Source organism: Streptomyces sp. NBRC 110028, from assembly GCF_001417735.1.
Classification (GTDB): Bacteria; Actinomycetota; Actinomycetes; order Streptomycetales; family Streptomycetaceae; genus Streptomyces.
In genome coordinates this window covers 170,106-226,162 of record NZ_BBUZ01000025.1, presented here as the reverse complement: position 1 = coordinate 226,162, position 56,057 = coordinate 170,106, and the positions used below count along the sequence as shown (strand labels likewise).

The window sequence follows — 56,057 nt, the reverse complement described above, 5'->3', positions numbered from 1 at the left end:
CCTGCTCCAGGGGCAGGGTGAGGTCGAAGACCTTGCCCGGGTCGATCCGGCCCGACAGGACGTACTCGATCAGCTCGGGCAGGTAACGGCGGACCGGGGCGGGGCCGCCGCGCAGGCCGACGTGGGAGAAGAACAGCTCCTGACCGTCGACGGCGACCCCGTGGGGGACGCCGACGAAGCCGACGTTGCCGCCCGGCCGCGCCGAGTGCAGCGCCTGCCCCATGGCCTCGGCGGTACCGACGCACTCCAGGACCGCGTCGGCGCCGATCCCGCCGGTGAGGTCCTTGATCCGCGCGATGCCTTCCTCGCCTCGCTCGGTGACGATGTCGGTGGCGCCGAACTCGCGGGCCAGCTTCTGACGGGACGCGTGGCGGCTCATCGCGATGATCCGCTCCGCGCCCATCTCCTTCGCCGCGATCACCGCGCACAGGCCGACCGCTCCGTCGCCGACGACGACGGCGGTGGAGCCGGGCCGGACCTCGGCGGCGTCGGCGGCCCACCAGCCGGTGCCCATCACGTCGGAGACGGCCAGCAGGCCGGGCCAGAACTCCTCGCCCGGCACCTCGTCGGTGGCGACCAGGGTGCCCTGGGCGTTGGGGATGCGCACGTAATCGGCCTGACAGGTGCCCATGAACTCGCGGTTCAGGCAGTTGGCCTGGAAGCCGTTGCGGCAGTTGGCGCAGGTGTTGTCCGAGGTGGCGAACGAGCCGACGACGAACTGGCCCGGCCGGACCGAGGTGACGTCGCTGCCGACCTCTTCCACGAAGCCGACGTACTCATGCCCCATCGGGTGTGCCTCGTCGGTCGGCTCCACGCCGCGGTAGGGCCACAGGTCGGATCCGCAGACACAGGTGACGGCCGTGCGGATGATCGCGTCGGTGGGCTTGAGGATCTTGGGGTCGTCGAGGGTCTCGAAGCGCACATCGCCGGGGGCGTGGATGACTGCTCCGCGCATGGGGGACGTCCTTACGTGCTCAGGGTGGGCGCTGGTGCCCGAGTGCGGTTGCGTACCGGGCGTAAGAGGACGGCACCGCCGTGGGTGCCGTCGCGTCCCGGACGGGCGCCTCCGGGTGCGGCGCCGTGGCGCCGCGGCCGAGAAGTGCCGCGCCGTCCAGGTAATCGGATGTCCGCGCGGACAGCGAGATACCAGTGGGAGGTGTACTGCCAGTACATCCCTCGCGCGGCGCGCAGGCCGTACGGTCGAGGTGTGGACAACCGTGACGAGGTCCGCGAGTTCCTCACCTCGCGGCGAGCGAAGATCACCCCCGAGCGGGCCGGCCTGCCCTCCGGGAGCAGGAGGCGCGTGCCGGGGCTGCGCAGGAGCGAGGTCGCGGCCCTGGCCGACATGAGCGTCGAGTACTACGCGAAGCTCGAACGGGGCAACCTCGCCGGGGTCTCACCGGCCGTCCTCGAAGCCGTCGCCCGCGCCCTGCGGCTGGACGACGCCGAGCGTGCCCATCTCCTGCATCTCGCGCAGGCCGCCGACGGCTCCGACGCCCTCACCCGCCCCCGGCGCCGTACCACCCGGCAGTGGACGCCGCACCGCAGCCTGCGGTGGACCCTGGACGCGATCACGGCCGGGCCCGCGTTCGTGCGCAACGCCCGCATGGACGTCCTCGCCACCAACCAGCTCGCCCGCGCCTTTTACGCCGACCTCTACGCCACGCCCCGCAACCACGCGAACCTCGCCCGGTTCAACTTCCTCGACCCGGCCTCCCGGCGCTTCTACCCCGACTGGGACCTCTTCGCCGACATGGCGGTGGCCATCCTGCGCACCGAGGCCGGCCGCAACCCCCACGACAAGGACCTGCACGACCTCGTCGGCGAGCTGTCCACCCGCAGCGAGGAGTTCCGCGCCCGCTGGGGCGCCCACAACGTGCGCCGTCACGGCACCGGCACCAAGCGGTTCCACCACTCGGCCATCGGCGACCTCACGCTCGCCTACGAGGGTCTGGAGATGGCCGCCGAGCCCGGCCTCACCCTCACCATCTACACCGCCGAACCCGGATCCCCCTCGGAAGAGGGCCTGCGCCTGCTCGCCTCCTGGGCCGCCACCCAGGAGACCGGCTCGCCCACCCGGCAATCCACCGGCTGAGGCGAACGGCGGGAACCGGATGGACTCCGGCACCGCCGTCCGGTCGATGCCCCGCCGGCCCGGGACCTACGCGATCTGCCCGGCCGCCCACTCGGCCCATTCGCGGCGCATGGCGTTGAACCGCAGGCCGTATTCCAGAACGATCCGGCCGTGGGACGAGAGGTTGTCGTCGTCCCAGTCGATGAATTCGGCCAGGCGGCGCAGGCTCTCCTCCCCCTGGGCCGACATGTCGGCCAGTTCGGCGAGATGGGTCCGCGCCTGGCCGGGAGTCAGCACACCGAGGAAGAACACACGCAGCAGGATCTCGCTGCGGGTGTTCCGCTGTGGCGTGGTCTCGGTCGGCCAATGCCGGAGCTCGGCCATCCCCTCCTCGGTGAGGGCGTACTCCTTGCGGCCCCTCGGCCCCTCGGCGGCCACGGTGATCAGCCCGCCGCGCGCCGGCTTGGTCAGCTCGGTGTAGATCTGGCTCTGGGTCGCCGGCCAGACGGTGGCCAGCGAGGTGTCGAACAGTTTCAGCAGGTCATAGCCACTGGCGGGCCGGTTGGGTGCCGGTGGCGGCGATCAGGAAGGTGCCGCTGACGGTGGCGACCTGGTTGGTCATCCCCATCAGACCGGAGACGGTGCCGCGGCGTTCCTCCGGCACGCGGTCGGGAAGGAGGGCGATGAGGGCGGCCATGGCGGCGTTCATCGCGACCTGGGTCAGGCACCAGCCGACGAGGACGACGGGGATGGGGCGCCGTACCGATGACGAAGAGGGACGCGCCGCCCATGAGGGTGCCGATGACGACGAACGGTCGCCGTCGCCCCCACCGGGACGTACAGCGGTCGCTGAAGTGCCCGAAGACCGGATTGGCGACCATCGCGAAGATCGCCCCGACGCCCGCCACCAGGGTCAGCGACGACGTCTTGCCCTCGGGGTCGAGGTCGGCGATGCGCAGGGACAGCGTGACCGAGGCGGGCGTGAGCAGGGCGATCCAGACGCCGATGATGGCGAGGAGCCGTCTCCCCCACGGCCGTCCTCGCGCTCAACCTCGGCATCAGCACGGGGGGCCTCATCGAACGGCTCGCCCACCCCCGACCGGCCGCCGCGCACCGTCACCGTCCCCAGCAGCCACGTCCGGCGAGGCACCGGCGAAGTCGGGCCCACCGGCAGCGGCGCACCGGTCAGATCAACAAGCCGGTCACGGTGCAGGCCCCGCCCGCGAGCGACAGCTTCGACCTGTCCGACCTGGCCCGGGGCCTGGAGGACTGGCTCCCTGTTTCACGTCAGGGGATACGGGGCTTCCCCTGGGCGTACAGCCACTTGCTGAACAGCGGACCGAGGTCCTTCCCGGACTGCCGTTCCGCGAGGCGCTGGAACTGGGCGGTGGTGCCGTGTCCGTGGCGGTGCTGTACGGCCCACGCACGCAGGACGCGGAAGAAGACCCGGTCGCCGACGGCGGTGCGCAGGGCGTGCAGGGCCATGGCGCCGCGGTCGTAGACGGGGCGGCCGAAGATCTTGGCGCCGCTGCCGGGGTTGCCCGGCGGGAACGCCCACAGGGGATCGCCCGCGGGAGTGGCGTACAGGTCGTCGAAGCTCTCCTGGGCGCTGGCGCCGCCGTGCTGCTCCTCGTAGAGCCACTCGGCGTAGCTGGCGAAGCCCTCGTTGAGCCAGATGTCCTTCCACGAGGTGAGGGAGACGGAGTCGCCGAACCACTGGTGGGCGTTCTCGTGGACCAGGGTTCCCAGGTCGGGGGCGCTGCCGTAGACGGGCCGGGTCTGGGTCTCCAGTGCGTAGCCGACGTGTCGCGCGTGGTCGACGATGGAGCCGGCGGCGCGGTACGGGTAGGGCCCGAACAGCTTGCTCTCCCACTCCAGCACGGACGGCAGCTTCTTCAGCACGGGCGCGGCGGCGGTGGCCTCGCGCGGGTCGACGGCGTCGTAGACCTTGATGCCGCTACGGGTCCTGTACTGCTTGACCTCGAACTTCCCGACGGTCGCGGTGGCGAGGTAGGCGGCCATGGGTTCGGTCTGCCGCCAGCGGAAGGTGGTTTTCCCCTTGCGGGTGCTCCGGCCGAGCAGGACGCCGTTGGAGATGGCGGCGCGGCCCTTGGGGACGGTGATCGTGATGTCGTACGACGACTTGTCCAGCGGGTGGTTGTCGGCGGGGAACCAGGTCATGGCGCCCTGTGGTTCACCGGCGACGAACGCGCCGTCGTCGGTGGGGATCCAGCCGTCGGGGGAACCGTCGGGGTCGGTGACCGGGGCGGGCCTGCCCCGGTAGGTGACCGTGACGCGGAACCCCTGCCCCTTGTGCAGGGCGCGCCGGGGGGTGACGACGAGTTCCTGACCGCTGCGCTTGTACGCCGCCCTGGCCCGGTCGACGGTCAGACCGGTGATCCGAAGGCCCTTGAAGTCGAGATCGAAGCGGTCCAGGCGCTGGGTGGCGCGGGCGGTGAGGATCGCCTTGCCGGTGAGGTGACGGCTCGCCGGGTCGAAACCGAGCGTCAGTCCGTAGTGGGCGACGTGGTAGCCGCCGTTGCCTGCGCGCGGGAAGTAGGGGTCGCCGACACCGGGGGCGCCCGCCCGCCCGGCAGCGGCGACGGGCCCGGCCGCCGCGAGCAGGGCCGCCACGACGACGGGGACGGTGGCGGCGACGGCTCCGCGGCCGAGGACGGTGGTGCGTATGCGGGGTTGGGTCACGTGCGCGCTCCTGGGGGGTGGCGTGTGCTCAAAGGATCCTCAGAGTAGGCAATCGGCCCCCCTCTCACCCCCCGATTCGGGTCACATCATGGCGCGTTGTCGCGGGTCCTCGGGCTGGGTGCGCGGTGGGCGCGGCGGTAGGCCAGCGGGGACAGGCCGAGGTGGGTGTGGAAGTGCTTGCGCAGCGCTACGGGGTCCCCGAAGCCACAGGCTGTGGCGATGCGCGCGACGGTCAGGTCGCTGGACTCCAGCAGGCGGCGCGCCTGGGTCAGCCGGCTCTGCACCAGCCATTGGAGGGGGCTCGTGCCCACCTCGGCGCGGAATCGCCGGGTGAACGTGCGCTCGCTCATGTGGGCGTGGCGGGCCATGTCCTGCAGCGTGACCGGTTCGGCCAGCCGGTTCAGTGCCCACTGGCGGGTGGCCGAGGTGGAACGGTCGGCCTCCTTCGGCACCGGGTGCTCGATGAATTGTGCCTGGCCGCCCTCGCGCCAGGGAGCCACCACGCATCGTCGCGCCGCGGAGGTGGCCACGGTCGCGCCGTGGTCCCTGCGGATCAGGTGGATGAACAGGTCGATGCCGGCCGCCCCGCCGGCAGCGGTCAGGATGCGGCCGTTGTCGACGAACAGCACGTCCGGATCGACCTCGACGTCGGGGAACTGCCGGGCGAACCGGCCGCACAGCGACCAATGGGTGGTGGCCCGCAGGCCGTCCAGCAGACCGGCCGCCGCGAGCAGGAATGACGAGGTGCACAGGCTGACGATGCGGGCCTCGGGCCGGATCCGGGCGAAGGCCGTGGCGACCCGGGCGGGCAACTCGCCGGTGGCGAGCAGATGTTCGTCGGGCTCCTGGGTGGCGATCACCACGGTGTCCGCGTCCTCCAGCAGGGACTCGTCGTCGTCGACGACGATCCGGAAGCCCTCGTTCGTGCGGACCGGCCGGCCGCCGAGCGAGCAGGTCGTCACGGAATAGAGCCGCGCTCCGGCCGGGTCGAGGGCCTCGTTGAGCACCCGGGCCGCGACGCCCAGGTCCATCGGCATGACCCCGTCGAGGGCGAGAACGGCAACACGATGCGGCATGGCCGGAATGGTACGACAGGTGGCCGTCCAGCCACTCACGGCGTCGGTGGGCGTCGGCGAGGCTGAAGCACGTGCCCGGGCCGCCCTGGCCCGGACCGAAGGACATGCGAAGCGGATATGAGCGAGGAAAGTATGAGCGAGCAGACGATGCGCGCCGTCACCATCGAGGAGTTCGGCGGGCCGCACGTGCTGACCGCCGGCCGGGTCGCGCGCCCCGAGCCACTGCCGACAGAGGTGCTGGTGCGCGTGCACGCCGCCGGAATCAACCCGGTGGACTGGAAGACCCGCGCGGGTCACGGCATGGCCGGGCTGCAGACGCTGCCGCTGATCCTCGGCTGGGACGTCTCCGGCGTCGTCGAGGAGGTCGGCTTCGGTGTCACCACGCTCGCACCCGGCGACGAGGTGTACGCCATGCCGTGGTTCCCGCGCCCGGCCGGCGGGTACGCCGAGTTCGTCACGGCACCGTCCCGCCAGTTCGTCCGCAAGCCGGCCTCGCTCTCGCACGTCGAGGCCGCGGCTCTGCCGCTCGCGGCGCTCACCGCCTGGCAGGCCCTGGTGGACACGGCGCGCGTCACCGCCGGGCAGCGGGTGCTGGTGCACGCCGCGGCCGGTGGCGTGGGGCACTTGGCGGTGCAGTTCGCCAAGCACCTCGGCGCCGAGGTGATCGCGACCGCCCGCGAGCCCCGGCACACCTGGCTCGAGGGACTGGGCGCGGACGAGACGATCGACTACACGCGGCAGCGGTTCGAGGAGGCCACGGGCAAGGTCGATGTCGTCATCGACCTGGTCGGGTCCGCGGATGACACCGATGTGCGCTCGGTGTCGGTGACCCGGCGAGGCGGCCTGGTCATCTCCATTCCGGGCGGTGTCCGGGACACCCTGGCCACCGCTGCCGGGCAGGCGGGGGTGCGCACCAGCCCGCTGCTGGTCGAGCCGGACGCCGCCGCTCTGACGGCCGTCGCCGGCCTGGTCGACTCCGGCGCGGTCCGCGTCGAGGTCGAACGCACCTTCGCCCTGGAGCAGGCCGCCGAGGCCCACCGGCTGGGTGAGACCAACCGCACCCGCGGCAAGCTGGTGCTGGAGGTGACGCGGTGACGTCGGCAACCGCACTCGTCGTCGGCGGCACCGGGACCATGGGCGCCCGGGTCGTCCACGCCCTCGCCGCACGCACCGGCACCGTCGTGCGCGTGCTGTCGACATCCTCGCCTGAGCCACGTGTGCGCCGCGACCGGCGTCCACACCGGTCGCGGCGCCCCTCGCCCTCCTGGCGATACCCGGGACGCGCACCATGTCAGGGTGCGCGTCCCACGGGACGCGTTTCGCCGCCGTCTCGTCGTCCGCGGACCTGTGCCCACGATCGCGCCGTGCGGCCGATGAGCTTTCCCGGAGCCCGGTCGGCGGGGCGGATCAGCGCAGTCCGGCGAAGAGATCGTTCTCGGGTACGGCGGCGCCGGTGGTGTCCTTGACCCGTACGTAGGTCTCCATGCCCATCAGCTCGCCGAACCTCTCCTTGCCCATCTTGAGGAAGAAGATGTTCTCGCCCTGACTGGCGTGCGCGGCCAGCGCGTCGAACTTCTGGCCGCTGAACGCGGCGGTGTCCACCCACGTGGTGATCTCATCGTCGGGGAGGCCGATCTCGGCCAGCGCGGCGGCCTCGGCGGGGTCCGGCTCCGGCATGTCCTCCCCGAACTCGCGCAGGGTCTCCCCGAACCGCTGCATCATCGAGCGGGGCATCGTCGTCCAGTACACCTTCGGTGTCAGCGTGGTCATCTCCAGCGCCGCCATGGTGATGCGGTTGGCCTGGATGTGGTCGGGGTGGCCGTAGAAGCCGTTCTCGTCATAGGTGACGACCACATCGGGTCGGTAGTGCCGCATGAGGTCCGCGAGCCGGGCGGCGCCTTCCTCCACGGGGGTCTGCCAGAAGGATCCGGGGGCGTCGTTGCTCGGCCAGCCCATCATCCCGGAGTCGGCGTAGTCGAGCATCTCCAGATCGCTGATCTTCAGGACGTCGCAGCTCTCCTTGAGTTCTTGACGGCGCATCAAGGCGACGGCCGCCGGATCGTGCCCGGGATCGCCCGGCTTGACACCCCCCGGACCGTCACCGCAACCGCCGTCGGTACACGTCACGAGAACCGTCCGGATGCCCTCCGCCGCATACCGCGCGAGAACCCCTCCGGTTCCGGTGGCCTCGTCGTCGGGGTGGGCGTGTACTGCCATGAGTGTCAAGGGCCGGTCAGTCATGAAAAGTCCTCCTGCGGAAAACACATCTCGATACGAAGTGCGCGGCGGGCGTGCCGCGATCCTGGGGCCCGGATCCCGGTGGACGGACGACCGTGTGGTCTCCCCGTTTCCCGCCGTGCGGCGCCGGTCCCCCGGTCGATGCAACCGTGCCGCCGGGACGGCTGTTCCCTATGCGGCCGTTTGGTCTTCCAGGCGTCGACCGGGGCACGCCCGGCGAGGCCGCAGCACCGTCCGTTCGTACGACGGTCAGGTCACGCCGCCGTCGGCTCGGCCTCGGCCGGCGCGCCCTCCGGGGCCCCAGCCGGCTTCGGCGTCCGGAAGGCGATCCGGAACGCCTGCCGGAGGCAGAGGTCGAACACGCGGGTCCGCTCCGACGGACTGGTGGCCCGCCTTTGAGGATCGGGCTCTGTTCGGCGGCCGGTCCACCGGCGTGGGCGGCGACGCTGTGGCGGTAGTCGGCCCGCCGCCACCGCTCTTCCCCGCCGAGGGACGGTGCCCTCCGGCCGCGCGGGCCGGAGGGCGGGTCGCGTGCGGTTCGCTTCGCTTACGGCGCCGGCAGCTAGAACTGGCGGTTCAGGCGGAGCGACAGATAGCAGCCGCCGGCGCGGCCGTCGGTGTCGTCGCCCACCGTCACGGAGTTGCCCTCATAGACCGTTTGCCAGGTGCCTGTCGGGCGGTAGTTCTTGCACTGGTCCGAGGCGTCGTAGCCGCCATCGCCGTACCACTGCACATCAAGGACGATGTCCGAGCGCCCGGCGAGGGTGAAGGTGAGGTTGCACCAGCCCGCTCGGCCGTCGGTGTCCACCCGGATGGGGTCGCCGAACGTCTTGAAGGGCTTGATCGGGATCGTTTTCGTGCCCCCGTTCTGGCACTGGGTGTCGTCGCTGCCGGGCTCTGCCTCCCACGTGTAGGTGGCGGTCAGGCCCGCGAGGGAGTTCGACGGGTCGTAGAGGCCGAAGGCCAGCTGACAGCCGCCCGCGCGGTTGTCGGTGTCCAGACGGATGGGGGTGGTCCAGTCGGCCGCGCCGACCCACCGCTCCGGCGGATTCGTCGGCCCGTCGCACTGGCCGTTGCCGTCGGGGTAGAAACGAACGCCCAGCTCGGGCGCGGCGCCGGCCGAGGATGACGCGGCGCCGGCCGACGTGGCCGACAGGCCGGTCACCATCAGTATGCCGACTGCCAGCGCGGCGGCTGATCGGGCCGGTCTACTGCCCAGCTTCAGCTTTCTCACGTGTGTCTCCCAGGGTGTCTTCGTTTGATCCGGAAAAGGTGCCGAACCGTTCCACGGGCGTGAATGACCATCACTGCGTTCCCGATTGACGCGATGGAACAGAGAAGAACAGAGGAAACCCGAAGTGCGTCAGACGGCGGAAGGCGGAATGAGCCCCTCCAAGCCGAGGCGCCGCGCCGACAGCGCGCGGCGGCAACGGCAAAATTATCCGGGGTGCATCAAGACAGCCAGCAGGTCGATATCGGCCATACCTGGCCGGCATCAGCCTGCTGGCGCGCGATCCCGCCTGGCTCCGCGGGCGCGGGCCGCGCAGATGCCGTCCCCGACGCGAAGGAGTGGCCACGTCGGACCGCTCAGCTCTGATGCGGAGTACCCCACAGCTGCCACACCGCCGTCCGTACTGTCCGGGGCTGTTCAAGGACTACGCGTACCGCGTGCGCGATGTCGCCGGGCCGAAGGTATGCATCAAGCCCGGGCGAGCCTTCCTCTCGGCCGAGGCCGATGGCGAACTCGGTCGACGTCCCGGCCGGGCAGATGTCACCTCTGCTCAGCGTACGCAGAGCCCGCCCAGCCCACTCCCCTTCTGCCCAGGCGGCCCGCGACCACGATCGAGGCGGTTACGGGCGTCCGGCCGGGCGGGTGCAGGCAGTGGTAACGGGGGTGCCGGATGGTGCGCCGATCAGCGGTGAGCAGCGGCCATGGATGACTCGGAGGCCGCTTTCCTGGTCTTCCAGCAGGCAGCCGTCTCCCCGGTCACCTGGGTGATGCTCTCCGAAATCCTCCCCCTCGCCATACGCGGACTCGGGATGGGCACGGCCGTCCTGGTGCTCTGGCTCGTCAACGCCAGGGGGTGACCCTATGGCAACGGCCTGTCGAGGACTCAGCCGAAGCCCGGGCGCCCGAGCCACGGGAATGACTGGCGGTGAGGCGCTTGCCTCACGCCTTCGGGGCGCGCACGGACAAGACCGGGAGCGGCGAGCGGACTCACCCGCGGTCGGCCCGGTCAGTGCGTGGGCCAGGTGGCCGCCCTACCGAACGGGCCTCTCTGGCCTGCCCTGGCTGGTGGAGCCTGGCAGCGGTTATCGGGGACCGGTCGCTGGAAACCCGGCCCACAACCAGCGGCGCCGCGGAGTAGGCGTCGGCTGTTATCCGGTGGCGTCCAGCGCTGTGCTGGCTTTATTCGCGAAGCCATTGATCGAGTCGGCGAGGTCCGCAGCCTTCACCGTGTGGCGCTCGATGTACTCGGCCTGGGACTCAGGAGACGATGCCCGGCTCTGCTTCCAGGTCACCAGATTGTTGTCGACTACTCGCAGCGCCGTGAGCACTGCTTCCCCAGACGCAGCCACCTCATGAGGGCCCTCCAAGTGCAAACGAGCGCAGGAGGCCTGAATCGTCCGTATCAATTTGTCCAGCTGGCCCAACAGGCTTGCCACATCAGCTTCAGCCTGCGCTTGGACAAGGGCACGGGATGCCTGCCGCGCGACTTCGCGTGCCTCGGTGATGGGGACAAGCGTCGCCGCGTAGGCCTCTTGGCGGATCTCGCGGCGCCATCGTGCATGGTCGATGTGAGCTTGGTCCCGTGCCTGTTGACGTAGGTACCGGCCCGCGACCACGGCAGATGCGGTAGTCCCGACGACCCCGACGAAAGCACCGAGCAATGCAGCGAGTCCCTGATCCACGCCAGCAAATTATCGGATGGTCCAGTCTGGGTGGAGCCCCCAGACGCGGGGTGCGGCGGTCTCGTCCTCAGTCGAGCACCGCCAGCGCACAGCGAAACGCGCTGCGCTGGCGGTCGAGCAGCTCGCGTACGGCCTCTCAGGTTGGGTCGTAGACGTAGGGCAGGGGGTTGCTGTTTCCGGCCGGGGTGTGCGCGACGACGTTCACCGTGCCGGGTGCCCCGGCCGGGGATGTCGCGATGACCTGGGTGTCGGAGATTGCCGAGAACGAGGCCGGGACGCCGCCGAAGGTCACCGCGTCGGTGTAGGTGAGGTTGCTGCCGTTGAGCACGATCACGTCACCCCCGGTGTCGGAGCCGTGAGACGGGTTGAGGCTGGTCAGGACAGGGGCTCCGAGATAGGTGTAGTACGGATTCCCGGTACCTGCCGTGCTGGTGCCGCCCGGTGTGGTGACGGTGACGGTGACCGTGCCGGATCCGGGAGGAGCGGTGGCGGTCAGCTGGCTGTCGGAGATTACGTTGATGGCCGTGGCCGGGTTCCCTCCGAAGCTGACGGCACTGGTGAGGGTCAGATTGCTGCCGAAGATGGTGACGGTGTTGCCTCCGGTGGCCGGGCCGAGATGCGGGGACACGTCGCTGACGGTGGGCGCGGCGATATAGAAGTACGGCAGCGGATTGCTGATTCCGCCAGCCGTGGTGACGGTGACGTTGACCGAGGACGGCGCCCCTGCGGGGGCGCTGACGGTGATCTGCGTGGCCGTATTGGTCAGGATGGTCGCCGGGTTGAGGCCGAAGAGCACTTGAGTGGCGCCGGTGAGGTTGGTGCCGTTGATGGTGACCGTGTTGCCGCCCGAGGTCGGCCCCGAGGCCGGGCTGAGCGAGGTCAAAGTGGGAGCCACGACCGTGGTGTAGGTGTAGACGAGTGCGTTGCTGGTGCCGCCGGGCGTGGTCACCGTAACGCCCACGGCGCCGGTGCCCGCAGGGGCGATGACGGTGATCTGCGTGGCGGTATTGGTGAGGATCGTGGCGGTGTTGGCGCCGAACTTCACCGAGGTCGCCCCGGTGAGGTTGGCGCCGTTGATGGTGACCGTGTTCCCGCCCGAGGCCGGCCCCGAGGCCGGGCTGAGCGAGGTCAAAGTCGGAGCCACGACCGTGGTGTAGGTGAAGAAGACATTCTGTGTGCTGGTTCCTGTCGGTCCGGTAACCGTGACCTTGACCGTGCCGGCCCCCGCGGGCGTCTTGGCTGTGATCTGGGTATCGCTCACGACGACCACATTGGTCGCCAGGTTGGGGCCGAACCTGACCGCGGTGACGCCGATGAAACCGGACCCGGTGATGGTGACGGGAGTACTCCCCGATGGAGCACCTTGGGCGGGGCTGACGCTGGTCACTACGGGGGCCATGGTGGTTGCTCTTTTCTGCCTTCTCGTACCTACGGGCCGCTCCCCGGCCAGATGCCGGCCGGCCGGGGAGCGGCGGGGCGCCGCCGCCCGTGCGCCGAACGCGTGGGCGGCGACTTGGTGGTTCGTGTTGTCGGTGCCCGGTCGTCCCAGGTGGTCAGGTGATGGTGAACGCCTGGGCGTTGGAGTCGCCACCGCAGGTGTGGACGGTGATGGTTCCGGCGCCGGTGGCGAGTCCGCCGGGCACGGTGGCGACGAGTTGGGTGGCGCTGATGGGCGTGAAGACGGCGGTGGCGGTGGCGGCGGCGCTGTCGGTGAAGGTGACGGTGTCGACGTTGACGAAGCCGGTTCCGTTGATGGTGATCTGGTCTCCGGCTGTGCCCGTTGCCGGGACCACCGAGGTGATGGTCGGCGCGAGGTAGTAGTCGATGAGGGTGGTGCCCGAGGTGCTGGTGCCGCCGGCGGTGGTGATGGTCACCGGCTGGGTGGACACCGTGCCGACCTGGCCGGGGTTGGCCGGGGCGGTGAAGGTGACCTGGCTGGCCTGGGTGGGGGTGACCGCGACGTTGCCGACGGTGCCGAGCCCGACCTGCGTGCCGGTCAGGAAGTTGGTGCCGAACAGTGTCACCGGACCGCCCGTGGCGGCTGAGACGCAGGTGACGCTGAGTCCGGTGGTGGTCGGCGTGGCGATGACGAAGAAGGGCAGGGCGTTGCTGGTGGCGCCGGTGTTGCTGGTGACACTGACGGAAACTTGGCCGGAGCACGGCGCCGTGTTGGGAATCACGAAGGTGACCTGGGTGGCGGTGACCGTGGCCGGGGTGACCGCCGCCGAACCGAAGTTCACCCTGGTGGTGGCGGACAGAGCGGTGCCGTTGATCTGGACGGTGTCCCCAGGTTTGCCCTGGTTGGTGCCGGTCGTGGTGTCGACCAGCGAGGTGATGGTTGCCATGATCTTTCTCCTTGTGTGGTGACGCTCTGGGCCGGGATGAAGAGCAGGTGATGGCTGCACGCGGCCCGTGATGACCGTGTGGGATGCCCTGATGGCGCGGGGAGGGCGCATGTGAGGGCCCATTGCCTCGGCGCCGGTTCCTGGGGGTCGGATCGCCCGATGTGAAGTGACTGGGCGCCATAGCAAGGGGCGCCGTCAATCCCGCTCTTACTGATTCAAGCAATGGATTGAAGGAGGCGATAGGTGGAATTAGAGCACCAGGGAAGTCATATGCAAATATGGTTAGAACCCTGCTGGTGCGCAGTGTGCGCCGTTGTGCGCCCACTGGGCCGATTCATCAGTAGCGCAACGGGGCGCGAGTAGCGGGTGTGGTGGCGCATCCCGCGGGCCGGCCTACGGGCCGACCGCGACCGGAAATCAGGAATTCGCGTCCACCCGATGGGCGCCCAACCCCACCCATCTATTGTCATATTTCTCAGGGGATTCTGTACATCCTTTCTCTTTCGTGCTCATCCTGACGCCTAAGGAACAGAGCCGTGGAGGCCGCCGTGGACACAGTCACCGAGGTCACGGAAAAACCGCTGCTGTTACCGGATGTCATCCAGGTGGGCAGCAGCCCGATCTACGCCGCGGTCACCCCCAACGGCCAACGGGTCTACGTGACCAACTTCGGCAGCGGCAGCGTCAGCGTCATCAACACCGCCACCCACACCGTCATCACCACCATCGCCGTGCCCCCCGGCCCCTGGGGAATCGACATCGCTCCGGACGGGCTGCACGCCTATGTGGCCTCCTTCGGGACCAGCAGCATGGCGGTCATCGACACGGCCACCAGCACCGTCACCCAGGTCATCACCGGGCTGAGCAAGCCGCTCGGCCTGGCGGTGACACCCGACGGTTCCCGCGTCTACGTGGCCAGCCAGGGCGGCGACCGCGTGGATGTGATCAGCACGGCGACCAACACCGTCATCGGCTCCGTGCCGGTCGGCATTGGGCCGCGCAACGTGGCGGTCACCCCCGACGGGGGCGAGGTCTACGTCACGGAAGAGGGCACGAACACGGTCCGGGTCATCGACACGGCCACCGACACCGTTACCGCCGTGCTCACCGGCTTCACCTTCCCCCGGGGCGTGGCGGTCTCGCCCGACGGGGAACGGGTCTATGCGACCGAGTACGGCGGCGACCGGCTCGACGTCATCGACACCACCATCCACTCCGTGGTGGACAGCTATACCGGACTCCCCATTCCCTTCGGCGTGGCGGTCACCAGCGACGGGGGGCTGGCGTATGTCGCGTGCGACGGCGACGACAGCGTCGCCGTCCTCGACCTCATCGCCCACAAGGACCTCACCACGGTGGCGGGTTTCCACGCTCCGTCCTGGCTCGTGATCACACCGGACGACCAAGAGATCTATGTCGTCAACAACGGCAACGAGACCGTGCGGGTGATCAGCCCACCGCCCGGCGTGTACCCCAACGTGGGGCCCATGTCAGGCGGAACGCCGGTGACCATCATCGGGGAGGGGCTGGGCAACACCACCGCCGTCCGCTTCGGCTGCCTCCCCGCAGCCTCGTTCACGGTCATCAACGACCACGAGATCCGCGCCGTCTCACCGCTCTTCGTCAGCGACGTCAAGATCAACATCACCATCGGCCAGAACACCACCCGGACCGTTGGACGCTTCTACTACCTCCAGGACTCGGTGATGACGGGGATCAGCCGGACCTCGGGCCCGCTCAGCGGAGGCGGCACGCTGACCGTGACCGGCCGGGGGCTGATCACCACCACCGAAGTGCGGTTCGGCGACGTGTCCGTCACCCCCTCGACCGTCCTCGACGACAGGGTCACCGTGACGGTACCGCCCGCACAGGCCCCCGGACCGGTACCGGTCACCGTGGTCACCCGGAGCAACTCCTACGGGCGGGCGGTCTACACCTACACGAACCCGCCCGGCATCACCTCCGTGACCCCCGCCTCCGGGCCGACATCGGGCGGCACGCCCGTCCTGATCGCAGGAACCGCGCTCGCGTTCACACAGGCAGTGACCATCGGCGGCACACCGGCGGACTTCGGGGCCATCTCCCCCACCCGGGTGGCCGCCGTCACTCCCCCCGCGGCCGCGCCGGGACCCGCAGACGTCACCGTGACGACGACGAGCGCTACGGCCACCGCCCCCGACGCCTTCCTCTACACCTGACCGCCCAAAGCTCCCTCCAGCCATCCGGCTTGCAGAGCCGTCGCCGGTGGGCGAGGTCGTTCCGCCGGATCACCCGCGCGCTGCGTCGCAAGGGCGTTCTTGTGGCACGCTGCACCGTCGAGCGGCTGATGCGTGAGCTGGGCCTGGAGGGCGTGATCGCGGGCAGCGTCGCCGCACCACGGTGCCGGAGCCGTCGGCACCCAGGCCGCCGGACCTGGTCGACCGCGACTTCACGGCCTCGCGGCCGGATCAGCTGTGGGTGGCGGACATGACGTATGTGCGCACCTGGTCCGGCTGGGCGTACGTGGCGTTCGTCCTGGACGTGTACTCGCGGATGATTGTCGGCCGGCAGGTCGCGAACCACATGCGGACCGAACTGCCGTTGGACGCAAAGGAGATGGCGTTGTGGAGACGCCGGATCAGCTCGGCTGAAGCCCCGATCTCGGGCAGCTGTCCGGCCTGCCACCGGTCCGCCTCCACGACCTTCGCCACCTCGCCACCACCCTGTCCCTGCCGCCGGTACCGACATCAAGGTGGTTCAGGAGAAGCTGGGGCACTCCCTAGTGCCGCGTCAGCCAAGGTTCGCCCCGCTCGCCGCCCTGGCACGGCCATCTGCGGCGTTGCCGAATCGACCGAGTAGGCCCACTACGAGGCCGATCCGGCGCCTTGCATCTGACCGCACCAGGACGCCTCGCTACCGGGCAAACCTTGACTGACGCGGCACTAGGCGGGCGAGCTGGCCTCCAAGGAGCGCCTGCGCTTGCGCCCGACCGGATCACGCCCCAGTCCGTGGCGGGCCAGCCGGAGTGATCTACGTAATGGGGCAACGAGGGGACAGGGACGGGATCTCGCGGCCCGTGCCGCTTCGGATGGCTCTCATCGAATGCGTCGGGCGATCCCGGTCGCCCTGCCCATCAGCCATTCCAGCGGCCCTCGCTGGAAGAAGCGGGACCAGAGGGTGGCGAGGACGGTGACGGACGCAATGAAACCAAGCAGGACGTACAGCGGCGGGACGGCCAGTTCCTCGGTATCCAGGAGCCAGATGGCGACGATGTGGTAGACGTACGCCGTCAGTGACATCGAGCCGACCGCGATGACGGGCTTGGCCAAGCGGCGCAGCCGGGGGAAGGCGTCCATGGCGGCCAGACACGCGGTGATCACCAGGATCGCCACACCGGTGTGGCCCACGATGGACAGGGTCGCCTCGCTGTGCGGGGAGGCGACCAGCATCCCGGCGGAGGTGTCGCCGAAGATGCCATCGCTGCCGGGCGACGCGGACGACATGGACGGCATGGACGGCACGCCCGGTCCCCCTGCAGCTTCCCGGATGGCTTCTGCGGCACCGGGCACGAGACGCAGCGCCAGCCAGGAGCCGCCATAGCCGGTGACGGCAAGGGCGACGCCGGTGAGGGCGAGGCGTATCCGGACAGCCGTGGCTGCCAGGTCGAAGCGGGCGACAGCCATACCGGCGATGACGAACGGGACCCAGGTCAGGGCCGGATAGCCACCGGTGAAGAGCAGCGAGACGATGCCGTCGGCCTGGCCGACGGTGGGGAATTCACGGCCGCCGACCACCGGCTTCAACAGGTACAGCAGTTGCGGGCCCACCAGGGCCCATCCTGCGGCGATCATCGCCAGCGGCTTGGCGCCCAGCCGGTACAGCGGCAACACGAGCAGGAAGAACAGTCCGTAGAAGGCGAGGATCGGGACGACCGGGGTGCCGGTCATGGTCAGGGCGGTGCCGAGGACCAACAGGATGACGGCCCTGATGACGACCTTGGCGACGGCCTGGCGGCCGGCCAGGCCTGTCTTCGGCCTGCGACGCCCGGTGATGAGAGCGACCGCGAAGCCGGCCAGGACGGCGAACAGGGCGGAGGAGCGTCCTTGCGCCAGCTCCATCAGGAAGCCGATGACACCGCCCTGGCTCGGGGCGGGCCCCACGTGGACCGCGTACATGCCGAAGACGGCCAGGCCGCGGGCCAGGTCCAGCCCGATCAGTCGGCCCACGCCGGGCGCGCCCGTCGAGGGCTCACCGCGCTCGCGTGCAGGGGGCGGTGCGGTCGGCGGGGAGTCCGCGTGATGTGTCATGCCCCTCAGGCTGGAGACCGCGCTGATCACGGAGTATCCGGCAGAAGGCTGGGGTCTCCCTGCCGACTGGAGGGTGCTGCCCTGCCGTGTGGCTGGAGCTGCCGCTCGTCGGGCCGCCGGGGCCCTGCATGGCTTTAGGGTCGAGTCGGCATGGGCCGGACGGCATGAACGAAGGTGAGGCGCAGCGCGTGATCCGGGTAGTGGTGGTGGACGACGAGGCACTGATCCGCTCGGGCTTCGAACTCATTCTGGGCGCGTCCGAGGACATCCAGGTCGTCGCGACCACGAGCGGGGGCGAGGCCGTGGAAACCGTCCGCCGGGAGCGGCCCGACGTGGTGCTGCTGGACATACGGATGCCGGACGTCGACGGGCTCACCGTCCTGCGCGAGCTGCGAACGATGCCGGATCCGCCGGTAGTGGCGATGCTGACGACGTTCGACGCCGACGAGTACATCCTGACCGCGCTGCACTCCGGCGCGGCCGGTTTCCTGCTCAAGGACACCGAGCCGGAGCAGCTCGCCCACCTGGTGCGCACCCTGGCCGTCGGCGGCGTGGTGCTCTCCCCCAAGGCGTCGCGAACCCTGCTGCACAGCCACCCCGGCACCGAGGCCGCCGTCGACGAGAAGGCGGCCCGCGTCCGGCTGCTCACCGCCCGCGAGCGCGACATCCTGGTCCTGGTGGCGGAGGGCCTGTCGAACGCCGGCATCGGGGCGCGCATCCACCTGAGTGCCGGCACGGTCAAGGACCACGTCAGCGCGATCCTCACGAAGCTACGGGTGACGAGCCGGGTGCAGGCCGCGCTGCTGGCGCAGCGGTCCGGACTGCTCGACGAGCACCCGCGGTCGGGGGCCGGGCGATGAATGGCGCCCGCGCGCTGTGGGAGCGTGTGCCCGCGCCGTTCGTCGACCTCGTCCTGGTGGGGGCAGCGGCCGTGGACCTGCGGCTGAACCTGTGGGACGACACGCGCCTCGGCGTCGCGCTGGCCACGCTCGGCTGTGCCGCGTTGGCCTTCCGGCGCAGGTTCCCGCTCGGCGTGTTCCTGCTAACCCTGCCCATCGCGCTGACGCAGCCCGTCGCCGTCGCTCCGCTCGCGGCGCTGTTCACGCTGGCCGAACGCTCCCGGAACCGTCCTCTCCTCGCGGTGTGCGTCGCCCTGACCGCCGTCGCGAACAGCACTCCGTGGCCCCTGGCCGGCCTCACCGAGGTTGGCCGGACCATGACGCTGATCACCTTCGTGTACAGCCTGGCGACCGCCGCCGCACCGGTCCTCATCGCACAACTTCTCCAGACGCATCGGGTCTTGGCGCGGCAGCTTGTCGAGATCGAGGAGGCCAGGGAACACGAACGGGCACTGCACGCCCAGGCGGTGCTCGCCCGCGAACGCGCCCAGCTGGCCCGTGAGATGCACGACGTGGTCTCCCACCAGGTCGGCCTGATCGCCGTACGGGCCGGAGCCCTGCAGGTCGCCACCAAGGACGCGGACGCCAGGGATGCCGCCCGCACGATCCGTTCGCTGAGCGTCACCACGCTCGACGAACTGCGCACCATGGTCACGCTGCTGCGCGCCTCCGGCGGCCACACAACCGAGCTGACTCCTCAGCCCACCCTGGCCGACCTGCGCAAACTGGTGGAATCCAGCGGCACACAAGCGGAGCTGACGGGTGAGCTGCCGCCCACCGTGGGCACACCCGCGCAACGGGCCCTCTACCGCACGGTCCAGGAGGCGCTGACCAACACCCGCAAGCACGCACCCGGCGCCACCGCTTGCGTCGAGCTGTGGCAGGACGGCGGCGACGTCGGAGTGACCGTCACCAACACCCCGCCCACGCGTCCCTCCCTCTCCCTCCCCGGTTCGCAGCAGGGCTTGGTGGGCCTGCGGGAACGGGCCGAGATCCTGCACGGCGACCTGGAAGCGGGCCCGACCGCGGAGGGCGGCTACCGGGTGCGGCTGCGGATTCCCCTCAGCGCGGACTGACCGGCCGGGCGGCCGGGCGGCCCAGTCGCCGCCCGGCTGCTGGCCACGGCTCGCCACCTCATGCTGACCCGTCGGGTGGTGCCGGCTCACGGCACGACGGGAGCTTGCCGACGCGGGAGCTTGCCGACGGTCCGTCCGCGGACGTGACCACATGCCGTGGTGGTGGCTGGATGTCCTCGGCCGGTCGGCTCATCGACGTGGATCTCGTACGCGGGCTCGCAGACGGCCCCCGGCCTCCGTCAGTTGCCTGACGAAGGCCGGACAGGGCCGATATGCGATTCAGCGACATCGGTCACGCCCTCCTCACCGGTATCTGTGACAAGTCGCCGCGTCACTTCAGCAATGTGCTGACCAATGCGACGGCCATTCCCAGGAGCGCCGCCAAGTGGCTGAAGAAGACAGCCGTCCGGTCGCACCGGACCGGCCGGGGACGAGACGCCGCCGGTCGGCAGGGCGGTACCCGCCGATCGGCGGGGCCGTTGCCGAAGGCTGCCGGATGGTCCGCCCCCTGACGTCCACGCGAGATTCTCCGTATGACAAAGTCGCAGCCGCCGCAGGAGACGTCAGCTCCCCAGGAGAACCCGCCTCCGCAGCCCCGGACCCCGCCCGAGTCCGCCGTGCCGGCCTCGCCCGGTCCCTCGATGGGACGCCTCGTCGGGGTGGACCTGGCCCGCGCGCTGGCGGTGTTCGGCATGTACGTCGTGCACATCGGCCCCCCGCTGTCGGCCACGGACGGCGTCGCCAGCTGGATCCGGTACCTGGCGGACGGTCACTCGTCGGTCCTGTTCGCCACCCTCGCCGGGTTCTCACTGATGCTGATCGCCGGCCGCCGGGAGCCGAAGACCGGCCTGGCCGGCCGGCAGGCGAAAGCGCGGATCGCGATCCGCGCCGTGGTCCTGCTGGCGCTGGGCACCGCGATGGCGATGGAGTACGGGGGAGTGATCATCCTCGGCTTCTACGGGGTCTACTTCCTGCTCGCCCTGCCCTTGGTGCGATTGCGCGCCAGGACACTCGCGATCACCGCGGCCGCGCTCGCCCTCGTCACACCGCAGCTGGCGTTCGCCCTGAACGCGCTGCTGACCGACCCGGTCCGGCAGAGCATCAACGCCTACGACCCGCTCCACCGGCTCAGCGACGTGGGAGTGCTCGATCTGCTGCTCACCGGCTTCTACCCGGCGCTCACGTGGATATCGTTCGTGATCGCGGGCATGGCGCTGGGCCGCCTCGACCTGTCCTCCGGCACTGTCCAGCGGCGCCTGGCCGCGCTCGGTGCCACCCTCACGGTGGCCGCGTACGGCATGTCGTTGCTGCTCGCCGGCAAGGACGCGTTGCGGAGCATGGCGGAAGACGGGCCGTCGTCCGGCAGCTCCGGATCACTGCCCCTCGACAGCGGGTCGGTACCCCTGGACGGTGGGTCGTTCCCCGATATGCCGGCGTCGTCGCTCCTGACGGCCGGGCCGCACAGCGGCACCACATTCGACATCATCGGCAGCGTCGGAGTCGCGATCCTCCTGATCGTGGGCGCGACGGTGGCGATGGACCGCCTGCCGCGACTGCGCCGCCTGGCGAAACCGGTCATCGCCGTGGGCACCATGTCCCTGACCGCCTACGTCGGCCACTTCATCGCACAGTCCGCGCTGTCCCTGCCAGCCGGGACCAGCATTCAGCAATCATGGGTACCGCTGCTCATGTTCATCCTCGGAGCCACCCTGTTCGCCGCGATCTGGTCCCGCTCCTTCCGCCGCGGCCCCCTGGAGTACCTGCTCAACGCCGCCACCAAGCCGGCGAAGCACATCCGATGAGCCCAGGCCGGGGTGGCCCGCCTCCACGCCCCACCCCGGCCTGGACGGCTCAGGGACTCCGGTTGCCACTGGGCGCCCCGCGCCCTGCACCGGACGAGCGGATTCGGTGCCTCCGAGTCGAAGACTGCGAGGGAGCGGGCCTTCCCCAGTACGGTACGAGCAGGGAGAGCCGAGATTGTTACTCGTGATCCGCTGCCGAAGGCGTGCCGTCTCCTTCAACGTACGTTGTCCACCGGCGAATCGGCGGAGTTCCTACAGGTCGTCCGCGGCCCTGCGCGAGTACGTCGACCGATGTCGTCGAGGGCTCGGTGGCGATCGCCTGGAGTGGGGGTCCGCGGCCATGACCTGTGAGGCCAACACCGACCGTTCCTGATCCCTGTGTCCCATCAGCGTCCCGACTCGGGATCTCAGCAGCCGGACAAACAGCCCGCCAAGGGATGCACGGACCTATGGACACATGCATCGGCGCAGGTCAGACGAGGGCCAACCATCGGATAGGGAACCATCATCGAAGTCGCGAGCAGCGGATTCAATCCGTTGGACCAACGTTCTGCATCCGCACGCCCGCTGAGATGTTTCCGCAGGTCACAGACCTGCCTGGTGGGGCGGGTGGGACTCGAACCCACGGCCGACGGATTATGAGTCCTTTTCTGATCTTCCGATCCGGCCCCACTCTTGCCTCGATCTTCCTATAACCGCAGGTCAGACGCACCTCGCCGTTCTGGCTCTGCGCCGGCCTTCCTGATCCTTCCGGGTCCTTCCGTCCACTGCGTGTCCACTGGCGGTCTCCCGAGAGCCTTCTGGGAGGAGGCGCTTGGGGACGTCAGCTGGATCAATGCAGGTTGAGCGTGGGGGAAGACGAGGTCTCGAACTCTCACGCAGCGGAGTGCCTTACAGACGGAAGGGACTCCGCCCCCTTCGCCCGGGGGTGGAGCCATACGGCGTTTCTACTGGTCAGCCGCCTGCGGACAAGCGTACCGAAGTCGGCCCCGAGCAGGGCGAGCATGTCCGCCCGGCTGCGTGCTGACACGCTGGTCGAGGGCATCGACGGCCACTTGTGACCCGCCTTGTTTCCTTGTGAACTTGTCCCATGCACCGCTGGAAAGCGTTGAACGATCGACAACTCACGCTCCTCAGGAAACTTGCTGCCGACGAGGATCCCGGCGCTCAGGATCCGGGCATGCGGCGGTCAACCTATGCGCTGCGCGATCGGGGTCTCGTGACGGTGAGCCGCCGGGGTGGCGGCTGGCGGGCGGAAGTTACTGAGGCAGGGCGGTTCTACCTGCAGCACGGTCATCATCCGGAGCATCCGGCACACGGGCGCACGGCTGCTGGTGAGTCGAAGCCACCGGTTACCGTGGCGAAGGGCAGGGTCCGCGGCTCCACGACAACGGCGACAGCTCATGGGAGCAAGCCGGCGACCACCCATAAGAAGCAGCCAACGCCGTACAGCGAAAGGCCCATCCCCGTCGCACGCCGCGCAAAAGCGACCAAGCTCGTGGAACGATTGGTCGCCGAGCGCCATGTGGTCATATCAGAGCCTGACGAGGATGAGATCACCGAGTGGCGACGTGTCATCGACTTCGCCAAGCGGCACAAACTCGCGCCGGCGGGCAAGCGCATCGAGAAGCAGCGACTGTGGAACGCGGGCCGTGATCTGCAAATCTCGTTGGTAGACGGCCCACATGCCAACTCTGGGCGGAGGTCCCCAGAGGAGAACCCGCGGGTTTCAGTCCCCGGGCAGTTGCGCTCGCCGCACCGCGTCGTGGCGGCCTTGCGAGACAGCGAGCGCCGGCTTCTTATGCCGCCCTCTCTGCGTCGCCGTGCTTTGCTGCTGCTGCAAGGGCTCGCAGCAGAGGCGGAACGCCGGGGATACAACGTACGCGAGCAGCGGGTCCCTGAGCGTGACCACCGTTCAGCGCACTATTACAACGGCCGGTACTTCCCCGCGAGTTGTCGGGAAGGGGTGCTGGAGATCGTTATCGACGGCTTCACCAGCTGCGTCACTATCAAGCAGGAGTTTCCCCAGTCTGCCGATCCAGACCGCTCTCAGCAGCTCGCTCTGGACATCGGGTACAGCCGGTCCAAGAGGCAGCACCACTGGGGCGACCGCAAGCGGTCGAAACTCGAGGACGTCCTCGGGATCGTGCTCCGGGAACTGGAGACTCGCGCGGTCGAGGAGCAGCAGAGGAAGCTGGATGAGGAACGCGCGAAGGAAGAGCGCCGCATCAGCTGGGAAGCGGCCATGGCTACCGCCAAAGAGAAGGCTGCTCAGGCTCGCTTCGCAACGATTCTCCGTGAGCAGGCAAGGCAGTGGCAGGATGCGGATGCGCTCCGCCAGTACTGCGACGCTCTGGAGCGCAGGATCAATGTAGCGGTGGACGAGGACGTCGACGTCGAATCGGCTCGTGTCTGGTTGCGGTGGGCGCGCGACTACGCAGAGACCCTCGACCCGCTGACACAACTACCGACCATGCCGTCCGGGCTGACGTTCGAGCCGGAAGATCTCAAGCCGCACCTCAACGGGTGGAGTCCCTACGGTCCGGAGGCGCACGCATCGGCTTGGAGCACTTTCTGAGGGGAGGCGTGCCTCGCCTTTGTGTAGTGCGAGCATCGCTAGTCGCACTCCTGACCGATGCGCCAGGGCCGCGCCGTCTGCACCCGAGAGCGCGGCCCTGTCTGCGGTGAGCAGCCTCGTTGCGAGGTCACTCCGGGATGCTTCCTCCTGGTGTTGCGGAGTCCACGCCTGATGCGCCTTCCGTTTGTTCGAGGTGATGCACTGCGGCGATCTCTGCAGCGAGCGCCTGCCGAGCCTGCCTGAGGCGTTCGCGGTGCTTCCTCAGTGCCTGTTGGGTGCGCGCGAGGGCCTTTGCTTGACGTGCCTCCAGCTCAGTGAGCCTGGCTATCTGCCGTTCGGAGTGAGCAATCTCGTCTGATCGCAGAAGGGTCGTGGGCCGGCGGGCGACCGGTCTACGGGCTGGCGTGCGTTCCTTGTTCATCTGTGCGTGGGCGAAGGACAGGAACTCATCGCGGGGGATGTACTTCACGCGCCTGTCGCCGATACCCGTCAGCAAAACGATCTCCGGGAAGGTTGCGTGGCGCTTGGCCCAGTTGCTGACGGTGGAGCGAGTGACGCCGACGAGGGCTGCTCCGGCGGCGAGGTTGATCAGTTCGTCTTCGCGTCCCTTGTACTCGGGTCGGAGCCACGTGACGGACTTGGGGTCGCTCACGCCGCCTCGCTCTCGTGGTACTCCGGGAGCAGGGTTTCGGTGATCGCTGTCCGATGCTCCGTCCTTGGCGGTTGTACGGCGAGGTCGTAGCCGCCTCCGGCCGCTTTGCCGGGCAGGTGCCGTTTCTCGATTCCTGTGCGGATGGTGCGCACGGGCCCGCCTGTGTCGAACCACCCCTTCGGGTACAGGTGCGTGGCGTGGGTGGTCCAGTGCCGGCCTCGGCGTTCGGGGAGTGCCGGGAGGTCGCGCCATCCCTCGTGGGTGTGGTCGTGGGCGTCTTCGACGGCCTGGTCAGTTCGACGGCGGTCGGGGCCTTCCCAGGTGCAGCCGAGGCACGCACCTCGGTGGAGGTAGGTCCAGATGTCGCCAGATCCGTCCGGGGCGAGGCGGCCCCAGTTGCGGACGAGGACGGTGGGCTGGTGATCGGCGGTGGGTTCGGGCGGCGCGTGATGGGTGAAGCCGGGGTGCCCCCAGGCGATGCGCCAGCGGTCGCGGCTGTTGCTGTTCTTGTCGCGGTAGTGGGGCAGGTAGTCGGTGTGGCGTGCGACGGCGCCACGGCGTTCGTCGAATGTGGTCATGGGTGTCTCCGGAGCGGGGTGGCCCCAGCGGTTGCCGGGGCCACCGTGTGGTTCAGAGGGTGTCGAGGTCCGGTCGGCTGGCGGCGAACTCCGCCGCCGCGGCGCGGTACATCGCCAGGAGCCGGGCCGGGTCGCACTCGTTGCGGATGCCGTCGAGCAGCAGCTTGGCCATGGTGTAGCCGGGGTAGATGTCGAGGGCTTCGGCGAAGGCGTGGCTGGCGGTGACGGTGTCGCCCTGCCGCCAGGCGACCCAGCCGAGGAGGGTGAGGAGCGGCGGCGCCTTGCCGGTGTGCGGGGGGGACGCAGCGCCGGGCGAGGTAGCCCCACAGTTGCCGCTCGTAGGGAAGGTCGCTCTCCTCGCCGGTGGACAGGGCGGCGTCCCTCGCGTGGAGATCTTGTAGGCCGAAGATGATGCGGGCGGCGATCTCGTCCATGAGCTGGGGACGGCCGTTGCGGAAGTCGGCCAAGGCTCCGTTGACGATGTCGATGGTGCCGTAGCGGGCGAGGATCCGTCCGTGTTCGGTCTGGACCTGGTCGTGGTAGGGGGTGGCTGCTGCGTCGAGTGCTTCGCGGTAGCGCACCGCGGTGGTGTCGGTGGTAGGGCGGTATTCGCTGGCGACCTCGACGGCGTGCTGGAGGTGCGTCAGGCGGTGGGCGTGGGCCTCGCGGGCGGAGGCGAGCCAGTCTCGGGGGTCTTCGCCGTCGATGGTGGCGAGGTGTATGCCGGTGGCCAGCTCGTACTCGGGATCGGTGGTGATGGCGTCGCGCAGGGCGAGCCGGGCGGCGATGAGGTCGCCTTGCCGCCAGGCGACGAACGCGAACAGCGTCAGGACGGGCACGGCCTCCTGCGTGAACGGTTCGGCGCAGTGCCGGGCGAGGTAGGCCCACAAGCGTCGGGCGTGGGGAAGGTCGCCGTCCTCCGCGTGCGCTATGCCGGCCTCCACGGCGGCGTCGTCCTGAAGGCCGACGATGAGCTGCGTGGTCAGGGCGCGGCTCAGGGCGGTCGCCCCGTCACGGAACCGGCTCATGGCGGCGTCGATCTGCTCCAGCGTCAACGCGAGCGTGGCGTCGCGTCCGGCGTTGGTCGCGCACCGCGAGTTGAAGTGGTCGGCTGCGGTGTGCAGGTCCGTGAGGAACGCGGGGTCCGCCGTGGCCCGGAACTCCTTGATGATGTCGCGGGTGCGAGGGCCGGGAACTCGGCCGAGGCGGGCCATCTGTGCGGCGACGCTGGTGGGGTCGTCGGGCGACGGGAGCGGCTGGCCCTCGCAGCACCCGTCGATGTCGCACTCGTAGGCCCACCACCGGTCCGCGACGTGGCCGATCGTCTGGAGGATGTTGGCGCGGTGCTCCATGAACTCGTTCGTGAGCCAGGTGCCGACGGGGGCGAGGAGCGCGGCGGTCTCCTCGGGGCTCTGGCCGGGGCGCGGTTCACGGCAGAGGTAGATGATGACGCCCTCAGCGAGGTCATGGCCGCGGTCGTGGGCGTAGGCCACGAACTGCCGGGCAGCGTTCTCGGCGGTGGCCTGCCACTCGGCGCTGTCGTCGGGGAGGGGGCACGTCATGGTCGGCCCGTCGTGGAAGTTCGGGCCGGGGGCGTGGAGGGCGATGCTGTCGTCCGGGTAGTGGCCGAGGAGGTACGGCAGGATCTGGGCGAGGTTGGGCAGGCTGGTGACCTGCACGGTGTTGTCGGTGGTGCTCACTTCTGGGTTCCTTCCTTCTGCGGTGCGGTGTCGGGCTGCCCGATACGGGCGGGCGGAGCGGGGGCGGGCATGCCGCGTGGCTTGTTCGTGAGGGCTGGGAGCAGCCGTTCGCGGACGAGCGCGGCGAGGTCGGCGGCCAGGGCTTTGCTGGTGTGTGTGGTCAGGACGGCGTGCCAGGTGCGGCCGGGCTGGAGCCGGGCGTCGTTGGCGGCTTGTGCTTCGGCTTGCTCGATGTCGGTGCCGTCGGGGATCGGCGGCAGGTCCGGGCCTGCGGTGATCCAGGTCTGAATGGCGAGGCCGCGGGATTGGATGCGCAGGCCAATGCGGTGGCCGTCGGGGTGGTGGTAGGCGGCGGTGCGGTCGGGGGTGTCGGTGTCCTCCTTGCTCCACGGCGGGTCGAGGGTGGGGGCGAGCTGGTCGAGGGGCGGCAGGTCGATCTCGTCGCGGGGTCCGGCGAAGGCCGGGCGTCGGCGGCGCGGCGTGGGGGTGGTGCCGGGTCGGTCGAAGGGGTCGGGTTGGGTCACGCGGCGTTCTCTTTGCTGGGCATGAGCTGGTCGACCAGGTCGAAGGCGCGGCGCCAGGCGACGATCGTGCTGGCGGTCTCCATGTACTGGTCGCGCTGCTCGAAGGCTTCTTTGGCTTCGGCGCGGGTCTTGGCGTAGTCGTCTTCCGGTGCGAGGGAGTCGGCGCAGCCGATGAGGCAGCGCGGGCCGAGGTCCCAGATGATCGCGTTGACGGCGGCGCACCCGGCGGACAGCGAGTCGATGTCGTTGCCGTACCAGTGGAAGTCGTGCGGGTTGAGGCCGAGGTCGCGCAGGCGTTGGGCGACGGAGCGGAACATCGTGCCGGAGCCGACGGCGGGTTCGCGGAAGGACATGCCTGGCTTGGCGAAGTCCTTGTCCACGGTCATGTTGGCGAGCAGGTCGGTGACGCACGCCGGCGTGTGGTACTCGCCGCGCCACTTCTTGTCGCTCTTGTGGCGGAGGCCGGTGAGCAGGGGGCTGAGGACGTCGGCTTCGGAGCGTTGCCAGGGGTCGTCGTGGCCGGTGAGGTCCATCAGACCGGTGTTGATGGCGGCGCGGGTGACGGCGTGGACGGCGCGGAGCTGCTGCTTGTCGGGGTTGGGGTTCCAGGCCCAATCGTGAAGGCGTATCGCGCGGTTGATCAGGTCGGGGCGCTTGATCCAGTGTCCGAGGTAGATCTCCTTGAGGAGCTGCGGGAGTTGTTCGGGCTGGAGGTTGAGCACCCAGTCCGCCAGGCCGGGCACGTTGCGCAGCAGGGAGAGTCCGGCGACGGTGCCGAGGGGGACGTCGATGCTGCTGCCGCCGAAGGACTGGTACCAGGCGTCGAGGACGTTCTCCGCGATCTTGCGGGCGTGCTCGTGCGGGTCGCGCGGGGCGGCGTAGCGGCGGGCGGTGATCTTGCCGGTGGGGCGGGCCTTGGACTGGGGCGGGGGCTTCTTCGCCCACGACGGCGCGGGACGCGCGGCGGTGGCCGGGGCTGCCGCGCGGGGCAAGAAGTCGTCGGACATGACGGCGGATTCCTTTCTGCGGGCGCGCATGGGGCCGCCCCGGTGCGCGGTGCGCGGCCGGGGCGGCGTGTGGCTGGGGTGGGGAGCGGGATCAGCTGGTCTGCTGGAGGTCCCGGAGGGTGGCGAAGATGCCGCGGATCTCGACGTCGTAGGCGGCGGCGGGGTAACCGGCTTGGCGCAGGCCGTTGATGAGGAACATCAGGGCCGCTTCGTCGGTGTCCATGTCGCTGATGAGCTGGTCGAAGCTGGTGTCGCGCAGCTCGTCGGGGCGGTGCTCGTAGCCGATGCGCAGGGTGTTCTCGATCTCGGTGAGGGTTGCGGCGGTCTGCTTGTCGGTGAGGCCGAGCAGGGTGGACCAGGCCGCCAGGGTGGCGTCGTCGACGGGGAGCTTCACGGGCTGATGCCTTTCTGGTGGGCCGTGCCCGGCCGCGCGGGGCGGCCGGGCACGGGCGGGGTCAGGAGGTGGGGGTGGTGGGGAAGGGGTTGTCCCGGTGGTCGGGGTGGCAGGCGGCGTACAGGCCGCCGGGGAGGCGTTCGGTGATGACGCCCCATCCGGCCCAGCGCATGACGGCGAGGTAGCCGAGGTCTCCGCCCGCGAAGCCGGTGCGGCCCTTGGCGTCGGGGTCGGGCTTGATGAACACCCAGCCGGGCAGGTCTCCGGTGTCGTCCGGCATGACCTGGAAGCCGGGGCGCAGTTCGTGGACGCCGTCGGTGTAGATGGGCGGCATTCCGGCGGCGGTCAGGATGCGTACGGCGGCCTGGACGTGCGGGTGGCCGTGGCATTCGGGCAGGGTGCCGACGCCGGTGTGAAGGGGGCGCTCGTACGGGAGGCGGCCGACGGCGGCCTTGTAGATGGTCATGAGGAGTTGGGCGTCCTCGCGGCGGCCGGCGTGGCGCATCGCAAGGTTCGCGACGATGGCGATGGAGTGCCGGTCCTGGGTGAACAGGCGGCGGAACTGGTCGAGGGTCATGCCGGTCGTCACTTGCACGCGGGCGAAGGTGTGCGAGGCGAAGCGGACGGCGTATGCGACGTGCTCGGGGTCGAGCCCTATCTGGTGGGCGAGTTCGCGGACTCCGGGCGAGTAGTCGGTCACTGGGTCTCCAAGAGGCGCTTGCGCGTATGGGTGCGCCCCCGGCGGTCGGCCGGGGGCGCGGGGTGCTGCTGGGGTTCGGGGATGGTTAGCGGCGTCCGCATCCGGCGTGGCCGCAGCCGCCGCAGAAGCCGCCGCTGTTGCACTCGCAGCCGCATCCGTGGTTCTGGGTTTCCATTCCAATTCCCCTTTCCATTCGGGCGTTTCCCGAATTCCTTACTTATATCTTAATGGCAAATACCCCAGAAGCAAGGTATGACCGACTGAATGCGCATTTAATTTCCGCAATTCAATTTCCTAATTCGCGGCTGCCGGAATGAGATCGGGCCAGCGGACGGCCTCCAGCGCACGGCGGTGCGAGTCGGGTACCGGCACGGTCGGGTAGCCGAGCCAGTCGAGTCCCATCGCGGCGAGGATCGTGGCGTCCGCCTGGTCGTAGCGGCCCGGCCCTTCGCACGGGACGCCGTACCGCTCGACGGCCACCGAGCGCACCATGCCCTTCGCGATCCGGGCCCGGTCCTTGCGCGGGAAGTCCTGGGCCGGGTTGGCCCGGCCGGTCGCGTAGATCGTGCGCCCGTGCGGGGTCACAACCGCGTAGGGGATGCGGTGCCGCCACAGGTACTGCGTGACCAGCCACCACAGCCCGGCCAGCTCGTGGTGCCCGGCCTGCCCGCCCTGGGCGTACGCGGCGCCCTCGACGACCACCAGGTCCGCGCCGTCCTTCACGCTCAGCGCGACGGCCGCGAGCAGCCAGTCCAGCCGCTCGTGGCTGCGGCGGCGGCCGGGCCGGTAGGCGCGTGCCCAGTCCGTCCCCGCGATGCCGGTCGAGGTCAGCGACAGGTCGAGACCGAGGACGCGCGGCTGCCACTCCCCCTTTTCCTGCACGCTCGGCAGCGTCACCGGGGCACTTTGGAGTTCGGCGGTCACGAGGCCCCTCCCGCGCGCCGGATCACCTCGGCGATCGACAGTTCCTCCCGGAACCGGACGCCCAGCTCCTCTTCCAGGTCGGCGTACTCGCGCGCCAGCTCGGGCCGGAGCCCGGCCGCGCAGGTCAGGTCCGGCACGGAGGCGAGGACGCACAGGCTGCACGAGAGGCGGGACATGCCGGCGTCGTACGCCCAGTGGTAGGGCAGGCCGCGGTCCCGGATGCGCTGCCACACCTCGGCGGTACTCCAGCGCAGCACCGGGTACCACTGGGTCACGGTGCGGCGCCCGCTGCTGGCCCGGCGGTCGATCTCGACGGCGGGCCGCCGGGCGCGGGCGCGGGACTCCTCCGCCCGGAATCCCATGACGTGCACGATCCGTGCCGGGCGGCCGGTGATGCCCAGGGCGTCCACCTGCTCGGTCACGAACCGGTGCGCCACGCTCCGCTTCATGTCCGAGGTACAGAAGCGGCTCAGGAAGTGAGGAAACTGGCCGCGCGCCCGGATGCGGTGCACCAGGGAAGGCCACTTCGCCGAGCGACGAATCTCGAAGGGCAGCCCGTAGTGCGCGGCCTGGCGGCGCGCCAGGTCGACGGTGCCGGGCCACTCCACGCTGTGGCCGCGCGGAGTGGTGCCGAGGTCGATGTGCAGGACCACCATGCGGTCGCGGACCCCAGCCTCGTCGCCCAGGCGTACGGCCTCATCCATGGCCACGATGCTGTCCTTGCCGCCGCTGTTGCTGATGACGATGCGGTCGGCGGCGGACAGGTCGGGCACCGGCTCGGGGCCGTGCACGGCGCGGGCGCTGACCAGTTCTATCTGGCCGCTCACCGCTGGCCTTCCCCGGTCGCGGAAAGGTGCTTGCTGATCAGGCGCTCCGCCTCGGCCATGGCCGGGCCCTTGTGGCGGTCGACCCACTCGCCGTCGTAGCTGCCGACCGGCCCCCACAAGTACCAGCCGGTGTCGTGGTAGCCGTCCTTCGGGTTCCTGCGGCGGTGGCCCAGCTCCCACCAGCCGTCGCGCCAGCGCAACAGGCGCTTCACGGCCGGGTCGGGCACCCAGCCGGCCCGCTCGGCCAGGGTCTGGAGACGTGCCACGTCGGTGCGCAGCATCGCCGCTTCGGCGGCGGCGTCCAGGTCGCGCGGGGCGGGGCGCTCGCCGCCCGTCTGGTGCGCGGGCGAGGCGGGGTGCAGACCGAGCTGTCGTACGGCGTCGTCCCTCTGGCGCGCGACGCGCCGCAGCAGACCGGCCGCGCCAACTATGCCCCGCTCCTCCAGCCACTTCGCGGTGGCGTCGATCTCGACGCCCACGGAACGGTCGTTCATCTCGAACTCCTTCGGCGGGGCCGTCCCGGCGCGTGCCGGGACGCCCCCTGGTGTGCAGCGGGTTACGGGCGGGGGGTCTTGGGGTCCTTCTGGATGCAGTTGCCGGACTCGGGCATCGCCCGGCGGCCCGCGACGAGGTCCTGGAACCGAGCGCCGGGGCGGAACTTCACGACCCGGCGCTCGGCGATCTCCACCGGCTCACCGGTCTGCGGGTTGCGGGCGGTACGGGCAGGGCGCACCTCGGGGGTGAGGCTGCCGAAGCCGGTGACGGAGACGACATCACCGGCGGCCACGGCGCGGACCATCGCGTCAAGCACGGCCTCCACGGCGTCGGCCGCCTCAGCGCGCTTGCCGGTCGTCTTCGCCACGGCCTGGATGAGCTGGGCCTTGTTCACAGAGGGATTCCTTTCGATTCGGCTGGGCCGCAGGAGTCGAGGGCGGGCGCGCCACGCAGCGGGCCACGGGTTCAGTCCGTAGCCGGGGTCCGCGAGCTGGCCACACATCGGAGCACGGGAGCGCACAACCTGATTCACAAATGTCACCTATCTCAGCTCAGTCGGGCAGGCGGACGAGGAACTTGCCGACCGCGAGCACGTGGGAGATGGGCAGGGCGACGGCCGCGTAGTCGGCCGAGATCAACCACGGCTCCTCGCCGGAGCGGGGCCGGGTGGCCACGACCCACTCCGTACCCGTCCAGTCCGCGTAGCGCGCCCCGACCTCGAGGAACTGCCCGGCGAAGAGGAACAGGCGGGTGCGCAGCGACGAGAACCATCCCTCGCCCGGCACCGGGCCGTCCCAGCCGTCCGGGGTCTGGAGGCCGAGGAAGTCGGGCCCGGCGGTCACCAGGGTGCCCACCGGTCCCAGGGAGCGGAACTCGATCGCCTCGCCGTTGCTGCCGGCGTTCAGCCACCGGGACAGGTCGTCGGCGCTGAGCTGCACGGGGCGCCCCTGCGCCAGCGGGTGCTCGCGCGCGTCGATCACCAGCCGCAGCAGGGCGCGCCACGGGAGGCGTCCGACGTGGGGTGCGGCGGGGACGGTGAGCTGCGCGACGCCCTCGGTGAAGCGGAGCAGCTCGTGGCCGCGGCTGGTGACGTGCTCGACGGTGACGGTGTCGGACGACTCCAGCCAGCCGCGCAGCGCGGTGGCGTCGTCGTAGCCGACGGGGGCCGTCCACGCGCCACCCGCGACGGGAGTGCGGGCGACGGCCAGCGTCCGGTCGCTGCACGCGACGACGTGGAGGTGGCCGGGGGTGCAGTCGAGGATCAGGGCGTCGAGGTCGTTGGCGTCCTCGTCCGCCTGGAAGCGGTGCGGGGCGGCCTGGTCGAGGATGGCCGCCAGGTCGCGGGCTTTGACGGTGAACATGGTGGGTCTCCGCAGGAGTTGTAGTGGTGGTGATCAGGAGCCGGAGGCGCGCTTGCGGGCCCGGCGGGCCTGCTGGGCGAGCCGTCCGGCCTCCAGGCACAGGGAGCAGGCGCGCTCCCCGCGCCGGTTGTGGGCACGGGCACCGGCTTCGGTGCCGTGGGTGATCGGGCGTCGGCCGCGCTCGCGTAGTTCGGCGGGCTGAGCGCCATCGCAGGTCGCGAGGACCTGCCCGTTGTGCCAGAGCCGCCCGCCGCACACGCCGTCGAACAGGCTCGTGCTCGGCATGACCAGGTCGATGCACTGCGACCGGAACGGGCAGCCCTGGCAGGCCGCGAGGAGGGAGAGGACCAGCGGCTCCGTCGGGGCTTCGGCCACCGTCTCCTCGGACGTGAAGCGGGCGTCCCCGGCGCAGGGGGCCTGGGCGACCCACCCGTTGCCGCTCATCTGCTCCTCCTCCCGTGCGCTAGGCGGTCGGCGGCAGCGGCATCAGGCGGACCTGATCGCTGGTGCTGAGGCCGAACGGGTGGGCGTAGTCACCGGGCAGCGGCATCAGGTGCCGGTCGGCCAGGGCAGGGAGGGCGAGCATCTGGGCGATGAGCCCGGCGAGGGCGGTGTCGCAGGCGGGCGGCCAACCCGGACGGGGGATCCGCACCGGAGTGCCGTCGTCAGCGACGCCTTCGAAGATCTCGATGACCCGCCCGGCCGCGCGTCCGTCCACGACGATCGCGGTCGCCTCCGGGTGGTGCTCGCGGACCAGCTCGGCAACGCGGGCGGCCCGGTCGGCCGGGGGCAACTCCAACAACCAGGAGTTGCCGTCGGAGGCAGAGTTGCGGTGGACGGACGCCCACGCCGGAGAGGAGTAGGGAGCGAGCGCGGCCTGCACGTCGGACTCGATCTGGTCCGCGATGTCGTCGAGCGGGTGCTCGTCCTCCCCGTCGCGGTTGTCCCACAGCTCGGGGCAGGTTCCCAGGGGGCTGGGCTGCGCGCCCAGCACGCCGTGCAGGTCAAGGGTGCGGGAGCTGTAGAAGGCGAAGGTCACGTAGACCGCCTCGGGGCAGGCGGCGCGGATCTTTGCGGTGATGTGGTCGAGCACCGCGAGGCAGTACGCCTTCTCGATGCGCAGGCGCTCGGCCTCCAGTTCCTCGCGCTGCGAGCAGAGAATGGTCAACTGGTCGTGCGCTGCCGGTGTCATGGCAGTGATGTCCTTTCTTCTTGGGGGTTAGGCGAGAACGGGCTTGAGGCGTTCGCCGATCCAGCGCGCGACGTTGACCGACACGGCGTTGCCGGCCTGCTGGGTCTGGGCGGCCTTGGTGCCGACGACCTCGTACGTCTCGGGGAACCGCTGGGCTGACAGCTGCTCGCGGGGCTGCAACATGCGGAAGTAGCAGTCCTCGATGGCGGGCGCGGTCCGCACAATGGCCGCCGAGTCGCGGGTCGACAGGGTGTGCAGCGGCTCGCCCGCGGTCTTCGGCGCGGCCTTGCGGTACGGGATCGCCAACGTGTTGCGGGCCCGGGTGCGGACGTTGCCGTCGGGCACGACCAGGCCGTGATGGCGGGCCGTGGCGATGGTGCTCAGCGGGGCGTCGATCGGCGCGGCGTCGCAGTTGTTGCGGAACTCCACGATGAACGGGTCCACCGTGACGAGGGCTTCGCTCTCGCGGGTAGTGCGGGTGCGCATGGGCTCCTCGATGGGCGAAGCCGTGTCGTTCCATGAGCCGCCCACCGGCACCAGCAGGGCCTCACCGAGCTTGGCCGTGCGGGTGGGCAGCGGCCGGGTGTGCGGGGCGAACGCGCGGTCGGTGCCGTCCTTGCCGTGTGTGAGGGTGACGACGGACGGCTCGTAGGGGAACTTCGCCAGTCCGGCCGCGATGCGGCGCATGGTGTTCGGCACCAGCGGGCGGACGCGGTCTCCGATGCGCTGGCCGATGTCGTCCCACATGATCACGTCGGAGGCGGGCCGGACGTACGGCTCCACCAGCGCGTGGCCACAGCGGCTGTTCGGGCAGCGGTAGTCGTACTGCTGCTGGTACTTGCCGACCTTCACCCGCGGGTCGCGCCAGCTCTGGCGCGCCTTGACGTCCCGCCCGCACTCGAAGCAGTACGCCAGTGGACGGGGGGCGAGGTCGGGGCGGCGGATCCCGGTGAGGGTGAAGACCAGGTACACGCGGTCGCGCCACTGCGGGGCGTAGGGATTTGTCTCCGACCCGATGTGCGCGGAGGACACGGAGACGATCTGGACGCGGTAGCCGAGCTTCTTCATGGCGCGGATCCACTCGGGGAACAGCAGCCAGTCGGTGATGTATTCGACGACGTTCTCCACGACGACGCACGGGAACCGCTTCGCCTCGGCGGCGCGCAGCACGCACCAGGCGGTCACCCGGGTCATCTCGAAGGCTTCCGGGGGCAGTTCGCGCCACTGCTCCTCTTCCTCGAACAGCGCGTCCTGCGCCGGGTCGGGCCGCTTCTTCCCGCCGGCGGGGCTGACCTCGGTGCAGCTGACGCTGGCCCACAGCACGAGGGCCTTCGGGAGCCAGCGCATGGGGTAGTTCTGGATGTCAGCGCAGCGAGCCGCCGCATTCGGGTGGTTGAGCTCGAACGTGTCGACGGCGGTCTGCCAGTGGTTTATGCCGAGGATGGGGTCGAATCCGGCTTCCAACAGGCCGGTGGCATCTCCGCCCGCTCCGCAGAGCAGGTGGATGGATCGGGGCACGGTCTTGGGTCTCCAGGAGGCGGGGCCGCCCGGCCCGGATGGTGGGCCGGGCGGCCGTGGTCAGGACTCGTCGGAGGCGCGTAACGCGCGGTGGTGGCGGCTGTCCTCGATGCCGAGGGCGGTGAACCCCAGCAGGCCGAGGGCGCACACGATCAGCAGCCAGATCACCGGTCCGCGCCCCCGGTGGGGCGCGGTGCGCGGCGCGGCCGGTCAGTCATCGCTGCGGGTGACGCGGACGGTCGTGATGTGTCCGGCGCACTCGAACAGCGCCAGCGGGTAGCCGTCCGTCTGGGGCCGCTGCCAGACACGGCGGTAGCCCTCGTGGTCGGTGAGTCGCTGGGACCACTCCGAGAAGCGGGCGATGGCGGTGGCCGCGCCCTCGATCCCGGCGATCTGGTTGTGGCTCGCGCCGTACGGCGCGGTGTGCGTGGCCGAGACGATCAGCCTGGGTGCGCGGCGGGGAACATCGAGGCCGTCGATGCGGGCCAGCAGCGGGATGAGGCTGTTGCGGTGGTGGCGCTGGGGGCCGTTGGGGGTGGAGTCGTACAGGACGGTGTGCCTGTCCGCGTTCTCCACGTCCTGGCGGACGGCCGTCCAGCCGTTCACCTCGTCGGGATCGGCGGGCAGGCTGTGCTCGGAGGCGATGATCAGCTCCGTGCCGTCCCGCAGGTCGGCGCGGACGAAGAACTCTCCTCCTCCGGCGGTCTCGATGTCGGTGACCCAGCCCGCGTAGCGCAGCGGGGTGATGACGTGGCTGTAGCGGTGGAAGAGCCGCTGCCACAGCGGGTCAGTGGTGCGGTTGTGGTCGGGCAGGGCCGCGATGGTGGTGGTCATGTGCTGGTCTCCAAGAGGGTGTGCACGGCGGGCGCACAGAAAGCACGCCCGCCGTTGAAAAATGTCACCTATCTCAGGTGAAGCGGACGTCAGACGGTGGGCAGTTCACTGCGAGCGAGGATCTGCACCGACCACATCCGGCCGCCGCGCGTGACGACGCAGCCGATCGCGCGCCCGTCGTGGGGCAGGACGAAGCCGCTGCCGCCCTCCTCCTGGCTCAGGTCGCTGACGAGCTCACGGACGCCGTGTTCGGCGCACTCGGCCGAGCAGTAGAAGTGGCTGCCGAGGCGCGGTGCGACCGGCGAGCCGTGGATGACTTCGGCGACGACGACGTAGACGTCGGGGGCCGGGGTAAGTGTGTCGGTCAAGGTGGTCTCCAAGAGGTCGGTGAGTTCGGTGGATCCCGAACTCATACTTATATCTTAATGGCGTACACCGGGGCGTCAATGTTGCCGATCTTGGGAACGCCCCTGTCTCCGGCGGGAGTTAGCACCCATCTCGCGCCCCATTCGAGCCAGGTCCCTCACTCGCTGGCGGGCCATCTCCAGGGCTTGCTGGTCCGTTGCCGCAACGCGCTGCTCCTGCTCGGCGAAGAACTGCCGTAGCCAGTCCTGCTGCTGGCGGTGCTCGCGGTCGGCCGCTTCTCGTCGCGCCTGCTCCCTCCCGGCACGCGGGTTCGTCCCACACCCCCGGCAGTTGCTCACCGGCTCGGCGTGCTTCGGGCAGCCCGCCCGCTGCGGCTCTCCACGCTCCGCCTCCGGCTCCCCTGCGGCGTCAGCCGTGGGGGTAGGGGGGTTAGGAAGAGAAGAGGAAGAAGGAGGAAGAGAAGGGGTTTCCCCAGGGGAACCCACTCGGTTTCCCGAGGACAACCCACTGGGTTCCCCCAGGGCAACCCTGCCCGGAGCGTCATCAGGGTTCCCCTGGGGCAACCCTGGCTCCGAGGCGGCCTCGGCGGCGGCCCGTGCCTCTTCCCGCGCGGCGACGTCCTGCTGTGTCCGGGCCGCCGCCGACGGCTTGCGGCGCGCGGTCTTGCGAGCGAGGCGGGGGTTGGTCGGGGCACGCTGCGCCGCTCGGCGCCGCTCGATCAGCTCCTCCGTCGACGGGATGGGCGGCACGCCGTGCGGGAACACCCGGTACTCGGCACGACGGCCGACACGTCCGACCGTGACCCGCTCGACCAGGCCGAGTCCGACGAGTTGCGTCACCACCGTGATGACCTGCTTCTCCCCTACGCCGGCCCAGGCCATCATCCGCTCCAGGCCCGGCCGGGCCAGCCTGGTCTGGTCGTCGGCCGAGTCCGCGATCTTCATGAGGACCAACTTCTGCGTCGTGTTGATCACCTCCTTCGGCAGGTAGGCGGCCACCACCATCAGTTGGATGCTCACCGGCACCTCTCCGTGTTCCGTCCGGTTCCTGCCGCGCCAGGGCGGGGGCGGAGCATGCCAGCTCCGCCCCGCCGAGTGGCGCGATCAGGGCTTTTGGCGCGCGGTGACGTTGATGCTCACTGCGGTCCGCCGGTCGTGGTCGAGGCGCGTGGGCACGGGGATGCCCACCTCCTTCAGCGTCGCCTTCATCGACGCCGCGTCGGGCACCATCGGTACCTTCAGCCCTGCGCGGCGGTACAGCGCGACCATCGCCTCGACGTCATCGACCTTGGTCGGGTTTCCGCCGCTCCACTTCAGGACGTTGTCGCCGTAGACGCCGGGTTCGGATCCTTCGAGCTGGGCGCGCAGGAACTTCTGCCGGTCCTTGAGCGGCTTGATCTGCTCGGAGACCTCGGCGTACTCGGCCAGCGCCTTCGCGCGTTCCTCGTCGTCGTGGATGAGCTGGCTCTGCAGGGAGCGCCCGGCGACGAACGGCCCCCAGCACGCGGTGCGGAACGGGCAGTGGTCGCAGATCGCGGAGATGCCCGGTCCCTGGAAGGTGCGCGGCAGCTCCTCCGGGGAGGCGGCGGCGCGCACCTGCTGAACCCACCAGCGGGCACGGCGGGCGCGGTCTGCCTCGTAGGCGATCTCCTGCACGTGGTCGTCGCCCGAGTCGCGGTTGATGAACCGGAAGCGGATACGGGCGACCGGCACCGGCCCGAGGTGGGCGAGTTGCCGCTGGCCCCGGACGCTGGCGAAGCCTTCCGTGCCGAGCAGATCGGCGTACAGGTACACCTGCCGGAGCTCGGCTTCGCTCGCGCCGTACCGCAGGACGCTGTCCCACTGGTATGTGCTCTTGGTCTTCACGTCCTCGACGGTCGTTTCCTCGGCCGGGAGCGTGGGGCGCAGCCGCTTGGGGAGCCGTGCGGCGGTGGTGCTGTCGAGCTGGACGGCGTCGATGTGGCCCCGGACGGTGGCGTCCTCGACGCGGCGCTCGACGAGCCAGCCGTACTCCTCGCGGGCGGCCTCGAGTATCCCGGCGTGCAGCCAGGTCCCGAGGATCGCCTTGCGCTTCTCGCCGACGTCAGTGGGGGTGCGGCCGTGCAGGAGGTACCCGGCCCGGCGTGCGCACACGGTGTCGCTGGCACCGAGCTTGGTCTGTTGGGAGCGGGGGCGGCGTGCGTCCGCCGCGTGCGCGGCGGGCCACAGGCTGACGGGCCGCTCTGGCGCGATGGCCATGGTGGTCACGGTGTTCTCCAAGAGGATGGGGTGCCACCCGACGACAGCGGGCGGCACCCGGTGTCGTCAGGGTCAGGAGGCGCGGCGGGGCGCGGAGGGCCGCTTACGCTGGGTGCGTTTCGCCGGAGCCGGGGCCTCGTCGGACTCCGAAGCGGTGTCCGGCTTGGTCTCCGGGGGAGCCTTCTTCGCGGCACGCGCCCGCTTCCTCGGCGCGGGCTGCTCCGTGCTCTCGTCCCGGTCCCCGGCCTGGGAGTCCTCGGCGGACTCCTCCTTCGCGTCGCTGCCCTTGTCGTTGCCGCCCTTGTCGTCGCCCGCTTCGAGCCCGGCGGCCTCGCGCAGGCGGCGGGTCGCCTCTTCCGCCTCGCGGACGACGGCTTCAGCGTCGGCCCGCGCCATCTCCTCGTCCACGTACACGCCGGACAGGTCCTGCGGTGCGGCCATGCGCAGCGCGCCGGCCTCGGCGCACTTACGGAGCATGTGGGCGGGCATCTGCTGCCACATCTTCGCCACGACGTACGCACCCTGCTTGCGGTCGTAGTACGTCGGGGCGAACTCGTCCCAGCGGGCGATGAACGGGAACCTGGCGTTGCCGCGCAGGACGGTGACCTTGACCGCGGCCGGGTACGCCTTCGACAGCCAGACCTCGTGGGCGTTGCCCTCGGAGTCGTAGTAGACGGTGTCCTCGTACGAGATGGACTCCCCGGCCTTGATAGCCGCGCGGTGGGCGACCGTACGGAAGCCGTCGATGCCGGTCTGGATGGTCCAGGTCTTCTCCGGCTCGTCGGGGTTGTCGGCGGCCTTCCAGTTGGTACGGCCGATCATGTAGATCTGCCGCGCGAACGGGTCGAGGCCGGACCGCACGCAGAAGTGGAAGAACAAGGCCAGTTGGGCACGCGGCGCCTGGGCGAGTCCGGGGCTGATCAGCGACAGGGCGGCCACCTGACGCGCGTCGAACTCGACTTGGTCGGCGCGCAGGACGACGGCGCTCTGAGAGACGCTGCGTTCGGGCAGCTTCTCGGGGCCGGTCGGCACCGGTGCGGCCGACGCCGTGTCGCCGTCCTGCTGTTCGGTGGGTTGGTTCATTGGTCGTGTCTCTCCAAGAGGGTTGGTTCACTCGGTCCGCAGGCTGCGGACCTCGAAGGCGCGCGCCCATTCGGGGTGGCGCTCGATCAGGAGCCGGACGTACCGGCTGCGGAAGTTGTTGTTGAGGCGGAACTCGTCGCCCTCGGTCGCCGTGACGTAGCGCCAGCGCAGGACCTCGAAGAGCATCCCGATGCCGACACGGCTCGCGCCGCGCTTCAGGTAGTCGGCAGTCAGGGCCTCCAACGCGCGCAGCACCCAGGGATTGAGCTGGTGGAACGTCTCGAACTGGGCCTGGATCGACGCCGGCTGGCCGTCCGGCTGCCTCACGGTGTGGATGACCAGGCCCGGTATCTCGTCCTGGACGGCTGCCATACCCACCCCCTGGTGACTTCTTTCAAGAATGTCACCTATCTTGTGGGTCGACGGGCAGATGATCAACCCCACCGATTACAGGCGCGACTTCACACACTCAGCCCGAGGTCAGACCGAGGCCCGATCGGCCGCTTCCTCCATGCGTGCCTCACGGGCCTCGTTGGCCGCCGATGCGGCTCGCAGGGCATCGACGGCGACGTTGGAGTCGGGATGCTTGAGGACGTAGAGCGAGAGGGCCCCTTCGAGAACCAGAGCCTCTCGGGCATCCATGGCCACGATCTCGCCGCCGTCCGGTGTGGCGGTGAACTGCACTGCTGCCTCCTTGGTGAACTGCGGACCCCCGTAGCGGGGATTACTTATATCTTATTCGCAATTCGGGGCTAAGTACAGTGTTTGCGCAGGTCAGAGGGCCTTTCGGGCGTGGCGGCCTCGGGTCAGCACGCGACTGCCGGGCCCGTCGTAGGTGCCGTCGCGCAGGGCTGCGACGACCTCTTCGTCCACGTCCCAGGGCAGGCTCCGCGCGCTCTCGCGGAGCTTGGGGACGGCGTCGAGGACGGTGTCCAGCATCCAGAGCATCGACCCGGACAACAGCCAGTCATGCTCCGGGAACCGCCCTGTCGCGATGGTCGTCGCCAAGTTGCCCTGGGCGGGCAGGTGGAACAGCTCGACGATCTCCTGCTGGCCGACGATCGGCGGCAGCTCATCGCCCAGGCCCGGCTCCCAGCCCTCGCCCTGCTCCGCGATGATCCGTGCCTTCACGTCCAGGTCGACCTGCCGGAACCGCGCCGTGGTCGCTCCCCACCCGGCCGCGAAGCCAAGCGGCCAGTACCGCACCCCGCTGACGACGATGGCGGTCTCCGGATCGAGAACGCTGCCGCGGCTCGGGGACAGCCACTGCGCGACCTGCTTCGGATCGACGCGGTACAGCGCGGCGAACTCCTGGTGCCCGACCAGATACGGCTTGCCCCGACTCATCCCCGTCCTCCGGTGTCTGCCCTGGATGCAGAGGGCAGCGTAGCCGTACGCGTACGCCGGCGGGCGCGGCGGTCACTGCTATGGTGACGGCGGTCTTTCTCCAAGAGGCCACACGGCCCCCGCTTCGGCGGGGGCCGTGTGCGTTGCCGCGCGCTACGCGGTCTTGCCCTCAGGCTGGTCGGCGGTGGAGCTGAGCCGGGTCGAGCCCTGCTCCTTCCTCCGGCGCGTGAACCGCAGGGCGTGGATGGTGCGCCCGCCGGTCACCTCCCGGAAGGCGGTCGCCACCTCGCCCTTGGTCAGCCGCCGCCCTCCCAGCGTGAACAGCGGTCCGTCCGTGCGGGCCCCGATCAGCTCGCGCAGCGCGTTGGCCGCCGACACGGTGATCCCGGCCTCGTAGACGCCGCCTTCCTTCGCGTGCCGGATGACGACCAGGCAGTCATCCAGCTCCGCATCCGGCACGTCGAACGCCAGAACCTCATCCAGCCGAACCTCCGACTCCCAGAGCAGCTGCCACACCGCGCGAACGGCGGCCGGCACCGCCGGGTTCGCGAGCGCGGTGTCCACCTCCAGGTCAGTGACGAGCAGGTGTGTCGTATCCATCATGACCCCCAGGCCGCAGGAACAAGTGCGCCCTCACGCTATGCGCGCTGTCGGACAACACCTCTTGACAGCCTGGGTGTTCGTCTCAGCCACGGGTCAGGCTGAAGGCGGTGAGCACCACTGCGGTGATGCTGGCCAGTACGGCGAGGGTCGGCAGCGGCCATCTGGTCTTCTCCAGCGCGCTCACCCTTTCCTCCAGGTCCTCCAGGGCCTTGTCCGTTTGGTCGCTGCGCTGGACGAGCAGCGCCAACTGTCCGTCGATACGAGCGAATCCGACCTCCAGCGCCTGGCGCAGCTCCGCCAGGGCGAGTGCGACCTGTCCTTCGGGCACGATCTCCTCCTTCCTCTCGCTGCCCGGTGGTCAGTGCTGGGGTGTAGCCGGGTCGCGCTTCATCGGCAGCCACGAGGCCGTTCCGGGCCTGCCCAGGACGGTGCCGAGGGTGGACTTCAACGCGCTGAGCGCGGCCGGTATGGCGGAGACCGCGGCGGCCTGCCACGCCGACAGCGACACCATGTCCGTCGTGCTGGAGGCTGCCATCAGGCCCAACAGCGCCTGGAGGTAGGTGGCAACGGTGCGCTCGGCGACATCGGCAAGGGCCTGCGGCATCGGGTCGTGCTCCTGGTTCGGGGTGGTGGGGGTCGGGTCGGCGGCACCGGCCTGGTGCGGGACGCGCAGGTCCGCCCACGTCTGCGGGCCGGGAATGCCGTCGGCATCGGCGCCGTGGTGGCCGCGCTTGATCTGGTAGGCCGCATACGAGCGGCGGTGCGCGTCGTTCCACACCGGGCCGGGCGGCCTGGCGTAGGAGTCGCAGCCCTCAGCGATCAGCCGCTTCGCCATCGCGGCGATCACCGGGGAGGAGCGGCCCTCGCGGAAGAACTGCTTGCCCGGGTACGCCGCGTACTTCGGTGTCGGCTTCGGGTCCGGCTTGGGCTTGGGCTTCGGCTTCGGGTCGGGCTTCGGCTTACCGCCGTCCTTGAGGTGCCGGGCGACCCGGGCGCGGAAGTCGTCCATGTCGATGCCGCCCGGGTCCGGCTTCCCCGGCTGCCACTCCTTGTGGCCGATGACGGAGTGCTCGTTCCAGCCGTGCGCACGGCAGATGGCCGCCGCCGCCCGCGCCATCGCGTCGAGCTGGGCCGCCGGCCACGGCTGACTCCCGGTGTTGATGCACTCGAAGCCGTAGAAGTGGCGGTTGCCGTCGGTATCCGCTTCGTTGTCGCGCGGGAGGTCCGTCTTCTCCGCGATGACCGCGAGCAGGACGTCGGTGTCCCCCATGCCGGCATGGTTGGTCCGGCCGTAGCCGACCAGGTGGATCGTCCCGGACTGGTCGATGACGCCATGGCACAGGGGGCCTGGGAGATCCTGGTAGCCGACGCGGCACAGCTCCACCATGTCCTTCTCGGAGCTGTACGGCCCGGTGTGGTGGATCATGACCCCGTTCGCGGGGCCCCAGTTGCCGTGGGTGTTCCGGTTGTGGGTGCGCCATTTGCCGTGCTCGACCACGCCGAGCCCGGCGCTCTTCAGCACGGACAGGAACCTGTCCGCGCTCAGCGGTGTAGCCACGCGCTTCGTCCTTCTCCCCTGCGCCGGATGGCAGTCGGCCGTGGCCGCCTCGGCGGTCCGGTCCCTCGGGAGTGCGAAGCGGGTGGAGGGTCACCCAGGCGTCATGCTACCGGCGGCACACCGGCCGTTGGCCGGGGTGCGCAGCCGGTCAGGTGTCGGCGCGGTCGGTCCGGAACGATGTGCTGTCGAGGCTGATCCAGGACGCGCGGACGCTGCCGCCGCCCTGGACGCGCAGCCGCACCAGGCCCTTGGGGTCGATGTCGAGCTGGAGGCTGCGGCGTGCCGCGTCGGAGGCGACATCGACCGTGCGCGGGGCTTCCGGCCAGTACCCCTCGGGCAGCAGCGCGACCAGTTGCTCGTCGGAGGCCCGGCCGCTCGCCAGTCCGATACGGCCGCAGAATTCGGTCGTGTCCCAGGGGTTGGCGCGGAACTGCGGCGGCTGCTCCTCGTCGGGGACGGTGGTGTCGCCGGTCAGCGGAAGGTCGCGCCACTCCGGGTACGGCGCGCTGCGGGCGCGCTCCAGGGTGACGACCCGCTTCTCCAGCTTGGCCAGTCGGCGGCCGAGGTCGGCGATCGTGTCCGGCACCTACTGCTCCTCATCCTCGCCCGTCTCGTCCTCGGGCTTGTTGGTGCGCTCCAGCTTCAACGTCACGCGCTCGGCCGTCTCGCCCTCGCCGGGCCGCACCGTCCAGCCGACGATCCGGCACCAGCCGTCGTACTCGGTGTGCGGCTCGAACAGGCGGATCCGCACGTCGTCCCCGATGCGCAACGCGTGGATCGGGGCCGCCGGGTGGTCGATGATCTCCAGCTCAGTCAACGAGGGCAGGACCTGGCGGGCCAGCCGTTCACGGCGCGCCCGCTGCTTCAGCTTCGCCTCGTCCTTCTCGCTCGTCTCCAGCCGGTGTTCCAGGCGCAGGCGGCCGTTGCGCACGCCGTCCACGACGACCTTGCGCTTCTTGCCCTCGCCCGCGCCCAGGCCGATGACCCACTGGGCGTAGGAGTCGGCGTCCTTGATGACGTGCGGGGTGCCGACCACGTTGGCGCCGGTCGTGAACGTCAGGTCCTCGCGGCGTCGGCCAAGGCGCGGCGCACCGAGGATGATGCGACGCTCGGCGCGGCGCCCGCGCCATGCCACGGTCTCCGACCACTCCAGGCCGTCATCGATCTCGGCCATCTCGTCCACGATCTCGCCGAGGTTGCGCGGGTCGGTCTTGGAGGTGCTGTACGGGTCTTTCGCGGTGCCGGTCTTCGCCTTGGACTTCGTGTCGTCCACGACCACGCCGAGGTCGCCGTCCGGCTGGGCCTGTGCGTAGGCCCAGACATCGCGGATCACCTCGCACGGGTCCGCTTCGATGTACGGGCCGCGTCCGTCGAGGTTGCCGTGCAGGTCGAAGCGGCGGTGGAGGTAGCTCGTGAACCCGGAGGCTTCGACGGGCAGGGTGTTGCCCTCCGGTTCGGCGCGCCACAGCAGCCCGCCCCAGTCGAGGCGGGCGTTGCGCTCGACGAGGAGCACGGTGTCGCCGGCGTCGAGGGCGTCACCAAGGGAGCGGCGGAACGCGGTCGGCAGAGTGGCCTTCAACGAGCCGGGTCCGGATATCTCCGGGCCGTACTCGACCTCGCTCAGCGGCAGGTTCCAGTGCAGAACGTCGCCGGTCGCGGCCCGCGCGATGATGTAGCGGTAGTCGGCCATCGTCACGCAGGCCCTTCCGTGAACGCGACGTCGAGCGTGACCGTCGTGCCCTTGGCCACGGTCAGGTCGCCGTCGCCGTACTTGTCGTTCTGGTTGATCTCGACGGCCAGGTGCTGGCGGGTGCCCCGGTAGGTGGGCGGCACGGCGAGCGTGTCGGCCAGGGTCACGGAGGAGCGGCGGGTGGTGGTGCCGTCGTCGTCCACGACGGTCGGCTTCGCGGCGCGCTCTCCGAGCCGGGTGCGCAGCTCGGCGTAGACCGGTCCCGCTTCGGCACGCAGGCCGGACAGGGTGACGACGATGGCGGCCTCCGTCGCCCATGCGGGGATGTCGAGATCCCAGGCGGCTTCCTTGGGCCAGGCCGCCCACTGACCGTGCTTGCCGGGCACCTTCTCCGTGGTGGTCGGGTGCACGGTGCGCAGCGTGCGCTCGGTGCGCGGGTTGGCCAGCCGCCGCAGATCCGTGATCATCTCGGCGGTGATGGTCGCGGTGTTCCGGGGGATGGTGAGGCGGGCGAGCGGGATCGCGGTCATCTCCCGCAGCGCGGTGGTGTCCTGCGCGCCGATGTTCTGGATGAGGTGGAAGTAGCCGATCTCCTGGCGGCGCGGGTCACGGTCGCCTTCGAACTCCGGGTCCTCGATGCGCAGCACGAGCAGGTCGGTGCGGGCGACCGGCCCGGTCGGCGGCACGTCGACCACGGTGTCGCCGATGTTGGACTGGGTGTAGGCCCCTTGCCACGGCCGGACACCGTGGATCAGAGCAGAGCCATCGCCGACGCGGACACCGGGGCCCGGCGTCTCCAGGGGGCGAACCTTCAGGTCCTCACCGCCCGCGACACCCTGCCGGCCTCGGGCCAGGTCGCGGATCATCAGGCGCATCGCGCGGGCGGAGTGGTCGGCCCCGCGCACCATCATCGGGGGTTGCAGCGTCACGAGTCTCTCCGTTCACAGAGTGGTGTACGCCGACCGCCACGCCACCTCGAGGCGCGCGGTGCCGGACGGGTCGTTCGCGCTCCACGCGATCTCGGACCGTCCGGGCGGCAGGGTGAACAGGTCGAGACGGGAGGCGGGGCTGAGGTCGTTGGCGACGTTGACGGTGCCGTTGCGCAGCGCCCAGCAGGTGCCGGGCCGGGTCTCCATCTCCACCCACTCGCCGTCGCGCAGCGACAGGTCGAGTTCGAGGACGCGGCGGGTGACGGTGTTCCAGATGCGTGGGTCGGTGACCGGGCCGTGCACGCGCAGGCTCGGGTAGGTCGGCACGTCGCCGTGGTTAGTGACCCAGCCGGGGCGGTCGTCGGCCGGGTAGTGGTCCTGGTCGGCCGGGCGGCGGCAGGCGGCGGGTCGGCCCATTGCCTCATCGACGGTCCAGTCCCCGCTGCGGGGGCGGGCGGCCTGGTCCAGGCCGAGCGTCAGCTTCGACAGCTCGTCGTCGTACCAGCGAGGGTCGTCCAGGCCGACAAATTCGATGTCGAGGGGTATCCACCCGTGCACCGCGTTGGCTGTGCTGGTCGCCTCCATACGCCGAAGTCGCCCGTACATGCGGCGCGTTGCATGCCCGGGCCACCTGCCTCGCAGGACGTGACGGCCGTCGGGATTGGTACGGGCGTCGGGGGTGTCCAGCGCCCGCTCCAGCCGGGCGAGGATCTCGGCGGCCTTCACCGGGTCTCCGGGCGTCTTGATGCCCGCCTCGAAGCGCAGGGGGCGCGGGCCGTAGAAGTCCCGGCCCGGTGAGGTGCCGTCGCTGTTGGAGTTGTCGGCGTCCTGCGGGCGGGTGCCGGGTGATCCGAGCCCTTCGACGTTCCCTATCGGGACGTAACTGCCGGTGCCCAGGACGACACCGCCGATCTCGTACTGCCACGGGGCCAGTTCGGGACGGCTGTGCTTGTTCGGTGCTGTGGTCATCACACTCTCCCGCCCCGCTGCGCGTTGCGCAGGGTGCGCATCATCTCGTTGCCGATCTGCTCGGGGGTCGCGGAGCTGTCGGTGACGGTGACCGGCATCGAGCCGATCAGCGGCTGCTGCTCGCGCACGACGACGACCTGGACCCGTCCGCCGGCACGGGCGTCCACCACACGGGTGCGGGCGCGATCGCTACCGGTGCGGATGTCGAAGGAGCGCACGACGCCCGCCATGGCCGCGACACTGCGAGCCTGCTTGAAGCTGCTGGCGAGCATCGGGTTGTAGTCACGGCTGCTCCGGCCTCGTACGCCGCCGTTGGCGTACCACTCGACCTGGCCGCCGAACCGGTCGACCACGGTCTCCACGATGGCCTTGCTGCGCTCGCGCTTGGCGGCGGCTAGGGGTACATATGCCTCCCCGCCTGTCTCCCGCTCACCCCATATGCGGTAGCTCCCGGCCGGGGCGATCTGCGCGACGTGCCGCTCACGGCGCTGGCCGCCGGTGATCCCGCCGTCGACGAAGTAGTCGACCACCGCGCCGTCGGCATGCCGCTTGGCGGCGCGGGCCTGCGCCTCGGCCTGCTTCTCGATGGCGTCAGCGATGTTGGTGTTCTGCTCGGCGAGCTGGCTGAAGATCGAGACGTGCCGGGTAGTGACCGTGATCTCCTTGCCGCGCAAGGCATTGATGCGGCCCTGGATCGTGTCGGCCGCTTTCTTCGGGCCCCCGGTGGGGACCGTGACCTTCACGTCCTTGGAGCCGGGGATCTTCTCGATGCGGAAGCCGAGCGACTCCAGCTCCTTGCGGGCACCCGCCGTCGGCGCGCTGACCCGGACGCTCTTGGCGCCGGGCGTCGCCCGGATCTTCGCCTGCACGGCCTCCAGGCTCTTGATCGTCGCGGCGGTCGGCGCCGACACCTTCACGTTCTTCGACTTCGGGGTCTGCCCGAGCTTGTCGATCAGCACGTCCAGGTTCTTGCGGGCGCCCGCGGTCGGTGCCGTGATCTTGATCTGCCGCGTGCCCGGGACAGTCTTGACGGTGAAACCGAGGCTGCGCAGCTTCTTCTGTGCGCCGTCGCTCAGCGAGTCGACCTTGATCGTCTTCTGCTTGGGCAGCCTGTGGAACTCGGCCTGCACCGCGATCAGGTTCGCCAGCGTGCTGTCCATGCCCTTGGTCTGGAGCAGCAGCGACACCTTCGACGGCAGCAGGCCGAGGCTGTCGGCGACGCCCTCGGCCTGGGCCTTGGTCAGCCCGTAGCCGCGGGCGGCTCGGATCGCCTCCGCGCGGGCACGGCTCATCTCCCCGCGGGCCTTCGCCAGCGCCGCGGGCAGCGACTCGCCATTGCGGATGGCCAGGTCGTAGGTGGCCACCGAGGCGTCGGCCGCCGCGTCGGACAGGGCGGTGAGCTGGGTGTAGAGCTGCTGCCCGTTCCTCGTCGTGGTGTTGAGGGTCTTGTCCTCGTTGACGAGCTGCTTGCCGCCGTAGCCCTGGCCGCGGTTGACGCTCTTGCTCCCCTCCTGCAAGTCGAGGACGGCGGAGTTCACCTTGGCCTTGGCTGCCTGAAGAGAGATCTGGCCACCCGACAGCAGGTCGAGCGCCGACTTCAGCGAGCGCGTGCGCGTGTCGGCGTCGGCGGTCTCGTCTGCCAGACCGCCGACGGCCGCCTTCAACCGGTCGTATGCGGAAGTACCGTCCCCGGCCCCCTTGGTGGCCCTGGCGAATTCCTTCGCGTTCTTCACCGACTCGGCCATCTCACCCTTGACGCTGCCGAGCGCATCGGCGGCGTCCTTGTACTGCTGGCCGACCTCGGAGTAGTCCTGGACGGTCGCCTTGCCTGCGGCGACGTCCTTCCACACCTTGTGCTTGTCGGCGGTGGCCTGGAGCTGCTTCTGCAGCGCGTCCAGCGAGGTGCCCTGACCCAGGTACGCGTCCGTGAGCGACGCGAGCGGCACACCTGCCTGCTCCATGACCTTGGTGAGCTGGCCCTGTTCGGTCTTCGTGTCCAACAGGGCCTGGGCCGCCTGCTGGCGGACGTTGCTGTCGATCTGTCCCCCGGACTCACGCAGCGCGGACGTCAGGGTGGAGATGCGCTGCTGGTGTTCGGCAGCGGCCTGCGCGGCCTTCTGCTGACGCGCCGCGAGCAACCCCAACCCCACCGAGACGCCCGCCATGACGACACCGAACGGTCCGCCGAGCGCGTTGGTCACGCCGCCGAGCGCCGAGCGCAGTCCCGATCCAGCCGCCCGGCCGACCCCGTTGAGCGTGCCGACGAACGTCTGCCCGGCGCCGTTCGCGCTGCGGAACGCAGCAGTCATGTTCCCGAGGAATCCGACACGAGCCTGCACCGCTGCCCACGCCGCTCCGTACCGGGACAGCGCGACGCCGGACGCGGCAGCCAAGGACTGCTGCACCCGCATCTGCTGGTTGAAGGACTGCACCCCGGACCGGACGGGGCCGGTCATGGTGTTCGCCATGTTCGTCAGGGCGGGCTGCGCTCGGCGGAACAGCAGCATCGCCAACGCGGCCGACTGGATCGGCGCGGGCAGCGCGCCGAACGCGCTGACCAGCCCGCCGACGAGATGGCCGACGGGAACGAGGACCAGGGACAGCCCGGAGACCGCGTCCATGGCCACGTTGCCGACGGTGGCGATGATGTCGAGCGTGCCGGCCGCCGCGCCGCCGTCCTCACCGAGCCCGGCGACGGCCTTGAGGAGCGGTTCCGCGCCGTCGGCGGCGTTGTCCAGGACGTCGCCCAGGGTGCTTGCGGCATTGATCAGCAGGTTCAGGCCAGTGGCCAGCGAGTGCTCACCGATCTCCGTGAGCGGCCCGATCAGCGCCTTGGCCTCATCGATGAGCCCGCTGAGACCGTTCTTCGTCGCCTCCTTCAGGTCGGGGCCGTACAGGGTGGCGATGTCGCGGCCGTAGTCGAGGGCCGTGGTCAGGTACGGGGTGGCCCCGGCCATCCCGCGGGTGAGAAGACGGGTCACCCACTCCAGGCCGGGCGCCATCCCCTCGTACAGGGCGATCCCAGTCTGTTTGGCCTGGGTGCGCAGCTGCGTCATCGCACCGGCGAGACCCTCGCCGCGCGAGTCGGTGATGGACGCTGCTGCACCGGTCTGCCGTACCGCCATCGACAGGGCGTCAAAGGACTCGGTGCCCTGGTGGGCAAGCGCCACCGCGCCGGACAGGGCGGGCTTGCCGAAGGCACGGGTCACTCCGGCCGCGAAGTCCTTCTGGCTCATGGAGTGTTCGGCCTTCGACAGACCGTCGATCACCGTGCGCAGGCCCTTGAAGCGCCCCTGCGCGTCCCAGGCTTCTATACCGAGGTCCCGCAGGGCGTTCTTCATGATCGGCGTTGGCGCCGCCAGGTTGGCGAAGATCCCACGCAGGCTCGTGCCCGCCGTCTGGCCGAGGATGCCGGACTTGCCGAGCATGCCGACCGCGGCGGCGGTGTCCTGGAGGCTGACGCCGAGCGCGTTCGCGACCGGGCCCGCGTACCGCATCGAGTAGTAGATGTCGGTGATGGAGCCGGAGGCGTTGTTCGCCGTGGCCGCGAGGGTGTCCGACGCCCGGGACGCCTGATCAGCACCGAGGCCGAACTGATCCATGATGTCGCCCAAGTACTTGGCCGACGTGGCGGCGTTGACGTCGGCCGCCGCCGCGAGCTGAAGCGAGGCACGTACGGCGTCGATGGACTGATCGGCGCGGAAACCGGCCTTGCTCAGCTCGACCATGCCCTCGGCGGCGTCCGCCGACGTGGAGGTGGGCAGCGTCAGGTCGTTGCCGAGTTCCTGAGCGACGACGGCGGCGCGCTTCATCTGTGCCGCGGTCGCGCCGGTCACCGCCCGGAAGAGGTTCATCTGCCGCTGGTAGCGGTTGCCCTCCTCGATCATCTCGCCGGTGCCGAGGACGAGGGCGCCGCCGGCGAGCATGTTCGTGGCGGACAGGCCCCGGCGACCGGCCCCGGCGGTCGCCCGCTGGAGCCGGGACATCGACCGGGCGCCGTCGTCCCCGGCCGCGCGCAGCGCCGCACGGGCCGCCCCGGCGCGGGCGGTGAGCCGGTTCAGCTCCCCGACGGCCGCACGGGAGGAACGATTCAGTGCGGCGAACTGCGCAGCGAGCCGCGCCCCGTTGGCGTCCAGTCGGGCCAGGGACCGGTTCGCGGCGTCGGTACGCTCCCCCAGGGTCCGCATCTGGGCGGAGGCAGCACGGGTTCCCGCGATCAGGTCGCGGACCTCGGCGCGCATCGCGACCGTGAGGGTGAACCCGGCCACCGCGGCGGCCTCCTTACTTACGTGGTGCGGGGGTGGATCAGGGGCGCGGCTCGTACTGCTCGCGCGGCAGGAGCTGGATCTTCACGCCGTAGCCGGACCGGTCCTGGGGGACGTGATCGCGTTCCTGCTCGATCAGCTCGCAGCCGGGGCAGCGCAGGGTGTCGGTGACGTAGGCGTGGGGGTCGCCGCCACGTTCGCGGTCCCACTCCTCCAGCCGGGTGTGGCATTCCGGGCACACCGACCGCTGCCACTGCGCCCAGGCCAACGCTTTGGCCCGGTCGAGGTCGGACCAGCGGCCGTCGCCGCCGAGGAATTGCGAGTGCGGGATGCCGTACCGCTCGCACAGCTCCAGTTCGGCGCGCAGGCCGGCGTCACGGCTCAGCCTTTTCCCAGCTCGACCCGGCTTTCCTGCTGGATCTGCCAGGCGGCGTCCCACAGCGCGTTGGCGTCCGGCGCCGACCAGCCGTTCAGCAGCTCCTCGGCCTCCTCGCGGCTCATGCCGTCCACGGAGGCCGCCGCCACCAGCGCGGCGGGGAAGGTGTCGGCGTTGAAGATCGCCCCCTCCTCGGCCTGCTGCTCGGTGGGCGGGTGCTCGCTGATCAGCTCCTCCAGCACCGGGCGCGGCAGCGCGCGGAAGGTAAGGAACTCCGAGGCGGCGTCGAGTGCCGCCAGGGCCTGGTCCCGCGCCGCATCAGCGTCGGTTGCCTGGCGCGCGGCCAGCTCGTCACCCGGGTTGGCCTCGGCGACGAACCGGGCACGGCGGGCGGCCTGCTCAGCCTCGTCGTACCGCTGGCGCAGCTCGGCGTCATCGCAGATGCGCAGCCGGTTCTGCGGGCGGGCTCGGCGGCGAAGCCGTTCCATCTTGGCCGACCACGCCCCCTCCGCCGCCGTGGCGGAGGGGGACGGGCGCTTGGCCTGTGCGGGGCGCGACACGATCAGCCCTCGTCGGCGTCGTGCTCGCGGACCGTCGCCTCGGTCTTGGTCTTCGTGGTGCTGACCACGGTCACGTCGACGTGGTCACCGTCGGGGTGACCGTGCCCGTGGTCGTCGTCGCAGTCCTCGTCCGGCAGCGGACGGGGATGGGCCTGCGGCACCGGGCGGTCGAGCGACGGCTCGTCCGTGATCGTGAAGTCCACCTTGAACTTCGCGGCCTCGTTGCCGGTGCTGTACGTCGCGGCGCGAGTGGCGACCTGCACGGGGAACACGTCCACCGAGCGGGAGCCGGGCAGGTCGCCCTTGCGGAGCAGGATGACGTAGCCCTTCGCGCCCTTGGGGAGCTGCTGCTCGATCGCGTCGGAGAAGCGGTCCTCGTAGAACGTCAGGCTGGAGTTCTCGGCCTTGTCGTTGCCGGGGATCGAGGAGTTGAAGGTCGAGCCCATGTCGGGGGTCTCGATGGGGTCGTTCTCCAGCGCCCAGCCCTCGATGTCCGAGACGGCGTCGGTCAGGGCGAAGGCGTTAGTGATCTCTCGGCGGCTGGGGTACTTCGGGTCATTGAGGTCCTTGGACCACAGGATCTTGGAGATGCCGCGCCGCAGAAATCGGGTCTGGGTCTTCTTCGTGCTCGTGGACACCGGTCCGCTCCCACTTCTGGGGCAGCGTCCCGTGCCGAGGCCCTGCCCCTTGAGGTTCAAAGGGGGTTCGCCTGGCCTGGGGCCTAGCGTCCGCGCGGGCCTCCGCGGTGAGGATCAGAAGAATCGATTCTTCATGCTGGGGTCACGGTGATCGTGACCCGCTGCACGTAGGACACGATAGCGCCTGCCGCCGACACCGAGGGCTCTCCTCCTGCGTCGTAGGTCAACTCCCGGTCGATGACGCGCGCTTCGGGAACGTGCAGGTCGTGGGTCCAGCTTCCGTCGGTCCGGCCGACGACGCCGGCGCGTACGCGGTCGGCCAGCCACTCGACCTGATCGGCTCGTTCCCCGACCGAGGTGACCTGGTAGGCCCAGGCGGCATCGGCGTGCCAGTCCCACAGGGGCGGGCCCGCGAACTCGGCGGGCAGCGAGTCGAGGATGGTGTACGGCACGGGCGCGGGCTCCCACCCGGACTTGCCCTGCACCCGCGGGAGTTCGCCGACGCCACACGGGCGGCCCGTGACGTGCTCCAGGAGGGCGGCGAGCGCGCGGGTCACCGGGAGACGAGCGGTCACGGCAGCACCCCATCGGCCAGGGCCTGGATGAACGCCGGTTCGGTCTGCCGGAACGCGGGCTCGACGTGCGGGAACGGCGGCTGCCGGTAGTGCCGCCCGAGGCTGTCCACGCCGACGAAGCCGTACTCCAGTCGTCGCGCCTGCGGGGCGTCGGAGAATACCTCGGCGGTGACCTCGCCGCCGCCGCTGTGCATCCGCACGTCCCAGGAGGCGCGGTACTGGCCGGTGATCACGTTCGGGCCGGGCCTGCCGCTCGCGTTCCGCTGGATGCGGACCCGCAGCAGCATGGCGTGGTGCCGTGTGATCGTCCGCGTACGGGCACGGGTCGCCGGACCCATCCGGACCAGCGCGGCGGCCAGCGCGATCGGATCACGGAACGCGGTCGCGTCCGGGTGTGCGTTGGGATGCGGGTTCGCTGGGGCCATCAGTCGATCACCTGCACCCTGACGATGCGCACCACGCTGTAGGTGCCCACCGCTTCGTCGGAGACGCGGAACCGACGGCCCACCAACTGCGGGTCACGGGGACCACCGGGGCGCACGGAACCGGCCACGCGGATCACGTCGTCGCGCCGCAGCACCGGGGCATCGACCGGCAGCACGGCCTGGTAGTCGGTGGTCGCCGGCTCCACGGCGACCGACCCGCCCACGGGCTGGGTGATGGCCGGGCGGCTGATCGGCATCACCGCGCCGAGCCCGTCCCAGACCAGCTCCTCGTCCGGCGCGGGCGGCACGAGCCGGCCCGTGCTCTCGTCCAGCACGTCATCCGTACGGCCTGCGCTGTCCCGCCACGCTTCCAGCTTGTCGTCCAGGATGCGGCCGAGGACCCGGCGCGCACCCTCCACGTCAAAGGCCACGGGCCCACTCCCCGAGCTGGGTGAGCATCGCCTTGGTCAGCGAGTACGGCTCGGTGCCGAGGTCCGGCCGTGCCAGCGCGGCGCGCTCCAGGGCCTCCGGGTCGATCGCGTCCAGGAAGATGGCTGCCACTGGCCCCGGGTCGGGCGGGTCGGCAATTGCGACGCGGGCCATGCCCGACCACTGGCTGTCGCCGCGGTCGGCAACGTGCAGCAGAATCTCCGGCCGCTCCCCGGCGAAGTGGGTGACGGTGTACGCCTTGACGGCGCTCGGGTTTATCCGTGTGCCGTCGATCTCGATGTCGGCCTTACCGCCCCGCGCGTTGATCTCCACGCGCCGGGCGGTGGCCGTGTCGTTCGTCTGATCCATTCAGCCGACGCTAGGAGGGCTGTCGGACAGCTCCAGCGATCCTGACTGGCGCGCTAAGGCTCTCGGACAGCGGCTTCCTGTGGAACGGTGAGGCGGCCGGAGCGTATGGCTTCCGCGAAGAGAAGAATCCCGAGCGCCCCACCTGCCAACGTGATGGTGCCGTCCGAAGCTGCGGTGACCGCGTCCTCGAGGTCCCACCACTCCACCGTCATACCGGTCTCGGCGCCGCTCAGTTTCCGCTGTCCCGTGGTGAGGTTCCCGATGGTCGCGAAGAGGTGCAGCTGCACCGTGGAGCGATTCAGAAGGCGTGTCACCGCGAGGGACACGAGACGATCCGCAGTGACGCCCGCTTCCTCTTCAAGCTCCCTCAGTGCCGCCGCCTCCGGGGCTTCGTCCGGCTCGATCGTTCCGCCGGGCAGGTTGAGGGTGTCGCCGTGAAGGTAGTGCCAGACACGAACGAGTGCGATCTTTCCGTCCTGTCGTCGCGCGACGACCGCGGCGCCGTGGCCGATCTCCTGGTACTCGAAGATGGCCCGGCTTCCATCGGGTCGTGTGACGTCGTCTCGGTGGATGCAGAAGTTCTGTGTTCGGACGGGCTCAAGGCTTTGATGACGGGTCCAGCCGCCTTCTGTCTGCACCGTTGTTCCCCCTGGTGTGGATATCCCGTTGTCACTGCCACTCGATGACGACCCGGTTGAGGGCGTTGTCAAAGGCGAAGCGGCCAGGCTGTCGATCGAGTGGATCGCTGTCGAGGGGCTGAATCTCGAACTGGACCTCACGGTCGCGGTACCCGCTGTCCCAGGTACGCATCTCCGCGACGGCACGCTGAACCAGTTCGTCAGCGCCGGGGCCATGCCCGACGACACCGATTTCGTAGAGTTGGCGGCCGTCTTGATCCTTCTCTGCCTGGCGATTGACCAGGTAGCCAATGGCGCCCTTGTC

Annotated in this window: 59 protein-coding genes and 5 pseudogenes (2 of these 64 cut by a window edge); 11 read left to right on the top strand and 53 right to left on the bottom strand. The window is 70.2% G+C overall.

Features of this window, described 5'->3' with window-relative positions:
- On the bottom strand, positions 1-955 hold the 5' portion of the coding sequence (locus ASC60_RS13605) for a zinc-dependent alcohol dehydrogenase family protein (protein WP_055550458.1). It extends 62 nt beyond the left edge of the window; only the first 955 of its 1,017 coding nucleotides appear in the window; the start codon lies at positions 953-955; its stop codon lies off the left edge, out of view.
- A gap of 252 nt (positions 956-1,207) precedes the next feature.
- Between ASC60_RS13605 and ASC60_RS13600 the strand changes: the two genes are divergently transcribed.
- Positions 1,208-2,095: a helix-turn-helix transcriptional regulator gene (locus ASC60_RS13600; protein WP_055550456.1), complete on the top strand. Its 888-nt coding sequence runs from the start codon at positions 1,208-1,210 to the stop codon at positions 2,093-2,095.
- Between the two features lie 66 nt (positions 2,096-2,161).
- Here the strand turns inward: ASC60_RS13600 and ASC60_RS13595 are convergent, their stop codons facing one another.
- From ASC60_RS13595 to ASC60_RS13585, 5 genes and pseudogenes are all read right to left on the bottom strand, one after another.
- Complete coding sequence (locus ASC60_RS13595) at positions 2,162-2,590, bottom strand: PadR family transcriptional regulator (RefSeq protein WP_234356952.1); 429 nt, start codon at positions 2,588-2,590, stop codon at positions 2,162-2,164.
- A 25-nt stretch (positions 2,591-2,615) separates the two neighbouring features.
- On the bottom strand, positions 2,616-2,783 hold the full coding sequence (locus ASC60_RS42845; protein WP_234356959.1) for a hypothetical protein: 168 nt from the start codon (positions 2,781-2,783) through the stop codon (positions 2,616-2,618).
- A gap of 103 nt (positions 2,784-2,886) precedes the next feature.
- Positions 2,887-2,955, bottom strand: a pseudogene (locus ASC60_RS42840) (hypothetical protein); the annotation flags it as partial.
- 406 nt (positions 2,956-3,361) lie between these two features.
- Positions 3,362-4,777 (bottom strand): M1 family metallopeptidase, encoded by a 1,416-nt coding sequence (locus tag ASC60_RS13590; protein WP_055550451.1) that lies wholly within the window; start codon positions 4,775-4,777, stop codon positions 3,362-3,364.
- Between the two features lie 86 nt (positions 4,778-4,863).
- On the bottom strand, positions 4,864-5,853 hold the full coding sequence (locus ASC60_RS13585; protein WP_055550449.1) for a GlxA family transcriptional regulator: 990 nt from the start codon (positions 5,851-5,853) through the stop codon (positions 4,864-4,866).
- Between the two features lie 132 nt (positions 5,854-5,985).
- On the opposite strand from ASC60_RS13585, the gene ASC60_RS13580 reads away from it, so the two are divergent.
- On the top strand, positions 5,986-6,948 hold the full coding sequence (locus ASC60_RS13580) for an NADP-dependent oxidoreductase (RefSeq protein ID WP_055550447.1): 963 nt from the start codon (positions 5,986-5,988) through the stop codon (positions 6,946-6,948).
- A gap of 312 nt (positions 6,949-7,260) precedes the next feature.
- On the opposite strand, the gene ASC60_RS13575 is transcribed toward ASC60_RS13580, so the two are convergent.
- Both ASC60_RS13575 and ASC60_RS13570 read right to left on the bottom strand, forming a co-directional pair.
- Positions 7,261-8,094 (bottom strand): PIG-L family deacetylase, encoded by an 834-nt coding sequence (locus ASC60_RS13575; RefSeq protein ID WP_055550445.1) that lies wholly within the window; start codon positions 8,092-8,094, stop codon positions 7,261-7,263.
- Between the two features lie 559 nt (positions 8,095-8,653).
- The gene (locus tag ASC60_RS13570; RefSeq protein ID WP_234356935.1) at positions 8,654-9,325 is read right to left on the bottom strand and encodes a hypothetical protein; all 672 of its coding nucleotides are present in this window, start codon (positions 9,323-9,325) and stop codon (positions 8,654-8,656) included.
- 698 nt (positions 9,326-10,023) lie between these two features.
- On the opposite strand from ASC60_RS13570, the gene ASC60_RS40775 reads away from it, so the two are divergent.
- Positions 10,024-10,179, top strand: a complete 156-nt coding sequence (locus ASC60_RS40775) for an MFS transporter (RefSeq protein ID WP_107097070.1) — start codon at positions 10,024-10,026, stop codon at positions 10,177-10,179.
- A gap of 291 nt (positions 10,180-10,470) precedes the next feature.
- Here ASC60_RS40775 and ASC60_RS41645 read toward each other — a convergent pair whose 3' ends face one another.
- The 3 genes from ASC60_RS41645 to ASC60_RS13555 all read right to left on the bottom strand — a co-directional run bounded on the left by ASC60_RS41645 (position 10,471) and on the right by ASC60_RS13555 (position 13,349).
- A complete protein-coding gene (locus ASC60_RS41645) occupies positions 10,471-11,004 on the bottom strand; it encodes a hypothetical protein (RefSeq protein ID WP_159043258.1) in 534 nt (177 codons plus the stop codon).
- A 136-nt stretch (positions 11,005-11,140) separates the two neighbouring features.
- Positions 11,141-12,403 carry an IPT/TIG domain-containing protein gene (locus ASC60_RS13560; RefSeq protein ID WP_055550440.1) on the bottom strand — a complete coding sequence of 421 codons (1,263 nt, stop codon included), beginning with the start codon at positions 12,401-12,403 and terminating at the stop codon, positions 11,141-11,143.
- Between the two features lie 154 nt (positions 12,404-12,557).
- On the bottom strand, positions 12,558-13,349 hold the full coding sequence (locus ASC60_RS13555; RefSeq protein ID WP_055550438.1) for an IPT/TIG domain-containing protein: 792 nt from the start codon (positions 13,347-13,349) through the stop codon (positions 12,558-12,560).
- A gap of 548 nt (positions 13,350-13,897) precedes the next feature.
- Here ASC60_RS13555 and ASC60_RS13550 point away from each other — a divergent pair.
- The 4 genes and pseudogenes from ASC60_RS13550 to ASC60_RS44060 all read left to right on the top strand — a co-directional run.
- Positions 13,898-15,547: an IPT/TIG domain-containing protein gene (locus tag ASC60_RS13550; RefSeq protein ID WP_159043257.1), complete on the top strand. Its 1,650-nt coding sequence runs from the start codon at positions 13,898-13,900 to the stop codon at positions 15,545-15,547.
- A 29-nt stretch (positions 15,548-15,576) separates the two neighbouring features.
- Entirely contained in the window at positions 15,577-15,819 is a 243-nt protein-coding gene (locus ASC60_RS44070; protein ID WP_370592911.1) for an IS3 family transposase, read from the top strand.
- Positions 15,816-15,911 (top strand): annotated as a pseudogene (locus ASC60_RS44065) (hypothetical protein); the annotation flags it as partial. The gene ASC60_RS44070 and the pseudogene ASC60_RS44065, both read left to right, overlap by 4 nt.
- Positions 15,912-16,000: 89 nt before the next feature.
- Positions 16,001-16,107, top strand: a pseudogene (locus ASC60_RS44060) (integrase); the annotation flags it as partial.
- Between the two features lie 316 nt (positions 16,108-16,423).
- Here ASC60_RS44060 and ASC60_RS13540 read toward each other — a convergent pair.
- Positions 16,424-17,635: a DUF418 domain-containing protein gene (locus ASC60_RS13540; protein WP_055551066.1), complete on the bottom strand. Its 1,212-nt coding sequence runs from the start codon at positions 17,633-17,635 to the stop codon at positions 16,424-16,426.
- A gap of 164 nt (positions 17,636-17,799) precedes the next feature.
- On the opposite strand from ASC60_RS13540, the gene ASC60_RS13535 reads away from it, so the two are divergent.
- The 4 genes from ASC60_RS13535 (at position 17,800) to ASC60_RS13510 (ending at position 23,990) form a co-directional block, all read left to right on the top strand.
- The gene (locus ASC60_RS13535; RefSeq protein WP_055550434.1) at positions 17,800-18,495 is read left to right on the top strand and encodes a response regulator transcription factor; all 696 of its coding nucleotides are present in this window, start codon (positions 17,800-17,802) and stop codon (positions 18,493-18,495) included.
- Positions 18,492-19,610 (top strand): sensor histidine kinase, encoded by a 1,119-nt coding sequence (locus ASC60_RS13530; protein WP_055550432.1) that lies wholly within the window; start codon positions 18,492-18,494, stop codon positions 19,608-19,610. Before ASC60_RS13535 ends, ASC60_RS13530 begins: the two co-directional genes overlap by 4 nt.
- Positions 19,611-20,143: 533 nt before the next feature.
- Positions 20,144-21,412 (top strand): DUF418 domain-containing protein, encoded by a 1,269-nt coding sequence (locus ASC60_RS13525; protein WP_234356933.1) that lies wholly within the window; start codon positions 20,144-20,146, stop codon positions 21,410-21,412.
- 1,090 nt (positions 21,413-22,502) lie between these two features.
- Positions 22,503-23,990, top strand: coding sequence for a hypothetical protein (locus ASC60_RS13510; RefSeq protein ID WP_055550426.1), 1,488 nt, complete (start codon positions 22,503-22,505; stop codon positions 23,988-23,990).
- Between the two features lie 127 nt (positions 23,991-24,117).
- Here ASC60_RS13510 and ASC60_RS41635 read toward each other — a convergent pair whose 3' ends face one another.
- The 41 genes and pseudogenes from ASC60_RS41635 to ASC60_RS44050 form a co-directional block, all read right to left on the bottom strand.
- Positions 24,118-24,642, bottom strand: coding sequence for a hypothetical protein (locus tag ASC60_RS41635; protein WP_159043254.1), 525 nt, complete (start codon positions 24,640-24,642; stop codon positions 24,118-24,120).
- Positions 24,639-25,220 carry a DUF6349 family protein gene (locus ASC60_RS13505; RefSeq protein WP_055550424.1) on the bottom strand — a complete coding sequence of 194 codons (582 nt, stop codon included), beginning with the start codon at positions 25,218-25,220 and terminating at the stop codon, positions 24,639-24,641. The genes ASC60_RS41635 and ASC60_RS13505 overlap by 4 nt, the downstream gene beginning before the upstream one ends.
- 52 nt (positions 25,221-25,272) lie before the next feature.
- Positions 25,273-25,614 (bottom strand): DUF4192 family protein, encoded by a 342-nt coding sequence (locus ASC60_RS44055; RefSeq protein WP_079038377.1) that lies wholly within the window; start codon positions 25,612-25,614, stop codon positions 25,273-25,275.
- Positions 25,520-26,899 (bottom strand): annotated as a pseudogene (locus tag ASC60_RS39095) (DUF4192 family protein); the annotation flags it as partial. The pseudogene ASC60_RS39095 and the gene ASC60_RS44055, both read right to left, overlap by 95 nt.
- A 17-nt stretch (positions 26,900-26,916) precedes the next feature.
- A complete protein-coding gene (locus ASC60_RS41630) occupies positions 26,917-27,444 on the bottom strand; it encodes a hypothetical protein (protein WP_055550421.1) in 528 nt (175 codons plus the stop codon).
- Positions 27,441-28,451 (bottom strand): N-6 DNA methylase, encoded by a 1,011-nt coding sequence (locus ASC60_RS13490; RefSeq protein WP_055550419.1) that lies wholly within the window; start codon positions 28,449-28,451, stop codon positions 27,441-27,443. Before ASC60_RS13490 ends, ASC60_RS41630 begins: the two co-directional genes overlap by 4 nt.
- A 91-nt stretch (positions 28,452-28,542) precedes the next feature.
- Entirely contained in the window at positions 28,543-28,845 is a 303-nt protein-coding gene (locus tag ASC60_RS13485) for a hypothetical protein (protein WP_055550417.1), read from the bottom strand.
- Between the two features lie 61 nt (positions 28,846-28,906).
- Positions 28,907-29,545 carry a hypothetical protein gene (locus tag ASC60_RS13480; RefSeq protein ID WP_055550415.1) on the bottom strand — a complete coding sequence of 213 codons (639 nt, stop codon included), beginning with the start codon at positions 29,543-29,545 and terminating at the stop codon, positions 28,907-28,909.
- A 294-nt stretch (positions 29,546-29,839) separates the two neighbouring features.
- Complete coding sequence (locus ASC60_RS13475; protein ID WP_055550413.1) at positions 29,840-30,469, bottom strand: hypothetical protein; 630 nt, start codon at positions 30,467-30,469, stop codon at positions 29,840-29,842.
- Entirely contained in the window at positions 30,466-31,296 is an 831-nt protein-coding gene (locus ASC60_RS13470; protein WP_079038376.1) for a phosphoadenosine phosphosulfate reductase family protein, read from the bottom strand. The genes ASC60_RS13475 and ASC60_RS13470 overlap by 4 nt, the downstream gene beginning before the upstream one ends.
- Complete coding sequence (locus tag ASC60_RS13465) at positions 31,293-31,790, bottom strand: hypothetical protein (protein WP_055550411.1); 498 nt, start codon at positions 31,788-31,790, stop codon at positions 31,293-31,295. Before ASC60_RS13465 ends, ASC60_RS13470 begins: the two co-directional genes overlap by 4 nt.
- A gap of 62 nt (positions 31,791-31,852) precedes the next feature.
- Positions 31,853-32,293, bottom strand: coding sequence for an HU family DNA-binding protein (locus ASC60_RS13460; protein WP_079038375.1), 441 nt, complete (start codon positions 32,291-32,293; stop codon positions 31,853-31,855).
- Between the two features lie 49 nt (positions 32,294-32,342).
- Positions 32,343-33,152 (bottom strand): hypothetical protein, encoded by an 810-nt coding sequence (locus ASC60_RS13455; RefSeq protein ID WP_055550407.1) that lies wholly within the window; start codon positions 33,150-33,152, stop codon positions 32,343-32,345.
- A 33-nt stretch (positions 33,153-33,185) separates the two neighbouring features.
- Positions 33,186-33,596, bottom strand: a complete 411-nt coding sequence (locus tag ASC60_RS13450) for a hypothetical protein (RefSeq protein ID WP_055550405.1) — start codon at positions 33,594-33,596, stop codon at positions 33,186-33,188.
- Between the two features lie 19 nt (positions 33,597-33,615).
- Positions 33,616-34,344 carry a hypothetical protein gene (locus tag ASC60_RS13445; RefSeq protein ID WP_055550403.1) on the bottom strand — a complete coding sequence of 243 codons (729 nt, stop codon included), beginning with the start codon at positions 34,342-34,344 and terminating at the stop codon, positions 33,616-33,618.
- A 27-nt stretch (positions 34,345-34,371) separates the two neighbouring features.
- On the bottom strand, positions 34,372-35,862 hold the full coding sequence (locus ASC60_RS13440; protein ID WP_055550401.1) for a DNA cytosine methyltransferase: 1,491 nt from the start codon (positions 35,860-35,862) through the stop codon (positions 34,372-34,374).
- Positions 35,863-36,072: 210 nt separating this feature from the next.
- Positions 36,073-36,696 (bottom strand): hypothetical protein, encoded by a 624-nt coding sequence (locus tag ASC60_RS13435; protein WP_055550398.1) that lies wholly within the window; start codon positions 36,694-36,696, stop codon positions 36,073-36,075.
- 89 nt (positions 36,697-36,785) lie between these two features.
- A complete protein-coding gene (locus ASC60_RS13430) occupies positions 36,786-37,109 on the bottom strand; it encodes a hypothetical protein (RefSeq protein WP_055550396.1) in 324 nt (107 codons plus the stop codon).
- Between the two features lie 30 nt (positions 37,110-37,139).
- Positions 37,140-38,081 (bottom strand): helix-turn-helix domain-containing protein, encoded by a 942-nt coding sequence (locus ASC60_RS13425; RefSeq protein ID WP_159043253.1) that lies wholly within the window; start codon positions 38,079-38,081, stop codon positions 37,140-37,142.
- Between the two features lie 84 nt (positions 38,082-38,165).
- On the bottom strand, positions 38,166-39,299 hold the full coding sequence (locus ASC60_RS13420) for a PD-(D/E)XK nuclease family protein (RefSeq protein ID WP_055551063.1): 1,134 nt from the start codon (positions 39,297-39,299) through the stop codon (positions 38,166-38,168).
- Between the two features lie 72 nt (positions 39,300-39,371).
- Positions 39,372-40,382 carry a phage recombination protein Bet gene (gene bet / locus ASC60_RS13415; RefSeq protein ID WP_055550392.1) on the bottom strand — a complete coding sequence of 337 codons (1,011 nt, stop codon included), beginning with the start codon at positions 40,380-40,382 and terminating at the stop codon, positions 39,372-39,374.
- A 27-nt stretch (positions 40,383-40,409) separates the two neighbouring features.
- Positions 40,410-40,754: a hypothetical protein gene (locus ASC60_RS13410; protein ID WP_055550390.1), complete on the bottom strand. Its 345-nt coding sequence runs from the start codon at positions 40,752-40,754 to the stop codon at positions 40,410-40,412.
- Positions 40,755-40,862: 108 nt separating this feature from the next.
- Complete coding sequence (locus ASC60_RS13405) at positions 40,863-41,066, bottom strand: hypothetical protein (RefSeq protein WP_055550388.1); 204 nt, start codon at positions 41,064-41,066, stop codon at positions 40,863-40,865.
- Positions 41,067-41,156: 90 nt separating this feature from the next.
- Positions 41,157-41,729, bottom strand: coding sequence for a hypothetical protein (locus ASC60_RS13400; protein WP_055550386.1), 573 nt, complete (start codon positions 41,727-41,729; stop codon positions 41,157-41,159).
- Between the two features lie 153 nt (positions 41,730-41,882).
- Positions 41,883-42,332, bottom strand: a complete 450-nt coding sequence (locus ASC60_RS13395) for a hypothetical protein (RefSeq protein ID WP_055550384.1) — start codon at positions 42,330-42,332, stop codon at positions 41,883-41,885.
- An 82-nt stretch (positions 42,333-42,414) separates the two neighbouring features.
- Positions 42,415-42,660, bottom strand: coding sequence for a hypothetical protein (locus tag ASC60_RS13390; protein WP_055550382.1), 246 nt, complete (start codon positions 42,658-42,660; stop codon positions 42,415-42,417).
- A gap of 327 nt (positions 42,661-42,987) precedes the next feature.
- Positions 42,988-43,890: pseudogene (locus ASC60_RS13385) on the bottom strand (peptidoglycan-binding protein); the annotation flags it as partial.
- 148 nt (positions 43,891-44,038) lie between these two features.
- Positions 44,039-44,476: a hypothetical protein gene (locus ASC60_RS13380; RefSeq protein ID WP_055550379.1), complete on the bottom strand. Its 438-nt coding sequence runs from the start codon at positions 44,474-44,476 to the stop codon at positions 44,039-44,041.
- Entirely contained in the window at positions 44,477-45,586 is a 1,110-nt protein-coding gene (locus tag ASC60_RS13375) for a hypothetical protein (protein ID WP_159043252.1), read from the bottom strand. It abuts the gene before it with no gap.
- Positions 45,583-46,509 (bottom strand): hypothetical protein, encoded by a 927-nt coding sequence (locus ASC60_RS13370; protein ID WP_055550375.1) that lies wholly within the window; start codon positions 46,507-46,509, stop codon positions 45,583-45,585. The genes ASC60_RS13375 and ASC60_RS13370 overlap by 4 nt, the downstream gene beginning before the upstream one ends.
- Before the next feature lie 12 nt (positions 46,510-46,521).
- Positions 46,522-47,478 (bottom strand): phage tail domain-containing protein, encoded by a 957-nt coding sequence (locus ASC60_RS13365; RefSeq protein WP_055550373.1) that lies wholly within the window; start codon positions 47,476-47,478, stop codon positions 46,522-46,524.
- On the bottom strand, positions 47,478-51,746 hold the full coding sequence (locus ASC60_RS13360; protein WP_055550371.1) for a phage tail tape measure protein: 4,269 nt from the start codon (positions 51,744-51,746) through the stop codon (positions 47,478-47,480). The genes ASC60_RS13365 and ASC60_RS13360 overlap by 1 nt, the downstream gene beginning before the upstream one ends.
- Positions 51,747-51,783: 37 nt before the next feature.
- Complete coding sequence (locus ASC60_RS39090) at positions 51,784-52,182, bottom strand: hypothetical protein (protein WP_079038374.1); 399 nt, start codon at positions 52,180-52,182, stop codon at positions 51,784-51,786.
- The gene (locus tag ASC60_RS13350; RefSeq protein ID WP_055550367.1) at positions 52,125-52,679 is read right to left on the bottom strand and encodes a hypothetical protein; all 555 of its coding nucleotides are present in this window, start codon (positions 52,677-52,679) and stop codon (positions 52,125-52,127) included. The genes ASC60_RS39090 and ASC60_RS13350 overlap by 58 nt, the downstream gene beginning before the upstream one ends.
- 2 nt (positions 52,680-52,681) lie before the next feature.
- Entirely contained in the window at positions 52,682-53,317 is a 636-nt protein-coding gene (locus ASC60_RS13345; protein WP_055550365.1) for a hypothetical protein, read from the bottom strand.
- Between the two features lie 131 nt (positions 53,318-53,448).
- Complete coding sequence (locus ASC60_RS13340; protein WP_159043251.1) at positions 53,449-53,892, bottom strand: hypothetical protein; 444 nt, start codon at positions 53,890-53,892, stop codon at positions 53,449-53,451.
- Complete coding sequence (locus tag ASC60_RS13335; RefSeq protein WP_055550361.1) at positions 53,889-54,317, bottom strand: HK97 gp10 family phage protein; 429 nt, start codon at positions 54,315-54,317, stop codon at positions 53,889-53,891. The genes ASC60_RS13340 and ASC60_RS13335 overlap by 4 nt, the downstream gene beginning before the upstream one ends.
- On the bottom strand, positions 54,317-54,748 hold the full coding sequence (locus tag ASC60_RS13330) for a DUF6093 family protein (RefSeq protein ID WP_159043250.1): 432 nt from the start codon (positions 54,746-54,748) through the stop codon (positions 54,317-54,319). The genes ASC60_RS13335 and ASC60_RS13330 overlap by 1 nt, the downstream gene beginning before the upstream one ends.
- A complete protein-coding gene (locus tag ASC60_RS13325) occupies positions 54,738-55,115 on the bottom strand; it encodes a hypothetical protein (RefSeq protein ID WP_055550357.1) in 378 nt (125 codons plus the stop codon). The genes ASC60_RS13330 and ASC60_RS13325 overlap by 11 nt, the downstream gene beginning before the upstream one ends.
- Positions 55,116-55,168: 53 nt before the next feature.
- Positions 55,169-55,753 (bottom strand): NUDIX hydrolase, encoded by a 585-nt coding sequence (locus tag ASC60_RS13320; protein ID WP_055550355.1) that lies wholly within the window; start codon positions 55,751-55,753, stop codon positions 55,169-55,171.
- Positions 55,754-55,784: 31 nt separating this feature from the next.
- Positions 55,785-56,057: the end of a hypothetical protein gene (locus ASC60_RS44050; RefSeq protein ID WP_370592910.1), read on the bottom strand. The gene runs 579 nt beyond the window's last position; only the last 273 of its 852 coding nucleotides appear in the window; its start codon lies beyond the right edge, outside the window; the stop codon is at positions 55,785-55,787.

Coding starts and splice junctions, on each gene's coding strand:
- ASC60_RS42845 (WP_234356959.1), bottom strand. CDS start 2,783: ATGAACGCCGCCATGGCCGCCCTCATCGCCCTCCTTCCCGACCGCGTG.
- ASC60_RS13585 (WP_055550449.1), bottom strand. CDS start 5,853: ATGCCGCATCGTGTTGCCGTTCTCGCCCTCGACGGGGTCATGCCGATG.
- ASC60_RS13580 (WP_055550447.1), top strand. CDS start 5,986: ATGAGCGAGCAGACGATGCGCGCCGTCACCATCGAGGAGTTCGGCGGG.
- ASC60_RS13575 (WP_055550445.1), bottom strand. CDS start 8,094: ATGACTGACCGGCCCTTGACACTCATGGCAGTACACGCCCACCCCGAC.
- ASC60_RS40775 (WP_107097070.1), top strand. CDS start 10,024: ATGGATGACTCGGAGGCCGCTTTCCTGGTCTTCCAGCAGGCAGCCGTC.
- ASC60_RS13560 (WP_055550440.1), bottom strand. CDS start 12,403: ATGGCCCCCGTAGTGACCAGCGTCAGCCCCGCCCAAGGTGCTCCATCG.
- ASC60_RS13555 (WP_055550438.1), bottom strand. CDS start 13,349: ATGGCAACCATCACCTCGCTGGTCGACACCACGACCGGCACCAACCAG.
- ASC60_RS13540 (WP_055551066.1), bottom strand. CDS start 17,635: ATGACACATCACGCGGACTCCCCGCCGACCGCACCGCCCCCTGCACGC.
- ASC60_RS13535 (WP_055550434.1), top strand. CDS start 17,800: ATGAACGAAGGTGAGGCGCAGCGCGTGATCCGGGTAGTGGTGGTGGAC.
- ASC60_RS13530 (WP_055550432.1), top strand. CDS start 18,492: ATGAATGGCGCCCGCGCGCTGTGGGAGCGTGTGCCCGCGCCGTTCGTC.
- ASC60_RS13525 (WP_234356933.1), top strand. CDS start 20,144: ATGACAAAGTCGCAGCCGCCGCAGGAGACGTCAGCTCCCCAGGAGAAC.
- ASC60_RS13510 (WP_055550426.1), top strand. CDS start 22,503: ATGCACCGCTGGAAAGCGTTGAACGATCGACAACTCACGCTCCTCAGG.
- ASC60_RS13505 (WP_055550424.1), bottom strand. CDS start 25,220: ATGACCACATTCGACGAACGCCGTGGCGCCGTCGCACGCCACACCGAC.
- ASC60_RS13490 (WP_055550419.1), bottom strand. CDS start 28,451: ATGTCCGACGACTTCTTGCCCCGCGCGGCAGCCCCGGCCACCGCCGCG.
- ASC60_RS13465 (WP_055550411.1), bottom strand. CDS start 31,790: ATGAACGACCGTTCCGTGGGCGTCGAGATCGACGCCACCGCGAAGTGG.
- ASC60_RS13460 (WP_079038375.1), bottom strand. CDS start 32,293: ATGTGTGGCCAGCTCGCGGACCCCGGCTACGGACTGAACCCGTGGCCC.
- ASC60_RS13455 (WP_055550407.1), bottom strand. CDS start 33,152: ATGTTCACCGTCAAAGCCCGCGACCTGGCGGCCATCCTCGACCAGGCC.
- ASC60_RS13450 (WP_055550405.1), bottom strand. CDS start 33,596: ATGAGCGGCAACGGGTGGGTCGCCCAGGCCCCCTGCGCCGGGGACGCC.
- ASC60_RS13445 (WP_055550403.1), bottom strand. CDS start 34,344: ATGACACCGGCAGCGCACGACCAGTTGACCATTCTCTGCTCGCAGCGC.
- ASC60_RS13435 (WP_055550398.1), bottom strand. CDS start 36,696: ATGACCACCACCATCGCGGCCCTGCCCGACCACAACCGCACCACTGAC.
- ASC60_RS13430 (WP_055550396.1), bottom strand. CDS start 37,109: ATGAGTTCGGGATCCACCGAACTCACCGACCTCTTGGAGACCACCTTG.
- ASC60_RS13420 (WP_055551063.1), bottom strand. CDS start 39,299: ATGGCCATCGCGCCAGAGCGGCCCGTCAGCCTGTGGCCCGCCGCGCAC.
- bet (WP_055550392.1), bottom strand. CDS start 40,382: ATGAACCAACCCACCGAACAGCAGGACGGCGACACGGCGTCGGCCGCA.
- ASC60_RS13410 (WP_055550390.1), bottom strand. CDS start 40,754: ATGGCAGCCGTCCAGGACGAGATACCGGGCCTGGTCATCCACACCGTG.
- ASC60_RS13400 (WP_055550386.1), bottom strand. CDS start 41,729: ATGAGTCGGGGCAAGCCGTATCTGGTCGGGCACCAGGAGTTCGCCGCG.
- ASC60_RS13395 (WP_055550384.1), bottom strand. CDS start 42,332: ATGATGGATACGACACACCTGCTCGTCACTGACCTGGAGGTGGACACC.
- ASC60_RS13365 (WP_055550373.1), bottom strand. CDS start 47,478: ATGACCACAGCACCGAACAAGCACAGCCGTCCCGAACTGGCCCCGTGG.
- ASC60_RS13335 (WP_055550361.1), bottom strand. CDS start 54,317: ATGGCCCCAGCGAACCCGCATCCCAACGCACACCCGGACGCGACCGCG.
- ASC60_RS13325 (WP_055550357.1), bottom strand. CDS start 55,115: ATGGATCAGACGAACGACACGGCCACCGCCCGGCGCGTGGAGATCAAC.